We start from the raw sequence: 41,571 nt of genomic DNA on the forward strand, positions 1-41,571 counted from the left end.
CGTCCCTGATGCGTTCGAAAAGCACTTTTTCAACGGCCTGTTAGAGTGCTCCGGACCAACCGGGTGAGTCCGTGTTTTGGACGCTGACCACCTCCCACAGAGCCCTCCGCCGCGTCTTATGCCGTTAACGAGATGGTCGCCCCATCTCCTTCTTGGCCTCGAACACCCCGATGACGAAAGTCGTCGGGGTGTTCCGCTTTGTGGTGGGGGGGATATCGTGGCTTCATGGACGTTCATCGGCATGAACCTCTTCCCTTCTCCACCTTAACGGTCGCTAGGGGGTGAACAGCGATGGGGGTGCGGCAGGGGTGCCGCGCCAGCCTTGCGCAGCCAGCGCATCAGAGCCCCCAAAACAGGCAATTTTTCATACAGCTCTTCAGCCGGATCCCAGTAATCGCGGTGCAGTGTCACGCGGCCTTGGGCATCAAAATGCACCAGGGTCGCGCCGTGGATGCATTGAGGCACCTGTGCCCGCCAGCGCTTCAGGCGGAAGTGAAACTCCCATTGCAAAAAGGCCCGGTCGTCCTGCAACAGCCGCTGGGTGACGACAAAGCGCGGCTGCTCCAGGTTCTCGAACATGCGGGCAAAGATGGCACGGATGGCGGGCACTCCGCGCACGTCGTTGAAGGGGTCCTTGAACCGCGCATCAGGCGCGTAGTAGTCCCCCAGGAGGGACAGCTGTGCGGGAGTCAGCTGTTCGTAGAGCTGGGCCAGACGGGCGGCGCAAGCGTGGGTGTCTATAGGTGGGTGCATACGTCACAGCCCGGTCATACGGTGGACCAGCGGAAAGTACCAGCGGTACGGCAGCACGCGCAGCAGCTTGAGCCACAGCGTGAAGCGGCGTGGAAAATGCAGTTCAAACGCGCCCTCCCCCAGCCGCGCAACATGGCCTGGGCCGCCTGCTCCGGCGTGAGCAGCGCGGGCATGGTGAAGTCGTTCTGGCGCGTCAGGGGCGTATCGACAAAGCCGGGGTTCACCACACTCACGCCCACGCCCTGCGGGCGCAGATCAAGGAACAGCGTCTCGGCCAGGTTGATGAGGGCCGCCTTGGTCGGTCCGTAGGCCAGGCTCTGCGGCAGGCCGCGCCAGCCGGCTACGCTGGCGACCAGGCTCAGGTGGGGCGCACGCCCGGCCTGGGCCGAAGCCAACAGGCCTGGCACCACGGCGGCGAGCACATGCAGCGCGCCCGTCAGGTTGACCTGCTGGTGGCGCAGCAGCTCGGGCAGCGCCAGCGCGTCGGCTCGCATGGGGGTGTAGTGGCCGGCGCAGTAGCACACCAGGTCCAGTGGTGACTCGGTCTGCAGGCGCGCGGCAACGTCCAGGACCGCCTGGGCATCGGTCACATCCAGCACCACTGCTTGGCTGCCAGGGTGTTCGTGCGCAAACGCCGCCAGCAGCGCCTGCTGGCGTGCCGACACGATCACCTGCGCGCCCTGTGCGTGCAATTGCGCTGCGACGGCCCGGCCAATACCGCTGGAGGCGCCCACCAGCCACACGCGCTTGCCGCGCCAGTCAGTGATGGCAGGATTCAAAGGCACAGTGCGGCTCCTTATGTCTTGGTGAACGACAGCAGTACCTCGCCCAGGGTGAGGCCGAACTTGCGCATCGTGGCCCGATTGAGCATGACTCGGTCATCGACCAGGAACATCCAGTCATCGAACTGCACTTCATACTCCTTGCCGTCCACCGGCAGGCGCAGCGTGTAGTTCCAGCGGAAGGCATTGCCCGCGGTCTGGCCCTGGGCCTCACCTACCACATCGTCAGCGGTCCCGGTGTAGCGCCCATCGGCATGTTTGGTCAGGCGCCAGATGCGGCGCTGGGTGCTGCCCTCCGAATAGGTGAAAGCCTCGTCCAGCACGCCTTGATGGCCCTCCCAGTGGCAGTCCATCACCACGGTGAAGCGGCGTACCACCTCGCCGCCTCGCTGCTGAAAAATACCGTGGGCCAGGATGCGGCCGTTGAAGTAGCGGTCCAGTTCCAGCTGTGGACGCTCCTGGGCATAGTCGGTCACCTGGGGGCTGGCACAGCCGGTCAACACGGCAGTGCCCGCGAGCAGGGCCAGCAAGGCGTGGCGGCGGGTGTTCATGGGGAAACTCCTTGGTCATGCAACGGCGGGGAGGGGTGGATCAGCAGGCGGTACAGCAAACCTGCCGCCAGAAGCTTGAGGGCGCAAGGCAGCAGCGCGTAAGCCCAAGCGAGGCGCTGCAGCGCGTGGGCGTCCTGGATGCCGGGGCTGTAGCCGAGCCACTGCAGCAACGGCAGCGCCGCGCCTGCGGCCAGGGCCAGATTCAGTTTGGTGGCCAGGTTCCACCACCCCAGGTACGCCCCTTCGCTGCGCCCCTGAGCCCCCTGGCGTTCCACCAAGCGCGCCAGCAAAGCCCCGGGCAAGGCCAGATCCGCCCCCAAGGCGATACCGGACAACGCACAGATCCACGCAAAGGCCGCAATCTGCCCGCTGCCCAGAAGCGTCGTCCAGCCAAAACAGGCCACCGCCAGCAGCATGCCGCCCAGCCATGCGCGCTCCAGCCCCCAGCGGCGCACCGCGCGCAGCCACCCTGGCATGGACAGCGCCCCGCTGACAAAGTACAGCACCAGAAACAAGGCAATCTGCGCCTGTGTGGCCTGCAGCCGGTCCCGGGCAAAAAACAGCATCAACGCCGCCGGAACTGCGCTGGCAATGCCGTTGCACAAAAACACCGCCAACAAGCGGCGAAAGGCTGGCTGGCGCAAGGGTTGTCAGACCGTGGCCCAGGCAAAAGCGGCAGACAAATCCCGTTGCGCAGGTGCTGCAGGGCGCGGCGCCCACCACAGGGCCAGCCACCCGGCCAGCAAGCTCAGCGCGAACACCACCAGCATGGGCCCGGCGCCCCAGGCCACCGACAACGCACTGGCCGTGACCACGCCGATCAGCCCCGGACCTTCGCGCCAGGCCACCACACGGCTGCGCTGCAGCGCGTCGCCGCCCAGACGCACGCCCCAGGCCTGGTGCGCAATCACCAACTGGCTGTGCGCCAGGCAGGTCACCAACAACCCTGTGCGCAGACAATGGGCGTAATGTAGTGGACAAAACAAATTTTGTCCTAGACAATTTCACCAATCCCCACAGTTTGTCCATGACTTTCGATACCCTCCTGAGGCCTGTACGCCGCATAAAGGTTGGCGCATGAGCACGCCAGACCATCCCGATAGCGCAGGTTTGCCCATCGCCGCCGTGGAGCGCGAAACCGGCGTAGCCAAGGACACCTTGCGCGTATGGGAAAAACGCTATGGCTTCCCGCAACCCTTGCGCGACGGGGCGGGGGACCGCCTGTATCCGAGCGAGCAGGTGCAACGGCTGAAACTGATTCGCCGCCTGCTCGACACAGGGGCCAGGCCCGGCAAGGTGGTGGGCTTGGACAGTGCAGAACTGCTGTCCTTGCTGAACCAGAGACCTTCATCCCCCAGCTCAGTCTTGTCCAAGACAAACTTTCAGGCGTTCTCCTCACCTGCGACCCTGACTCCGCTTCTTGACGCCATCGGAGCGCACGATCCGCAAGCCCTGCGGCATGCCCTGAGTCACGCGCAGCTGCGCATGGGGCTCGCTCCGTTCGTCACCGACCTGGTGGCTCCCCTGACCACGGCCGTGGGCGAGGGCTGGGTGCAAGGGCGCTTCGAGGTCTTCGAGGAACACCTCTTCACCGAGGTCATCACCGGGGTTCTGCGCAACGCGATTGCTTCCCTGGCGCCGCTGCCCATACCGCAAGGTCCCAAGGTCCTGCTCACCACGCTGCCCCAGGAATTGCACAGCTTGGGGTTGCTCATGGTTGAAGCACTGCTGGCACTGGAAGGCTCTACCTGCGTTTCGCTGGGTACGCAGACACCCGTGGGCGACGTGGCCCAAGCCGCCGTGGCCCATCGGGCGGATGTGGTGGCTTTGAGCTTCAGCAATGTGCATAACGGGACAGTCGTTCACGCCAGCCTGCGTGAGTTGCGGGCCCAGTTGTCTCCCACCACCGCGTTGTGGGTCGGCGGCTCGTGCACGGCTCTGTACCAAAAGCCCCTCGAAGGGATCACTCTCGTCCAGCACCTGACGGGGCTTCAACCCTTGGTGGCGCAATGGCGCCACACACACTGATCCACCACTCGGTCAAGGACATCACATGTACCTGGTCTCGGCTTTTCTGTTTTCTGTGCGGCGCGCACTCATCCCGTCCTGCCGCGCAGGCCTGTGGGCGCTGTGGATGGCGGGCGTCGCCGTAATGGCCGGCTGTGCAAACACCAGCCCCCCGCCGGGCGTAGAAGCGGTCTCGCCATTCGATCTACAGCGCTATCAGGGGCGCTGGTATGAGCTGGCCCGGCTCGACCACTCATTCGAGCGCGGCATGACGGATGTGTCCGCCACCTACACCCCCCAGGCGGATGGCAGCGTGCGCGTGGTCAACCGCGGCTTTGCCGCCGCATCGGGCCAATGGCGCGAAGCCGTTGGCACGGCGCTGTTCACGGGTGCCCCCACCACCGGATCGCTCAAGGTGTCCTTCTTCGGCCCGTTCTACGGCGGCTACCACGTCGCGGCGCTTGACCCTGACTACCGCTGGGCGCTGGTGTTGGGGCCTGATGCCAGCTACTGCTGGATTCTGGCGCGCGACAAACAACTGGACGCTGCGCAGCGCGATGCCATCGTGGCTCGCGCCCAGGCGCTGGGGGTTGATACGCACGCCCTGATCTGGGTCACGCACAAGCGCCAGGATCCTGCGCACCCGCCCCATTGACTGCATGTACCAGCGAGCAGCGGGAAAAGAAGCCTATGTGGGATCGAAAACGCGTTCAGTGGCGTGCGGCTTTCTTTGACCCACGTTCGTAGCCGGTCAGTCGTGCGGCAATGCGCGTGCCCGCATCGTCTACTGCGCCGCGGGCGCGCCCCCGGCAGGTGCGCCCATGCCTGCGCGACCCGGGGTGGTAGGCGTGTCGCCGCGCTGGGGCGCTGAGGGCTTGGGGGGCATCCACCGACGGGCCGGCCATTCCGGGGGAACCTTGGGTGGCTGCGGGAGCCCCTTCGCCAGGCGCGCTCAAGCGATCCTTTGGAGCGCGCAAGTTGAATACGACAACGGCTGAATGGGGTACTTCGCCTGAGGCGGGTTTGGGTGGCATGTCACGCTCCGGTAGTTGCGGTCCACCATAAGCGCCTGGCGGGGCCTGCCTTGTAAGACAGCCACCCGCGCAAGTGCGCGTACTGCCCGTACGTACCGCCATTCAGCCCAGGCGCGGAGGCGTGTCAGCGGGCTCCGGGGGTGGTGCGGGCACATCCGGCTCCACGGGGGGATCGGCCGGTTGGCGGTGAGCGAGAGCGGTGCGGTGAATCATGTCAGCCATCTCCGGGTCGGTGGCATACCGCGCCAGAGGCAGCGGCAGGACGATGTGCCTGCCGCCCGCGCCTCGGCAATCGAGTACGCGGGGCCCCGTGAGGACTGGCCAGCACGGGACGCTGCCAAAGGGCAACGCTTACGGGTGTTAGCCACATGCCGCCGGGCGGCGATAAGAGGACGCCACCCTTGCCATGCATGCGGCCACAGCGTTCGGCCCAGACCTGGCACCAGGGCTCCCGCAATGGGAGCCGAGAAGCCCGGCCCGCGCCGCCTGGGCATGGCAGCGAAGCTGCGATGCGCACCCGTCGGGTGTTTGCCGCGGTGGCCGTAAGGTACCTTCGCACGCACGGGACGCCGTGTAGGACGGAGGCGAATCCGCCCCGCAGCGGTGACCCGGCTCAGTTGTTTTGGCGCTTGATGAGCTGGCGGCCCAGGTCGGTGATGTGGAACTCGCCCGTGGCCGTCTTGCCGATGTAGGCCCATTCCAGCAAGCGCCCGGACAGGTGGTGCTTGAGCGCGTCGGGCACGCTGATGGCCTGGCCCATTTCGAGCTGCTTCAGCGTGGCGATCTCATCCACGGTAGGTTCAAACGCGGGCGCGTGGTACAGGGGCTGGGCGGTAGCCATGGCAAGTCCTCCTGGTGCAGTGGTGCGGCGACCGTTGCGTTGCACCGGAGGGTGCTTCGCCGGGCGACCGCTGCACACCAGGGTATTGCGGATGGCCGTTGCGCGCAACCGGCGGAGCCCCCGACCTCCCGCAAAGAGGCGGCATCACCCGAGCGCCAGCGCAGGGCGGTGGGTATCAGGGATGATCATGGTTTTGCGCCTGCGCGCCGCCCTGACCGCCTTCAATGCTCTACGCCCTGACCGCCCTCTTCATCCTCCAGTTGCTGGGAGAACTTCTGGTCCAACTCCTGGGTCTGCCCCTGCCTGGCGCTCTCGCAGGCATGTTGCTGCTGCTGGCGGCGCTGCTGGCATACGGGCGCGTCCCGCAGGCGCTGGAGAGCACCGCGGGCAGCCTGCTGCAGAACATGATGCTGCTGTTCATCCCGGCGATCGCCGGGGTCATGCTGCACTTTGACCGCATCGCGCGCGAATGGCTGCCGTTCCTCGTGGCCGGCATCGTGGGGGCGGCCATCACGCTGGTGGTGACGGCCTGGACGCTGCGCTGGCTGCTGCGCGACAGCGCCGACGCACGCCCGCGCGAGCAGGAGCAGGCCCCGTGAGCGCGTCTCTCCCCGGGCTGGCCGCATGGCTCACGGCGTCGCCCCTGCCCTGGCTGGCGCTGACGCTGGCGGCCTACACGCTGACGCTGACGCTGTATCGGCGCAGCGGCGCACACCCGCTACTGATCCCACCACTGACGGCGACGGCGCTCGTCGTGGCGGTGCTGCTGCTCACGGGCACGCCCTACGCCACCTACCGCGAGGGCACGCAACTGCTGAGCTTTCTCATCGGCCCCGCCACGGTGGCGTTGGCCGTGCCGCTGTTCGCGCAGCGCGAGCGCATTCGCCAGCTCTGGCGCCCGATCAGCGTGGCGCTGCTCGTGGGCTGCACGGTGGCGATCGTCTCCGCCCTGCTGCTGGCCTGGGCTCTGGGCGCATCGTATGAGACGCTGATGGCGCTCGCACCCAAATCCGCCACCATGCCGATCGCGCTGCCCGTGGCGGAGCGCATCGGCGGCGCGCCATCGCTGGCAGCGGTGGCCGTGGCCATCACGGGCATTGCGGGGGCGGTGCTGGCGGGGCCGCTGCTGCGCCTGCTGCGCGTGCACGACCCGGCCGTGCGCGGCTTTGCCATCGGCCTCACGGCCCATGCCATCGGCACGGCGCGCGAACTGCAGGTGCATCCCACGGCCGGTGCCTTCGCCGCGCTGGCGATGGGCCTGAACGGTGTGGCCACTGCCGTGCTGGTGCCGGTATGCGTCGCGTTGATGGGTGGACGCTGATCGACAGATGCTGAAGAGCGGCTACGCCAGCGGCCCGGCCACCGCCATGTCCTGCAGCCAGCCAGCGAACGCGGCCAGCACCGGCGGCTGGGGCTGCGCGGGGCTCACGAGGTAGTAACCCCGCTCGCCACGCAACGGACGCGGGCAGGCCACCACCAGCTCGCCCCGGGCGATCTCGGCCTCGATCAGCATGGGCGGCATCAGCGCAATCCCCAGGCCGTGGGCCGCCGCGGCGGCCGTCATGGAGAACAGTTCATAGCGCGGCCCTTCCAGCGCGCGCGGCGCATCCAACACGCCCATGGCATCGAACCACTGTCGCCAGCCATAGGGCCGGGTGCTTTGCTGCAGTAGCGGCAGCCGCGCCAGCGCCTGTGGCGGCAGGCCCTGGTGTGCACGGCCCGTGCCGCGCGGCATGCCCAGTTGCTGCGCCGCCGTCTCCAGCAGGCGCGGGCTGGACACGGGCACCACGTCCTCCTGCATCAGCAGCTGCGCCTGCACGCCGGGCCAGTTGGCGACCTGCTCGGGCGTGCCCGCGTACAGCGCCGCGTCGAAGGCCGTATCGTTGAACAGGAAGGGCCGGGTCTGCGTCTCGATGTGCACCACGATCTCGGGGTGGCGCGCGGCCAGCAGAGGCAGGCGCGGGATCAGCCAGCGCGTGGCAAAGGTGGCCACTGCCGCAAGCGAAATGGCGCCGCCATGCCCCTGGTGGGCCATGACGTCGAGCGTGTCGCGCTCCAGCCCCTGCAGCCAGCGCGCCACCTGCTGCCCGTAATGCCGCCCCGCGGGGGTGAGCACCACCCCGTGGCGCGTGCGGCGAAAGAGTTGCACGCCCAGTTGCTCCTCCAGCGCCAGGATTTGGCGCGACACCGCGCTTTGCGTCAGCGCCAACTCCTGCGCGGCGCGGGTATAGCTCTCGTGCCGCGCAGCGGCTTCGAAGCAGGCCAGCGCCTGGGTGGATGGCAGGTGTCGTCGCATCGCAGCATCTTAGCCAGATATTCTTAAATCAAATATCTGGATGCGAATAACTCGCTTGCTGCCGCTCACTCACACGCCATACGATCACCTTCGTTAACCAAGCAATGCACCTTGTGCATGCTTGGGTCCTACCACCCACCCCGCATTCCAGCACTGGAGACACCATGACCCGCACCGCCTTCCAATGGGACGACCCCTTCCAACTCGACCAGCAGCTCACCGAGGACGAGCGCGCCGTCCGTGACGCCGCGCGCGCCTACTGCCAGGACAAGCTGGCGCCCCGCGTGCTGGACATGTTCCGCCACGAGAAGACCGACGTGACCATCTTCCGCGAGATGGGCGAGCTGGGCCTGCTGGGCCCCACCATCCCCACCGAATACGGCGGCGCCGGCCTGAACTACGTGAGCTACGGCTTGGTAGCGCGCGAGATCGAGCGCGTGGACTCGGGCTATCGCTCCATGGCGTCGGTGCAGTCGTCGCTGGTGATGGTGCCGATCAACGAGTTCGGTTCCGAGGCGCAGAAGCAGAAGTACCTGCCCAAGCTGGCTTCCGGCGAATTCATCGGCTGCTTCGGCCTGACCGAGCCCGACCACGGCTCCGACCCCGGCAGCATGGCCACGCGCGCCTACAAGGTGGACGGCGGCTATCGCCTCAAGGGCAACAAGATGTGGATCACCAACAGCCCCGTGGCCGACGTGTTCGTCGTCTGGGCCAAGGAAGTGGAGGCATCCGGCACCGTGGGCCAGATCCGCGGCTTCATCCTGGACAAGGGCATGAAGGGCCTGTCCGCCCCCGCCATCCACGGCAAGGTGGGCCTGCGCGCCTCCATCACCGGTGAGATCGTGATGGACGACGTGTTCGTGCCCGAGGAAAACGCCTTCCCCGAAGTGCGCGGGTTGAAGGGCCCGTTCACCTGCCTGAACAGCGCACGCTTCGGCATCGCCTGGGGCGCCATGGGCGCGGCCGAGTTCTGCTGGCACACCGCGCGCCAGTACACGCTGGACCGCAAGCAGTTCGGCCGCCCGCTGGCCGCCAACCAGCTCGTGCAGAAAAAGCTGGCCGACATGCAGACCGAGATCACGCTGGGCCTGCAGGCCGCGCTGCGCGTGGGCCGCATGAAGGACGAGCACCAGAACGTGGTCGAGATCACCTCGCTGATCAAGCGCAACAACTGCGGCAAGGCGCTGGACATCGCCCGCCTGGCGCGCGACATGATGGGCGGCAACGGCATCAGCGACGAGTTCGGCGTGGCGCGCCATCTGGTGAACCTGGAGGTGGTCAACACCTACGAGGGCACGCACGACGTGCACGCGCTCATCCTGGGCCGCGCGCAGACGGGCATCGCCGCGTTCGCCAACTGAGGCCAGCGCCGCGGCGCACCTCAAAAATAGGAGCACGCTGCGCCTGGCCACGCTTGATTTCAAATTGTTTTAAATACCAAATCAAGCATGGACAAGCGCAAGCAGCTCACTTTTTCATAGCACCCACTCTGCAGCCATGACCCCACCCACCGCCCCCGCCGGCGCGCTTGCCGGCATCAAGGTGCTGGACCTCTCGCGCGTGCTCGCCGGTCCCTGGTGCACCCAGATGCTGGCCGATCTGGGCGCCGACGTGGTCAAGGTCGAGCGCCCCCAGGCCGGTGACGACACGCGCCACTGGGGCCCGCCCTTCCTGAAGGACGACGCTGGCCGCGACACGCGCGAGGCCAGCTACTTCACCGCCTGCAACCGCAACAAGCGCAGCATCACCGTGGACATGGCCCATCCCGAGGGCCAGGCGCTGCTGCGCCGCATGGCCGCCGAGGCCGACGTGGTGGTCGAGAATTTCAAGGTGGGGGGCCTCGCGCAATACGGGCTGGACTACGCCAGCCTGAAAGCGCTGAACCCGCGCCTGGTCTACTGCTCCATCACCGGCTTCGGCCAGGACGGGCCGTATGCCGAACGCGCCGGCTACGACCTGATGGTGCAGGCCATGTGCGGCCTGATGAGCATCACCGGCCATGCCGACGGGCAGCCCGGCGGCGGGCCTCTAAAGGTCGGCGTGGCCGTGGTGGACGTGTTCACCGGCCTGTACGCCAGCAACGCCATCCTGGCCGCGCTGAACGCGCGCGACAACGCCCGCAACGGCACCGGCGAAGGGCAGCACATCGACATGGCTTTGCTCGACGTGGGCATGGCCGTGCTGGCCAACCAGGCGGCGGGCTACCTGGCCACCGGGCAGGCGCCCGGACGCGCCGGCAACATCCACCCCAGCCTGGCGCCCTACCAGGACTTTCGCAGCCGCGACGGCAACGTGCTGCTGGCGATCGGCAACGACGGACAGTTCGCGCGCTTTTGCCAGGCGTGCGGCCACCCCGAATGGGCACAGGACGCACGCTTTGCCACCAATACCGCACGCGTGCAGCACCGCGCTGCGCTGCTGGCGCTGATGGAGCCCGTCCTGCAGACCCGCAGCACCGCCGAGTGGATCGCCCTGCTGGAGGACAAGGCCGTGCCCTGCGGCCCCATCAACACCATCGCCCAGGCCTTCGACGACCCACAGGTGCGCGCGCGCGGCATCCGCAGGGAGCTGCCCCGCGACGCCGGCGACGGCATCGCCCACGTGGCCACGGTGGCCAACCCCATGCGGCTGTCGGGCACGCCCGTCAGCTACCATCGCGCGCCACCCGCGCTCGGCCAGCACACCGACGAGGTGCTGCGCGAGCTGGGCCTGGATGCTTCGGCCATCGCAGCGCTCAAAGCGGGGGGTGCCATCTGACCCTTTTCCCGCACCGGTCCCGCCGGTGCGTCCTTCCCGCCATCACTGGCACGCCATTGCTTCACCACATCGATAACAGGAGATAAAAGCATGATTCGTCGCAGCGCACTCACCCTGGGCCTGCTGGCCCTGCTCGGCTCGGCCGCCCAGGCCCAGTCCGGCTACCCCAACAAGCCCATCCGCCTGCTGGTGCCCTTCGCCGCGGGCGGCACCACCGACCTGATCGCCCGCGTGGTGGCCGAGCCCCTGGGCCGCGAGCTGGGCCAGCCCGTGGTGGTGGAGAACAAGGGCGGCGGCGGCGGCGCCATCGGTGCGGCCGAAACCGCGCGCGCCACGCCGGACGGCTACAACCTGGGCGTGGCCACCGTGTCCACCACGGCCACCAACCCGGCCATCAACCCCAAGATCCCCTACAACGTGTTCACCGACTTCACCCCGGTCGTGAACATCGCCGCCACGCCCAACGTGATTGCGGCCAACCCGCAGTTCGTCGGCAAGGAATACAAGAGCTTCCTGGCCGAAGTCAAGAAGACTCCAGGCAAGTACTCGTTCGGCTCGCCCGGCACCGGCAGCATCGGCCACCTGATGATGGAAATGTTCATGCTGGAGACCGGCACCCAGCTGGTGCACGTGCCCTACCGCGGCTCGGGCCCGGCACTGAACGACGCCGTCGCCGGCCAGATCCCGCTGATCTTCGACAACCTGCCGTCCGCCCTGCCCTTCATCAAGGACAAGCGCCTGACCGCCCTGGTGGTGGCCGCCCCGCAGCGCCTGGCCGTGCTGCCCGACGTGCCCACACTGGCCGAAGTGGGCCTGCCCAACGTGAACCGCATGGCCTATTACGGCATCATCGGACCCAAGGGTCTGCCCAAGGACATCGTGGACAAGGTCAACGCCGCAGTGCACAAGGTGCTGAAGGACCCTGCGGTGCGCAAGCGCATTGAGGACACGGGCTCGCTGATCGTGGCCGACACGCCGGCGAAGTTCGCCCAGGAAATCAAGGCGGAGTACACGGCTTACAAAAACGTGGTGGACAAGCAGAAGCTCACCATGGACTGAGTCCACCGTGCGCCAGAACGCCGACAACGCGCGCCAGGCCAACCAACTGGCCGCCAACGCCTCGCAGGTCGCCAGCCAGGGCGGCGAAGTGGTGACCCAGGTCGTCACCACCATGCAGGGCATCAACGAAAGCAGCCACCGCATCGCGGACATCATCGGCGTCATCGACGGCATCGCCTTCCAGACCAACATCCTGGCGCTGAACGCCGCGGTGGAGGCCGCACGCGCCGGCGAGCAGGGCCGCGGATTCGCCGTGGTGGCCGGCGAGGTGCGCGCGCTGGCCCAGCGCTCGGCCGCCGCGGCCAAGGAGATCAAGCAACTGATCCACACCAGCGTGGAGCGGGCGGAGCAAGGGTCCGCACTGGTCGGCCAAGCCGGCGCCACCATGACGGAGGTGGTGACGGCCATCCAGCGGGTGAGCGGCATCGTGGCCGAGATCAGCACCGCCAGCCAGGAGCAAAGCGCCGGGGTGCACCAGGTGAGCGATGCCGTGGCGCAGATGGACCAGGCCACGCAGCAGAACGCCGCACTGGTGGAGGAAAGCGCAGCCGCCGCCGACAGCCTGAAGCTGCAGGCCGAGCAACTGGTGCAGTCCGTGGCCCTGTTCCGCCTGCGCGCCGACGGCTCCGTGCCCGCAGCGCAACAGCACGGGTAGGCAGCGTCGGCACCCTTGCGCCAGGCGGAATCATCGCGCGCCGCGCGGCCGCCAAGCCCTGCGCTGGCGGCGAAACACCCGGTCACAATGGTGAAGAGGCGGCAAAGCCTGACAAAGCCGGTCCGGTAGGGTCAACCAAAATGGTCCGACGCGCGTCTGACACACAAGAGGTGGCAGCGAGACCACCGCCTTTACCACCACAGCGCCGGCCCGGACCGCCCGGCGTGCTTACCCGGGAGACCTCTCCATGCCTCTTTCGCGTTGGACTTGTGTGCGCATCCTCACCGCCGGCGTGCTCGCCTCGCTGGCTGTCGGCTGCGCCGCTGTGCCGGGTGACCCCTACTACGATGGGGGCGGCTACTATCCCGCGCCATCGTCCATGACGGTGTACGAGCAGCCCGGCGTGATCTATACCGCCCCGCCGTTAGGCTGGCGCGACTACCCCCCGCCGCCTTCCGGCTGGCGTGAAGACGCCTGGCGCGAGCGCCAGTGGCGGGAAGCGCGTGAGCGCCAATGGCGCGAGGCCCAGGAGCGCGAACGCCGTGAGGCGGACCGTCGTCGCGAAGCCGACCGCCGCCGCGATGCGGACCGCCGTGAAGCCGACCGGCGCGAAGCGGAACGCCGCCGCGACGCCGAACGTTGGGAGGCCGAACGCCGCCGCGACTGGGACCAGCGCCGTAAGGAAGACCAACTGCTGCGCCACCCCAACCCCGACGTGGCACGAGAACGGCAGCTGCAGTTCGAACGTGACCGCCGCGCGGAGCGCGAAGCCGAGCGGGAGCGACGCAACCAGGCATTCCAGCCCCAGCCCGGCGACCGCCCCAACCCGCGCCCCGACTGGCGCTGAAGGCCGCCCATGACCCGAGCCCTGCCTGGCTCCCTTGGCACCGTCAGTGCCGCGCTGGCGCTGACGCTGGTTACCTGTCTGCCCCTGCCGTCAATGGCCCAGGTGGTGCGCTGCACCGACCCGGCCACGGGCAAGGTGACTTACACCGATGGCGACTGCGGCCGCGGCCAGTCCGCACGCGAAGTCGAAGCCCGCAAGACCCCCCAGGAAATCCAGCAGGAGCGCGAGCAAGCCGCCGAAGCCCTGGAGCGCAAGCAGGAGCGACAGCAATGGGAGCGCCAGCAACAGCGCGACGCCGAGCCCGCGACGCGCGCAGCGCGCCCTCGCGCCACCCCGGCCGATCCATCGCAATCCGTAGACTGCCAGCGCGCAAGGCGCAACCTGCAGGAGGTGCTCTCCACCATGGGCCGCGGCATGTACGACGAGCAGGCGCGGCTGGATGCGGCGCAGCGCCAGGCTGACCTCGCGTGCCTGAGTCCGGCGGACTATGCACGCGCGGAGAGCGCGCGCTCCAGCCGCACCGTCTATCCCTCGCCCTACTACGCCCCGCCGGTGGTGGTGGTGCCACCACGGCCCGCGCCGCCGCCGCGGCGCGAAATCACGCACTGCAACGTGTTTCGCTGCTACGACAAGCAGGGCAACACCTACCCCCGCTAAGGGTGCGGTGCCTGCAGCCCTTCGCGCACGGTGGGGTAGCGCAAGCGCAGGCGCAGTTCGCGCGCCATGCGCTTAGTGGTCAACCGCCGCGATTCGCCCATGAAACTCAGCAGCGACAGCGGTAGCTGCTCCTGCGCGGTACTGCGCTGCACGCGCGGCGGACGCGGCAAGCCATAGAGGTCGGCCGCGAAGTCGAAGTAGTCTCCCATCTTGAGCTGGCTGTCGTCTGCCACGTTGTAGATGCGTTGCGCACGGGCGCGCCACAGCGCCAGCATGCAGGCCCGCGCCAGGTCATCCGCATGGATGTGGTTGGTATAGACGTCGTCAGGCTCGGCCAGCACGGGCGTGCCGCGGCGCAGGCGCGCTTCGGGCGTGCCGCCCTCACGGTCAGGGGCGTAGATGCCGGGCACGCGCAGAATGCTCACGGGCACGCCCGCACGGCCCAGGTGACGCATGGCGCGCTCGGCATTCACGCGGCGCTGCGCGCGCGGCGTGGCGGGCGCCACGGGCCGCGACTCGGGCACCCAGTCCCCCGCGCAGTCGCCATACACGCCACTGGTGGAGGCATACACCAGGGATTGCGGCAGCGTGCGCCGGCGCAGCGCACGCGCCAGCGCCGTGCTGCGGGGGTCCAGCCACCAGCGCGGACCAACCTCGCGCTCGCCAGGTGGCGGCGCCAGATGCAGCACCCGCGTGGCCACGCCCGCCAGGCGCGCCAGCGTGGCCGCATCGTCCAGATTGCCCAGCAGCGGCGTAACGCCCGCCCCACGCAGCTGCGGCACGCGCGTGGGCGAGGACGTGAGCGCAAGCACGCGCGGGCGGCCACTCCCGCCCTGGGGTCCGTTCAGGCTGCGCACCACGCGCAGCCCCACGTCGCCGCAGCCAATGATGAGCACGCGCTGGCGGCGAAAGCGCGCCGGCAGGGCGCCGAGAGGGTTTTGGATTGAGGGCAAAATCGGTCGGTTTGCTTGAAGACAACTCCAAGGATACCCACTGTCATGACCAGCGCAGAGACCGCATTCCAGATCACCGTGCAGCCCAGTGGCCGTGCCTTCGAGGCGCAGGCTGGCGAAACCATCCTGTCCGCGGCCATCCGCGGCGGCGTGGGCATGCCCTACGGTTGCAAGGACGGTGCCTGCGGCTCGTGCAAGTGCAAGAAGCTCAGCGGCTCGGTGGTGCACGGCGAGCACCAACAGAAGGCGCTGAGCACCGAGGAGGAAGAAGCCGGCTTCGTGCTCACCTGCTGTGCCCAGCCGCTGACCGACGTGGTGCTGGAATCGCGCCAGGTGACCGACGAGAGCGCCTATCCCATCAAGAAGCTGCCGGTGCGCGTGGCGGCGCTCACGCGCGCATCGCACGATGTGATGCAGGTGCGCCTGCAACTGCCCGCGGCCGACACCTTCCGCTACCACGCGGGCCAGTACATCGAATTCATCCTGCGTGACGGCGCGCGCCGCGCGTACTCCATGGCCAACGCACCCCACACGCAGGAAGGCGCGCCAGGCGTGGAGCTGCACATCCGCCACATGCCCGGCGGGCGCTTCACCGACCATGTGTTCAACGCCATGAAGGAGAAGGAAATCCTGCGCGTGGAGGGCCCTTTCGGCAGCTTCTTCCTGCGCGAGGATTCCGACAAGCCCATGGTGTTTCTGGCTTCGGGCACGGGCTTCGCGCCCATCAAGGCGCTGATCGAACACATGCAGCACAAGGGCATCACGCGCCCGGCCACGCTCTACTGGGGCGGGCGCCGCCCGGCGGACCTGTACATGGACGGCTGGATCCGCGAGCGCCTGGCCGCGCTGCCAAACCTGCGCTACGTGCCCGTGGTCTCCGACGCCCTGCCCGAGGACGGCTGGGCTGGCCGCACGGGCTTCGTGCACCAGGCGGTCATGGAGGACATTGCCGACCTCTCGGGCTATCAGGTCTATGCCTGCGGCGCGCCCATCGTGGTGGACTCGGCCCGCGCCGCCTACAGCGCGGAGCGTGGCCTGCCGCCCGACGAGTTCTACGCCGACGCGTTCACGTCCGAGGCCGACAAGCACGGCGGCTGACGGGCGCTTCCCCGCGGCGCACCGCGCACGACCCTGCGCCACGCAACGGGCGTTGCGCCCGGCCAGCAGGTGTCGTGGAACGGGATCTGCCAGACCACGGGCGCCGTGCGCGATCCGCGGCGCACGGCACCGCGAAGTGCTGCAACAGGGCCGCGATAAGCGCCGCCGCTCAGGGAGCGTGCTTCGCTCAAGCGATCATGTCGCGGCACAGGCTGGCGCAGCGCTTACAGGCTTCCGCGCAGTCCTGGCAATGATCCGCCGCGTGGCTTATGCATTCCTGTGCGCAGCTTTCGCAGATGCGCGCGCACAGCTCGCAGACATAGTTCACGTGCGGACTCTCGCGGGCCATAGTGGCAGCGGCCAGGCGACAGATGTCGGCGCAGTCCATGTCCAGCGCGATGCACTTGGCCATGTGGCGCGGGTCGGGCTCGCGCAGGCACGCCGCGGCGCAGAAATCGCAGGTGGCAGCGCATGCGTTGCAGGCCGCGATGCAGTGGGAGTAGCGTGATTCGTCCAGGATGGTGGGGGCGTCCAGCATGTCAGTCCTTTCATGGGTGGGGGCAGGCAAGGCCCGGGCCCATCGTAGAAAGATGCGCCGCGCCTTGTCGTAGGACAGGGCAGCATTGCGGCGCCACGGAAGCGTCTTCCATTTTTTGCACAATGGAGGCCTATGAACCGCAGACACCTTCTTCTTTCGGCCGCTGCCATTGGCGTGGCACTCGCAGCCCCCCTGAGCCACGCGCAGGACGCGCCGATCCGCCTGGTCGTGCCCTACGCGCCTGGCGGCCCGCTGGACGTGACGGCGCGTGCGCTGGCCGAGCGCGTGCGCGACACGCTCGGCGTGGTGGTCGTCGACAACAAGGCGGGTGCGGGCGGCAACATCGGCGCCGATCTGATCGCCAAGTCCGCGCCCGACGGGCACACCATCGGCATCGCCGCCACGGCCACGCACGCCGTGAACCCCTGGCTGTACAACCGCATGCCCTACGACGCGGCCAAGGACTTCGCCGGCATCACGCAGATGGTGCGCGTGCCCAACGTGCTGGTGGTCAACGCCGCGCGGGCCGAGCAGCTCAAGATCAACACCCTGCAGGACCTGATCGCCTACGCCAAGGCCAACCCCGCCAAGCTCAACTACGGCAGCGGCGGCAACGGCAGCGCCGGCCACCTGGCGGGCGAGATGTTCAAGCAGAAGGCCGGCATCTTCGCGCTGCACATCCCCTACCGCGGCGCCAGCCCCGCGCAGCTGGCCCTGCTGGCCGGCGAGGTGGACTTCAACATCGACAACCTGGCCGCCGCCGCGCCCAACATCAAGTCGGGCAAGCTCAAGGCCCTGGCCGTCACCTCGCTGGAAGCCAGCCCCATGCTGCCCGGCGTGCCCCCGCTGTCGCAGACCTTCAAGGGTTTTGCCATCGACACCTGGTGGGGTCTGGTGGCACCGGCCGGCACGCCCAAGCCCGTGATCGCCAAGCTCAACAAGGCCTTCACAGAGGCACTCAAGGCACCGGAAACCAAGACGCGCTTTTCCGCGCTGATGGCCGAGCCCGTGGCCACCACGCCCGAGCAGTTCGACGCCTTCATGGCCGCCGAGCGCGCCAAGTACCAGCAGGTGGTGAAGGCCTCCGGCGCCAAGGTGGACTGACCGGAACGCGGCATTCCGGGTGCCACCGGAGTGCCGCGGGCGGCGCACGGCGCGACTGTCCGGGCGTGTCGTCGTCAGCCTGGGGCCAAGCCGCCCCAACGGCGCCCCCCTGTTGCGCTGCCGCACCCGCCGCCACGGCGGTGACGCCTCGCAACCGGCGGCGCGCTCACATCAAAAATAAGAGCGCCTCACGCTTGCCATATGGCGGTTTGCAGGTGGTTTCACCTTCAAACGTCCGCACGACCAGCGCAAGCAGCTATTAATTCAGGAGTTTGCGCCCAGCCATTCGGTGGCTTCGGCCAGGCGCTCGATGCGCTGGCCGCTGGCCAGGGCGCGCTGGGCGGCTGTGCCACACGTCTGGGCCAGGCCGGGCGCCAGTTCCGCCAAAGGAAGGAGCACGAAGGCCCGCTCGCCCATGCGCGGGTGGGGCAGCGTGAGTTCGGCGCCGTCCAGGCGCTCCTCCCCGTACAACAGCAGATCCAGGTCCAGCGTGCGTGGCGCGTTGCGGTAGGGGCGCTCGCGCCCCGCGGCCTGCTCGATGGCCTGCAGGGCATGCAGCAGCGCCAGTGGCGCCAAGGTGGTCTGCAACTGCGCCACGGCATTGAGATAGTCGGGCCCGCCGGCATCCACCGGCGCGCTGCGGTACAGCGACGAGACCTGCCGCACCTGGGTGCCGGGCAACGCGCCCATCGCCCGCACCGCGTCGCGCAGCGCGCCGCGCGCATCCCCCAGATTAGCTCCCAGGCCCACCCAGGCGCTGGCCGCCACGGAAGGCCGGGTCACGCCTCGCCCGCGGGCGCGCCACCCTCGGATGCACCGCTGCCCGTGGGCTTGCGGCGACGGCGGCGGCGCTTCTTGGGCGCAGCAGCGTCCTCTGCCGCTGGCTCGGCCAGGGAATCACCGGCATCGCTGGCCCAGCGCGGGGGCTCGGCGTCGTCCGTGGCGACTGGCACGGCCTTGGGCACGCGCCGTACCGTGGGCTGGGCCTTGCGCTGGCGCGCGCGCTGCTCCTCGCGCGCCTGCTCGATCATGTCCTCACGGCGCGCATCGTCGGCCAGCGAGAACTCCTGCCACCACTCGGCCAGCGCCTCCTCCACCTCGCCCACGTCCGCGCGCAGGCGCAGGAAGTCGAAGCCTGCGCGAAAACGCAGGTGCGCCACCATGCCGAAGGGCGTGCTGCCCGAGCGTTTCTCGAAGCGCGGCTGCATGACCCAGATCTCGCGCATGTCCGCCGCCAGCTTGCCGCGGCCGGAGACATCGCCGATGCGCTTGTCGAACACATCGTCGATCGCATCCTGCAGCGCCGGGAAGGGCTGCTGGCGCCCCAGGCGCTGCTCCCAGCCGGCCTTCACGTCCTGCCACAGCACACAGGCCAGCAGGAAGCTGGGCGCAACGGGCTTGCCCTCGCCCACGCGGCGGTCGGTGTCGGCCAGCGCAGCCTGCACGAACGGGTGGCTGGAACGGTCCACCACCACGTCCAGCAGCGGGTAGATGCCCGTGGCCAGCCCCAGGGACTTGAGCTGCGCGATCGAGGCCAGCGCGTGGCCGGTCTGCAGCAGCTTCAGCATCTCGTCGAACAGGCGGCTTTGCGGCACCTCCCGCAGCAGCGGCTCGCACTCCACCAGGGGCTTGGCGGTCTTGGGCTCCAGGGCAAAGCCCAGCGGGCTGAGCTTGGCCGCAAAGCGCACGGCGCGGATGATGCGCACGGGGTCCTCGCGGTAGCGCGTGGCCGGGTCGCCGATCATGCGCAGCACGCGTTTCTTGGCGTCCTCGATGCCCTTGTGGAAGTCCACCACGACCTCAGTCTCTGGGTCGTAGTACATGGCGTTGACGGTGAAGTCGCGCCGCGTGGCGTCCTCGTCCTGCGGGCCCCAGACGTTGTCGCGCAGCACGCGGCCGCTGGCGTCCACGGCATGGTGCATGCCGGCCAGCTGGGCCTTGCTGGTCTTTTCGTTGCCCCCCACCTGCTCGGCTGCCGCATTGTCCATGTAGGCGCGGAAAGTGGAGACCTCGATCACCTCATGCTCGCGCCCGCGGCCGTGCACCACGTGCACGATGCGAAAGCGCTTGCCGATGATGAAGGCGCGCCGGAACAGGCCCTTGACCTGCTCGGGCGTGGCGTTGGTGGCCACGTCGAAGTCCTTGGGCTTGAGGCCCAGCAGCAGGTCACGCACCGCGCCGCCGACGATGTAGGCCTCGTAGCCCGCCTGCTTGAGTGTGCGCACCACGTCGCTGGCGCGGCGGTCCACCAGTTCAGGGTTGATGCCGTGCACCGCGGCGGGCACTTCCGCACGCTTGCCAAAGCGGCCGCGTGTGCCACGGCCCGCGCCGGCGGCGCCCTTGCCCAGCAGTTTGTCGATGAAGGTCTTGATCATGGGTGTGGGGGAAACAGGTCCAGAATGCGCCAGCCGCGCTGGGAAGCCAGTGCGCGCAGGCGTGGATCGGGGTTGGTGGCGACGGGATGATCCACCTTTTCCAGCAGCGGCACGTCGTTCATGGAGTCACTGTAGAACGTGCTGTCCACGTCCGTCCAGCGCAGGCCACGCTCGGCCAGCCACTGCTCCATGCGCTGCACCTTGCCCTCGCGCATGGAGGGCACGCCGCGAATGCCGCCGGTGATCCAGCCGTCGTCGCCGCGCTCCAGCTCCACGGCGACCAGCTGATCCACGCCCAACGCCAGGGCGATGGGGCGGGTGACGAACTCGTTGGTGGCGGTGATGATGAGCACCTCGTCGCCCGCGTCGCGGTGGCGCTGCACCAGCGCGCGCGCTTCCTCGCGCAGCGCGGGCTGGATCACCTCGCGCATGAACTGCGCGTGCGCCAGGGCCGCCGCCTCGGCGCCGCGCTGGCGAATGGCGTCGGTGGCGAAGCGCACGTAGTCGTGCACGTCCAGCCGCCCGGCGACGTAGTCGTCGTAGAACGCCTTGTTGCGCCGGCCGAACTCTTCGCGGTCGGCCCAGCCGATGCGGATGGTGAACTCGCCCCACTCGTAGTCGGAATCCAGGGGCAGCAGGGTGTGGTCCAGGTCGAACAGGGCCAGTCGGCGGCGTTGTACCTGCGTGTCAAAGGTCATGCGTTGATTGCAATGGGTGGATGAAAGCGCCCTGCACCGATGGCCGCGCGCTACTCGGTCTCCAGCATGGTCTTGAGCAGCGGGACGGTGACGGCGCGCTGCGTGCGCAGCGCAAAGCTGTCGAGCCGGTCCAGCAGCTGCATGAGGCTGCCCAGGTCGCGCGAAAAGCGGCCCAGCATGTAGTTCATGACCTCATCGGCCAGGAAGATGCCGCGCGCATCGGCCTGCTGGCGCAGCACGGCGCGACGCTCCTGCTCGTCCAGCAGCTGGAGCTGGAACACGTGGCCCCAGCCCAGCCGTGTGCGCAGGTCGTCGCGCAGCGGCAGGTCGGCCGGCGGCAGGTCGCCCGCGGCCAGTACCCAGCGGGGCGCTCCTTCGGTGGGGTTGATGGCGTTGACAAACCAGTTGAAAGCCGCCGCCTGCTGCGCCGTGGTGTACAGGTGCACTTCGTCGAGCAGCACCGCGCTCCAGCGCTCGTCGAAGGCCGAGGGCAGCGCGACGGAGGCGTCGAGCCAGCCCACGCTGGCGCCCTGCCCGCGCAGCGCCTCGTACGTGGCCCGCAGCAGGTGCGACTTGCCGGTGCCCGTTTCGCCCCATAGGTAGGTGGGCACGGGCGAGCGCGGCGCGGCGCCACCGGCCACCGCCAGCCGCAGGTGCTGCAGTGCCTGCGCGTTGGGGCCGGCATGGAAGTTGTCGAGCGTGGGGCCGGTCACCAGGCCAATGTCCAGGGCCAGCTGCTTCATGGCGAGCGCCACCCGCGCAAGTGCGGCGCGCCCCGGCCTCCGCGCGCAATGCGGAGCCTGGCCGGGCCGTAACGGGATGGAGTGGATGGCATGGGAGGCAAGGTAGGGGACGCGTCGCGGTTCACCGCCGCGAAACCACGGAGGCACCCGGAAAGCGGGTGGCACGCAGGGCGTGCAACCCGCGATTTTAGTGCGTCGATGGCCCAGACGACCCGAGCCCGGGCCGCGTGCGGCGCAGCCCGCCGCGCGGGGGCATTCGCGACCCGCCCGGGCGGACCCTTAAAATCCCCGCTTTCCGGCCCGCCGACCGCGGCCCTCAGCACTGACGCACATCCCATGAGTTCCTCTGTCCCCTCCACTCCCATCTCCTACAAAGACGCCGGCGTCGACATCGACGCAGGCGACGCGCTGGTCGAGCGCATCAAGCCGCTGGCCAAGAAGACCCTGCGCGAGGGGGTGATGGCGGGCATCGGCGGCTTTGGCGCGCTGTTCGAGGTGCCCAAGCGCTACCAGGAGCCGGTGCTGGTCTCGGGCACCGACGGCGTGGGCACCAAGCTCAAGCTGGCGTTCGAGTGGAACATGCACGACACCGTGGGCATCGACCTGGTGGCAATGAGCGTCAACGACGTGCTGGTACAGGGCGCCGAGCCTCTGTTCTTCCTGGACTACTTCGCCTGCGGCAAGCTGGACGTGGACACCGCCGCCGCAGTGGTGGGGGGTATCGCCCGTGGCTGTGAGCTGAGCGGCTGCGCACTGATCGGCGGCGAGACGGCCGAGATGCCCGGCATGTACCCCGACGGTGAATACGACCTGGCCGGCTTTGCCGTGGGCGCGGTCGAGAAGTCGAAGATCCTCACCGGCCAGACGGTGAAACCCGGCGACGTGGTGCTGGGCCTGGCCTCCAGCGGCGTGCATTCCAACGGTTTTTCGCTGGTGCGCAAGTGCATCGAGCGCGCCGCGGCCGCCGGCACGCTGCCCGACACGCTGGACGGCAAGCCCTTCAAGGCCGCCGTCATGGAGCCCACGCGCCTGTACGTGAAGAACGTGCTGGCCGCGCTGGCACAGCATCCGATCAAGGCCCTGGCCCACATCACCGGTGGTGGCCTGCTGGAGAACATTCCGCGGGTACTGCCCGAAGGCACGGCCGCCCACCTGAAGGCCGGCAGCTGGCCGCAGACCGAACTGTTCGCCTGGCTGCAAAAGACCGCCGGCATCGACGACATCGAGATGAACCGCACGTTCAACAACGGCATCGGGATGGTGGTGGTCGTGCCGGCGGAGGCCGCCGATGCCACGGCCGCCACGCTGCGCGCGCTGGGCGAGGCGGTGTACGCCATCGGTGCCATTGCCGAGCGTGGCGACGGCGCCGCCGTCGTCGTGGGCTGATCCAGCGCGATTGGCACGATGCCTTCGGGTCAGCCGCCGCAAGGCTCCGCCGCCACGCCTGCCGCCCTGAGGCCGCCATTCGCGCCCGCCACGCGGGGCGTGGTGATCGCCAGCTATGTGCTGATGGGGGCCGCGCTGCTGCTGGTGATGCTGCGCGGGCTGCTGCCCGGGCTGCTGTGCGTGTGCCTGGGTTTTCTGCTCACGCGTTGGCTGGCGCCACGCCTGGCGTGGCTCCCGTCGCGCACGGCGAACAGCATGGCAACCCGCGGCCAGACGGCAGCCGCCACGCTGGTCATGCTGTCTCCCTTGGTGCTGCTGGCGCTGGCGCTGTCGCATTCGCGCACCTATATCGTCGACGCCCCCCAGCAATACCGCGAACTGCTGGACTTCCTGGCCCGCACCGTGCTGGAACTGCGGCTGAAGCTGCCCACCGACATCGCGGCCCAGTTGCCCGAAGGCGCCGCCGAAATCCAGCGCACCATCGCCGCCTATCTGGCCGCCAAGGCCGGCGCCCTGGCCATGGCGGGGCGCGCCTGGCTCACGGGCCTGCTGTATGCCTATGTGGGCCTGCTGATCGGGGCACTGGCCGCCGTGCGCAGCGTGGGCGCTTCACGCGGCCCCTTGGCACAAGAGCTGGTGCTGCGCATCGCGCGTATGGGAGAGGCCTTCCGTCAGATCGTCGCGGCGCAGTTCTGGATTGCCGCCTTCAACACGCTGCTCACCGCACTGTTCCTGTTGCTGGTGCTGCCCCTGTGGGACTTGGACCTGCCCTACACCCCCGCTTTGATCACCCTGACCTTCGTGGCCGGCCTGGTGCCCATCGTGGGCAACCTGCTGTGCAACGCGGTCATCACGCTGGTGGGACTGTCGGTATCGCCCGTTGCGGCCGTGGCCTGCCTGGCCTTCCTGATCCTGATCCACAAGGCCGAGTACGTGATCAACGCCAAGGTCGTCGGGCGGCGCACCCACATGGGCGTGTGGGAGCTGCTGTCGGTGATGTTCGTGGCCGAAGCCGTCTTCGGCCCTGCGGGGCTGGTGGCGGCACCGCTGTTCTACGCCTACCTGAAGAAAGAACTGGAAGCCGCGCGGCTGGTATAGCCGTCGCGCCGCAAAAACCATAGCTGCTCGCGCTTGTCCAGAGAGCGCTGCAAGGCTTTTTCACCCCTAAACCCTCTTCCCGCGTCCGCCGCAGCGCCTGGCCCTCATCGCGCGCCCCGCACCCGGGATGACACTCGCCAACGCCTGCGATGTTGGGCTATTCTGGCGGCTGGCGCGCAGTGCGCCAGACACATCGTCATCACAGCCATAAGGGAGACTTTGCATGACCATTCTCGTCGCCTACGTTCCACGCCCCGAAGGCCGGGCCGCGCTGGACAAGGGCATCGAAATCGCCACCCGTCGCAATGAACGCCTGGTCGTCGTCAACGCCGGCCCCGGCGGGCGCCAGGAAGACCCCAGCATCGTCAACGGCTACGAGGCCGAACGTGTGGAGGAGCGCCTGGCCACGCTGCCGATCGAGGCCGAGTTCAAGCAGTTCGTGCGCGGCAAGAGCACCATCGAGGAGATCGAGGAAATGGTCGCGGCGCTGCAGGTATCCGTGCTGGTGATCGGCCTGCGCAAACGCTCGCCCGTCGGCAAGCTGCTGCTGGGCAGCATGGCGCAGGAGATTTTGCTCAACGTCGATTGCCCGGTATTGGCCGTCAAGGCCGCTTAAAGGCACGTCCGAGCGCCCCAGGGCGCTCGGCTCCCCCGGCCTCCGCTTGCCTTGGCGTGGACTGGACACCCGCCCAATCGTCAATCGTCAGTACCGCTCGGGCACGATCATGCTGCCGGGTGTGGGCTGGCGCAGGTAATCCGGGTGGCGCACGCGGTCGGGCAGCACCACCTCGGTATGCGGCACATCGGCATACGGCAGCTGCTCCAGCAAGTGGGCGATGCAGTTGAGGCGCGCTTTCTTCTTGTCCACGGCCTGCACCACCCACCAGGGGGCCTCGGGGATGTGGGTGCGCTCCAGCATCGCCTCCTTGGCCTTGGTGTATTCCTCCCAGCGCACGCGGCTCTCCAGGTCCATGGGGCTCAGTTTCCACTGCTTGAGCGGGTCGTGGATGCGCCCCAGGAACCGCAGGTGCTGCTCCTCGTCGGAAATCGAGAACCAGTACTTGATGAGCCGGATGCCTGAGCGCACGAGCATCTTCTCGAACTCCGGCACGCTGCGGAAGAACTCCTCGTACTCCTCCTCCGTGCAAAAACCCATCACTTTCTCGACGCCCGCGCGGTTGTACCAACTGCGGTCAAAGAGCACGATCTCGCCTGCCGCAGGCAGGTGCGCCACATAGCGCTGGAAGTACCACTGCGTGCGCTCGCGGTCATTGGGCGCAGGTAGCGCCGCCACGCGCACCACGCGCGGGTTCAACCGCTGCGTAATGCGCTTGATCACCCCGCCCTTGCCGGCGGCATCGCGCCCCTCGAAGATCACCACCACCTTCTGCCTTGAGTGCTGCACCCAGTCCTGCAGCTTGACCAGCTCGCCCTGCAGGCGGAACAGCTCCCGGAAATACTGCTGGCGTGCCAGCCGGTCCACGGGCGCCTGCAGGCCGTGCTCATCGAAGGCGCGGTCCTCGATCTCCAGCTCCAACTCCTCGTCATAGCCGTCGGCCAGATCGTCGGCGATGCGTTCCATGAGTTCGTGGGAATTGATCTCGGATATATGCGGCATGACTGGTACCTTCTCAGCAGGCAGAAGATGGTGACAACTCTTCGTGTCCAGCACATGACATGGTGCGCTTTTGCCATGTTTTTGTCACATGGCACGCTTGGCCTGGATCAGAAACGGCGCAGTTCTTTCACGCGCTGTGCGATCGCAGGGGCATCTTCGGCACCCGCAGCGTGGGCCAGATAGGTCTCCAGGTTCTCCAGCGCTTGCAGGGATGCGCCGCTCTCCGCATACGCCAGGCCGCGGTCGCGCCACTCGCTCCAGGCATCGGGCAGCAACACGATGAGCCGGTCCTGCACCGCCACCAGGCGACTCCAGTCCTGGCGCGCGCGGTGGATTTCCTTCAGATTGCGCAGCATGCGCGCAAGAATGTCCCGCTCCGTGGCGGCCTGCAGATACAGGCCCAGCGGAGCTTCGTCCTCCAGCGGTCCGTGTCCGCGGCGAAAAGGTTCCAGCCGCTCGCCCAGCGCTTCGCGCGAGAGGGAAAGCCCCGTCATCGGGTCCATCACGACCTGGCCCGTGGGCATGAGCACCTTGACCAGGAAATGCCCGGGAAAGGCCACCCCGTGCGCACGCAGGCCCACGCCCTGCGCCAGCTCCAGCCACAGCACCGCCAGCGAGATGGGAATGCCGCGCCGCTTCTCCAGCACGACGTGCAAATAGCTGTTACCCGGCGCGTAGTAGTCGTTGAGATTGCCCGCAAAGCCCAGTTCGCCAAAGAAAAACTGGTTGAGCAGATTGAGCCGCAGCAGCGGTTCGGCATCCTGCGCAATGCGCCGCTGCAGCCGCGCCTGCAGGCGGTCCATCTCGTCCAGGAACTGCTGCACATCCAGGCGCGGATACTCGTCCTGCGCGATGCAGGCCGCCGACTCCAGCAACGCGATGGCGCCGCCCTGCGGCACCTGGACCAGCGACGCGAAATACTCCAGCGGCGTGGGAACGGAATAGCTCAACGCCATGCGCCCTCTCCCTTCAGCGGCGCAACAGCTGGCGCAGCTTGAGCCCGCAGGCCCACAGCGCGCCAAAGTACAGCGCGGCCGATGCGGCGAGCAGCAGCGCCAGCAGTCCCGCACGCTGCAAGCTGTGCGCCCGCAGCGCCAGCCAGTCGAAGTGGTGGGAGGCCCAGAGCAGGAACACGGCCAGCAGCGCACTGGCGGCAATCACCTGCAGCGCAAACCGGCCCCAGCCTTCGCGCGGGCGAAAGCTTCCCCGCCGCAGCAGCCCCGTGAGCAGCCACAGGGCGTTGATGAGCGCACCCAGGCCAATCGACAGCGCCAGCCCAGCATGCGCCAGCAGGGGCACCAGCGCGGCATTCATGATCTGCGTGGCCACCAGCACCACGATGGCGATGCGCACGGGCGTGCGGATATCCTGGCTGGCGTAGTAACCCGGCGCCAGCACCTTGATGGCCACCAGGCCCAGCAACCCCGCTCCATAGCCTGCCAGCGCCACGGAGATCTGCCGCACGTCGCCGTCGTTCAGCGCACCATGGTGGAACAGCGTGGCCACCAGCGGCGTTGCGAAGGTCAGCAGTCCCACGGCGCAGGGTACGGCCAGCAGCACCACGATGCGCAGCCCCCAGTCCAACATGGCCGAGTAGCGTTCACCATCCCCCGCAGCCTTGGCGGCCGACAACTGCGGCGTGAGCACCACGCCCAGCGCCACGCCCAGCAGGGCCGTGGGAAATTCCATGAGGCGGTCGGCATAAAACAGCCATGTCACGCTGCCCGGTGTGAGATAGGACGCGATCTGCGTGTTGATCATCAGCGAGATCTGCGCCACCCCCACGCCCAGCAACGCCGGCGCCATCAGGGTAAGAATGCGGCGCACGCCTGGGTCCTGCCAGGCACTGCGTACCCTGCCCCAGGTCATGCCGATGCGGGGCAGCAGCCCCAGGCGGCGCAATGCGGGCAGTTGCACCGCCAGTTGCAGCACCCCGCCGCCCATCACCCCGCCCACCATGGCGTAGATGGGCTCTATGCCCCGCGCCGCCAGTTGTGGCGCGCCCAGCCAAGCGGCCGCGATCATGCACAGGTTCAGCAGCACGGGTGTGGCGGCCGGCACGCCAAAGCGCTTCCAGGTGTTGAGCACGCCCGCCGAAAGGGCCACCAGCGACATGAATCCAATGTAGGGGAACATCCAGCGCGTCATGAACACGGCGGCGTCGAACCCCTCCGGACTCTGGCGCAACCCGCTGGCCAGCGCCCACACGAGCAGCGGCGCTCCTACCACCCCCAGCACGCAGGTCAGTAGCAGCGCCCAGAACAGCGCCGTGGCCACGGCGTTCACGAGTGCATGGGTGTCCTCATCGCCATGCTGCGCCTTGTGCGCGGCCAGGACGGGCACGAAGGCCTGGCTGAACGCCCCTTCGGCGAACAAGCGGCGAAACAGGTTGGGAATGCGAAAAGCGACGTTGAAAGCGTCTGTCAGAACGTTGGCGCCGAACATCGAGGCCATGAGCAGATCACGCACCAGGCCCGTCACGCGGGAGGCCAGGGTCAACAGCGATACGGTGGAAGCGGCTTTGAACAGGGACACCAGCGCAAGTGTATGCGTTTGGCGTCGCGCCACGCCCGAAATGGCGGCTGCGCTATAATGGCCGGCTTTGCTGACAACATCCTCAGACACAAGGAACACATACCATGGCATCTGGAAAGCCAAAGAAAAAGAACCCCCGCCTGGCATCGGGCCGCAAGCGCGCCCGCCAAGGCCTCAAGCTGAACGCAGCCAACACCTCGCTGCGCTCCAAGTACCGCACCGCCGTCAAGAACGTCGAGAAGGCTGTTCTGGCCGGTGACAAGACCAAGGCAACCGAGTTGTTCGCCAAGGCCCAGTCCGTGCTGGACACCATCGCCGACAAGGGCATCTTCCACAAGAACAAGGCAGCTCGCGACAAGAGCCGCCTGTCCGCCAAGGTGAAAGCCTTGGCTCTGGCAGCCGCCTAAATTCACCGCCTGCCCCGCGCAGGCCAACAGCCCGGGTGGCTCGCCACCCGCCGTTTGTAACGGGTGCGCTGTCAGCAAAGCAGAGAAACCGCCTCCAGGCGGTTTTTTTGTGCCCGGCGCTGCTCGGCACAGCACCTCGGGGGCACACACGCCCACCCAAAAGAAAAGGCCTGTGTTGTCAGGCCTTGGGATCGGGGAGCAGGCAGGCTTCGACGACCTGCAAGTTGTTGTCTCTGGCAAAGTTGAGCACGAAGTCCCACGCCATGGGCTCGTGCGCCTGCAGGTCGCGGTGGACCACCACGCACTTCACTCCGTTCATGCTGGTAGGAATGCACCAGGGGGAGTAGTTCAGGTGGCTGCCAGGCACGGCACCGCCGGGGCGGAACTGGCTCATGACCCCCGCCAGGCGCTCGGCCCAGTCGCTGGGCCGAAAGGTCCTCCCTTCGAGGGTAATGCCTTGGATGAAGACTTCTTTGGAGGAGGGAGCAACCATCGGGTTCGGGTCGTGTAAGGGGCGCCGACCTTGTGCGTCGGCGTGGCACGGATTCTAACTCTTATATAAGAGCTACCCTCCAATGCCCCGGTGCCGCCTGCCAGCATTGAGCGCAAGCGCAGCGCATGACTGTGATGCGCAATCTTCAATGGTGCGCGCGGGGGCAGCCCCTAGAATCGCAATTCCCTTTTTTTGGGCTGTTCCCCGTTTCCCTCTCTTGTCAGGAGATGTCCGCATGACCGCATTTGTCGAGGCTGCCTCGCCCCACGTGATGAACACCTATGGCCGCGTACCCATCGCGCTGGAGCGAGGCCAGGGCGTGCGTGTGTGGGACGTGAACGGCAAGCAGTACCTCGACGGACTGGGCGGCATCGCCGTGAATACGCTGGGCCACAACCATCCCAAGCTGGTGCCGGCGCTGCAGGACCAGATCGCCAAGCTGATCCACACCTCCAACTACTACCATGTGCCAGGACAGGAAAAGCTGGCCCAGCTGCTGACCGAGCGCGCGCACATGACCAATGTGTTCTTCTGCAGCACCGGCCTGGAGGCCAACGAGGCTGCCATCAAGATCGCGCGCAAGTACGGCGTGGACAAGGGCATCGAAAAACCCGTGATCGTGGTCTACGACCATGCCTTCCACGGGCGCTCCATCGCCACCATGACCGCCACCGGCAACCCCAAGGTGCGCAACGGCTTCGGCCCGCTGCTGGAGGGCTTCCTGCGCGTGGCGCCCAATGACATCGAGGCGCTGCAGGAGGCCACCGAAGGCAACGCCAACATCGTCGCCGTGATGATGGAGCCCATCCAGGGCGAAGGCGGCCTGCATCCCATGCGCGCGGACTACCTGCAGCAGGTGCGCGCGCTGTGCGACGCCAACGGCTGGCTGCTGATGCTTGACGAGGTGCAGGCCGGCATGGGCCGCACCGGCAAGTGGTTTGCCCACCAGTGGGCCGGCATTGTCCCGGACGTGATGTCGCTGGCCAAGGGCCTGGGCTCGGGCGTTCCCGTGGGCGCAGTGCTGGCGCACGGCGCCGCCGCGCAGGTGCTCAAGCCGGGCAACCACGGCTCCACCTTCGGCGGCAACCCGCTCGCCATGCGCGCGGGCGTGGAAACCATCCGCATCATGGAAGAAGACGGCCTGCTGCAGAACGCCGCGGACGTGGGCGCCCACCTGAAGGCCGAGTTGCAGCGCGCACTGGGTGAGACCGCTGGCGTGAACGAAGTCCGCGGCCAGGGCCTGATCATCGGGATGGAGCTGGACCGCCCCTGCGGCGTGCTGATCGATCGCGCGGCCGAGGCCGGCCTGCTGCTGTCGGTGACCGCCGAGCGCGTGATCCGCCTGGTGCCCGCGCTCACCCTCACGCGCGCAGAGGCCGACGAGATCGTCGCCCTGCTCACACCCCTGGTGCAGACCTTCCTGTCTGAATGAAGAAGATCGACCGCGTATGAAGCACTACCTGCAATTCACCGACTTCACCGCCGACGAATACAACTACCTGTTCTCGCGCGCCGCCATCATCAAGGGCAAGTTCAAGAGCTACGAGAAGTACCACCCGCTAGCCGACCGCACCCTGGCCATGATCTTCGAGAAGGCCAGCACCCGCACGCGTGTGAGCTTCGAGGCCGGCATGTACCAGCTGGGCGGCAGCGTGGTGCACCTGACCACGGGCGACAGTCAGTTGGGTCGCGCCGAGCCCATCGAGGACAGCGCGCGCGTGATCAGCCGCATGACCGACCTGGTGATGATCCGCACCTTCGGCCACGACAAGATCGAGCGCTTCGCCGAATACTCGCGCGTGCCCGTCATCAACGGCCTGACCAACGAGTTCCATCCTTGCCAGATCATGGCGGACCTGTTCACCTACATCGAGCACCGCGGCTCGATCGCGGGCAAGGTCGTCGCCTGGGTGGGCGACGGCAACAACATGGCCAACACCTGGCTGCAGGCGGCCGATCTGCTGGGCTTCACCGTGCACGTGAGCACCCCCGGCGGCTACGAGGTGGACGAAAAGCTCGCCTTCGGCGGCAAGCCCCACCGCGCGGGCTGCTACAAGGTCTTTGCCGATCCCATGGATGCGTGCCGCGGCGCCGACCTGGTGACCACCGACGTGTGGACCAGCATGGGCTACGAGGCCGAGAACGAAGCGCGCCGCAAGGCCTTTGCCGACTGGTGCGTGGACGCCGAGATGATGGCCGTGGCCAAGCCCGACGCGCTGTTCATGCACTGCCTGCCCGCGCACCGCGGCGAGGAGGTGATGGCCGACGTGATCGACGGCCCCCAGTCCGTCGTCTGGGACGAGGCGGAAAACAGGATGCACGTGCAGAAGGCACTCATGGAGTACCTGCTGCTCGGTCGCGTCTAAACCCATCCCGCATCCCACCCATGGCCCTGGCGCAACTCCACCCCACGCGCCCGGGTCATCCACCCTGCCCCGCCCGCCAGCGCCCGCTGGCGCCTGAACTGCACGCGGCCGCCCGGCGCATGGCGGCACGCGTGCATGCGCTGCAGGTGCGCATTCATACCTTCTACCTGAAGTTCCTCCAGGGCCACACCTAGCGGCCCGGTTCTGCGCGGCAGGCGCCCCAGCGCATGCCCGCCCTCCCATCGCTCCCCCTGATCGCCCGCGATCCCCGGTGCCGGCTGCGCGTCGCACCTGGGATGGGGCCCGTTGCCGATGCACCAGAACCCGAGGAACCTGCATGTCCGTCCCCGTCCACCCCTGCCTGCACTGCGGTGCATGCTGCCAGAACTACCGCGTGGAGTTCTCCGTCTATGAACTGCAGTCCATGGGCGGGCGCGTGCCCGACGCCATGGCCCATGAGGCCGGAGGCAACCGCTACCGCATGAACGGCACCGAGCGCCACCCCGTGCGCTGCGTGGCACTGGCCGACCTGGGCAACGGCTGCATCGGCTGCGGCATCTACGACCAGCGTCCCCAGCCGTGCCGCGACTTTCCGTTCGCCTCCTACGGTTGCCACGACACGCGCGCCAAGCTGGGCCTGCCGCCGTTGACGGAGGGCGACACGCAGGAGTGGCAGCAGGCCGCTTGAAGTGGTTCTTCAAAAAGAAGAGCTGCTGGCGCTTGCCAGGCAATGATTTCAGATACTTTTGATACAGAAACCTTTGCCTGGCAAGCGCCAGCAGCTATGCTTTTAGGCCCGCGACCGGGCTATAGCGGCTTCAGGGCTTGCGTGCCGGCGCGCAGCGGTCTCCGGCGCAGGCATTGCAGCCCCCGCAACTGCTGCCGGTCTTGGCCATGGGCGCCAGTGCCGGGTGCACGCGCGCGGCGCGGGCGCGCCAGCGCTGTGGCAGCCAGCGCCACAGCAGCGCCAGGGCGGCCACGGCCACGATCACGGCGGTGAGAATGTCTTGCCACATGGTTCTGCTCCTTGGTGACTGTTTTCAACCACCGCCCAGCGCCAGGGCCACGCGGTAGGTGATGAAGCTGGCCGCATAGGCCAGTGCGAAGAGATAGCCCGTCATGACAAGCGGCCAGCGCCAGCCGTTGGTCTCGCGGCGCACGGCGGCGATGGTGGAGACGCACTGCGGCGCGAAGATGAACCACACCAGCAGCGACAGCGCCGTGGCCAGCGACCATTGCGCCGCCAGCATGGGTGCGAGCTGCGCGGCCGTGTCGTCGGCCGAAGCGGCAATCGCGTACACCGTGCCCAGGGCGCTCACCGCCACCTCGCGCGCGGCCATGCCGGGCACCAGGGCGATGCTGATCTGCCAATTGAAGCCGATGGGCGCAAAGATCACCTCCAGCGCGGCGCCGATGCGCCCGGCGAAGCTGTATTCGATGGCCGGCCCCGTGGCGTCGGCCGGCGGCGCGGGGTACGACGACAGGAACCACAGCAGGATGGTGACCAGCAGGATGATGCCGCCCACGCGGCGCAGGAAGATGCCCGCGCGCTCCCACAGCCCCAGCGCCAGGTTGCGCACGCTGGGCCAGCGGTAGGCGGGCAGCTCCATCAGCAGCGGCGTGGCGCCGTCGCCGCGCCGCGCCAGCCGCGCAACGGCCGCCACGGCCATGGCGCTCATGATGCCGCCCAGGTACAGCGCGAACAACACCAGCCCCTGCAGGTTGAACAGCCCCGCCACCGTGCGATCGGGGATGAAGGCCGCGATGAGCAGCGCGTACACCGGCAGGCGGGCCGAACAGGTCATCAGCGGCGCGATGAGGATGGTGACGAGCCGGTCGCGCCAGTCCGGAATGGAGCGCGTGGCCATGATGCCCGGCACCGCGCAGGCGAAGCTGGACAGCAGCGGAATGAACGAGCGTCCCGACAAGCCGACGGTGCCCATCACGCGGTCCAGCAGGAAGGCCGCGCGCGGCAGGTAGCCGGATTCCTCCAGCGCCAGGATGAAGAAGAACAGGATCAGGATCTGCGGCAGGAACACCAGCACCCCGCCTGCGCCGGCGATCACGCCGTCGGCCAGCAGGCTGCGCAGCGGCCCCTCGGCCATGTGGGCGTTCAGCCATTCGGCCACGGCGGCCGTGGCGCCTTCGATCCAGCCCATGGGCACCTCTGCCCAACTGAACACGGCCTGGAACATCAGGAACAGCGTCACTGCCAGCAGCAGCATGCCCCACAGCGGGTGCAGCACCACGGCGTCGATGCGGTCGTCGCGCTGCAGGCGCAGCGCGGGCTCGCGCACGGCCAGCCCCATGATGCGGCGCACTTCCTGGTGCAATTGCTGCACGCGCTGCGGGCGGTCTTCCTCCAGCGCATTGACGGGCGGTGGCGCCTGCGTGCCCACGGCGGCGCCGCGGGCGGCCTGCGGGGTGGCCTGCGGGGTGGCCGTGTCCAGCCACTGCAGCAGCTCGCGCGCCCCGTCGGCGCGCACGCCCACGGTGGTCACCACGGGCAGGCCCAGTTCGCGCGCCAGGACTTCGCGGTCGATCTGGATGCCCTGCTGCTGCGCCATATCACTCATGTTCAGCACCAGCACCATGGGCAGGCCCAGGTCGCGCGCCTCCAGCACCAGGCGCAGGTTCAGGCGCAGGTGCGTGGCATCGGTCACGCAGACCAGCAGCTCGGGCATGGCCTCTCCTGGGCGGCGGCCGGTGACCACATCGCGGGTGACGGCCTCGTCCAGGCTCTGCGCGTGCAGGCTATAGGCGCCGGGCAGGTCTAGCACGCGCACGCGCCGGCCGCTGGCGGTGGTGAACAGGCCTTCCTTGCGCTCCACGGTGACGCCCGCGTAGTTGGCCACCTTCTGGCGTGCGCCGGTCAGCACGTTGAACAGCGCCGTCTTGCCGCAGTTGGGGTTGCCCAGCAGCGCGATGTGCAGGGGAGATGCCGCCGTGCTCATGCCGCGGCCTCCAGCGCATCCACGCGCACCTGCACCAGGGCCGCCTCATGGCGGCGCAGGGCAAAAGTGGCCTGGCCCACGCGAACGGCCAGGGGGTCGGCCGCGGGAAAGCCCCGGGCAATCACGCGCACGGGCTCGCCGGGCAGGAAACCAATCTCCATCAAGCGCAGCACCATGGCCTGCGACCGGCCATCCTGCGCCGGCAGCAGCCCGGCAACCGTGGCCGGCACGCCATGCGGCAAGGTGTCCAGCCCCCGCGGCTGCGCGGCGTCATTCCCCGTGTGAAGCATGTTGTATTGCAGTCAATGAATAAAAGTAATTCTCATTCTAATGGAACTGCACGCTGCAGGATTGATGCACATCAGGACCTGTGGCGCGTCACAATGGCACCCCCTGCGACGTACGCCATGACCACTCTTCACCCCTGCCTGACCTGTGGCGCCTGCTGCGCCAGCTTTCGCGTGGACTTCTCGGTACATGAGACGGAGGAGCTGGGCGGCTGCGTTCCCGATGGGCTGGTGGTGCCGGTCACGGACCACACCGCGCGCATGCGCGGCACGGACCATGCGCAGCCGCGCTGCGCGGCCCTCACGGGCCAAGTGGGCCTGCGCGCGGCCTGCGGCATCTACGAGTGGCGCCCCTCGCCCTGCCGCGAATTCGAAGCCGGCAGCGCTGCCTGCAACCGCGCGCGCCAGCGCCACCATCTGCCGGCACTGGACGGGCTGGTGCTCTGAACGCCGCAGGACCCGCTTTCACACGGGCAATCCGCCGATGCGCCCCTTGAACTCCTGCAGCGAAAAATAAGTCTGTACCTGGCGCACGCCCGGCAGGCGGTGCAGGCGCCGCTGCAGCAGTTCGGAATACGCGTCCAGGTCGGTCGTCACGACCACCAGCAGGAAGTCCGCGGGGCCCGAGATGCCGTGGAACAGCACCACTTCGGGAATGGCGCACACCGCCTCCTCGAACGCCACGGACAGCGCCTCCGTCTGGTGGTCGATGCCCACCATCACGAAAGCCATCACACCCAGCCCCACCGCACGCCGGTCCAGCTGCGCGTGGTAGCCGCGCACTACCCCGGCGTCCTCCAGCCGCTTCACGCGCCGCCAGCAGGGCGACTGCGACAGGTGCGCCATTTCGGCCAGTTCGCCGGAGGTCAGGCGGGCGTTGTCCTGCAGCGCGCGCAGCAGCTGGCGGTCGGTACGATCGATCTCGGCTTGCATGATTTAACCCAAAAATGTCTCTGTGAGAATGGATTATCCAAATGAGTCACCCATCAGGGATAAACCATTTACCCACCCCTCCGGCGCGCATAGCATGCGCGGCATGACCGCCACCTCCACGCCATCGCCCGCGCTGTGGGACATCTCTGCCCCCGTGCATGCGGGTAGCCCGGTGTTCCCGGGCGATACACCCTACCAGCAGCAGTGGAGCGCCACACTGGGCCCCGGCTGCCCGGTGAACGTGAGCGCACTCACGCTCTCGCCTCACGTGGGCACGCATGCTGACGCGCCCCTGCACTACGCAGCGGACGGCGCAGCCATCGGCGCCCTGCCGCTGGAAGCCTTCATCGGCCCCTGCCGCGTGGTGCATGCGCTGGACTGCGGGCCGCTCATCGAATGGACCCACATTGCCCATGCGATGACGGGCACTTTGCCGCCGCGGGTGCTGGTGCGCACCTACGCCCGCATGCCCGTGGACCGCTGGGACGCGGGCCTCACGGCCTACGCGCCCGACACCATCGAGCGCCTGGCCGACGCCGGCGTAGTGCTCGTAGGCATCGACACCGCCAGCATCGACCCCGCCGACAGCAAGCCGCTGCCCAGCCACCAGGTGATCCGCCGGCGTGGCCTGCGCGTGCTGGAGAACCTGGTGCTGGACGATGTGCCCGAGGGCGACTACGAACTCATCGCGCTGCCGCTCAAGCTCACCACGGCCGACGCATCGCCCGTGCGCGCCGTGCTGCGTGCGCTGCCGCCGCGCGTATGAACATTAAGCCGTTTTAGCCTCTAACGCTCATGCAGTAAGCGCTAACAGCTACTTTATTAATAGCAAAAACTACATGACTACCTTGCAAGAGTGCCGCACACGCGATGCGCAGGACCCGCTGCGCAGCCTGCGCGACCATTTCAGCCTGCCCGAGGGCGTGATCTACCTGGACGGCAATTCCCTGGGCGCCCTGCCCCGCGCCACGCCGGCGCGCGTGGCCCAAGTAGTGCAGCAGGAATGGGGACAGGACCTCATCACCTCGTGGAACAAGGCCGGCTGGGTCAGCCTGCCGCAGCGCCTGGGCAACCAGTTCGCCCCCTGGATCGGCGCGGGGCCGGACCAGGTGGTGTTCACCGACACCACCTCGGTCAACCTGTACAAGGTGCTGTCGGCTGCCGCGCGCGTGGCCCGCGCGGACCATCCCGGTCGCACCCAGCTCGTCAGCGAGCGCAGCAACTTCCCCACCGACCTGTACATCGCCCAGTCCGTGTGCCAGGAGTACGGACTGGAGTTGGTGCTGGTGGAGCCCGAGGAAATCGCCACGCGGCTGACGCCCCAGGTCGCCGTCCTGCTGCTCACCCACGTGAACTACCGCACCGGCGCCATGCACGACATGGCCGCCGTGACCGCGCAGGCGCACGCCCACGGCATTCTGTGCGTCTGGGACCTGTGCCACAGCGCGGGCGCCGTGCCCGTGCACCTGCTGGACGCGAACGCCGACTATGCGGTGGGCTGCAGCTACAAGTACCTCAACGGCGGCCCTGGCGCGCCCGCCTTCGTGTGGGTGCACCCGCGCCTGGCGGACCGCCCGGATGCGACATTTGCGCAGCCGCTGTCGGGCTGGTTCGGCCATGCCGCACCCTTCGCCTTCACGCCCGACTACCAGCCCGCACCGGGTATCGCACGCTACCTCTGCGGCACGCAGCCCATCGTGAGCCTGTCGGCCCTGCAGTGCGGGCTGGACATCTTTACCGCCGCCGAGCCTCTGGGCGGCATGGCGGCGCTGCGCGCCAAGTCGCTCGCACTGACCAATCTATTCATCGCGCTGGTCGAGGAGCACTGCGCCGACCACGGCCTGGGACTGGCGACGCCGCGCGATCATGCGGCGCGCGGCTCGCAGGTGTGCCTGACACGTGGCGAGGGCCTGGGCGTTCAGGGCGTCGGCAGCGGGGCCTACGCCATCGTGCAGGCCCTGATCGCGCGCGGCGTGGTCGGCGACTTCCGCAAGGGCGACGGCGGCAAGCACCTGGACATCCTGCGCTTTGGCTTCACGCCGCTGTATGTCGGATTTGAAGACGTGTGGAATGCCGTGCAGCACCTGCGCCAGGTGCTGGAATCCGGCGAATGGCGCAAGCCCGAGTTCAACCACCTCAACGCCGTGACCTGACCATGACCTGCCCCCACCACCCCAGCGCATCCTCCGGCGCCACCGAAGCCATCGTGCGCCAGGAGGGCGCACAGCTCGACTTCAGCCACAACATGAGCTATGGCGACTACCTGCAGCTGGACAGCGTGCTGGGCGCGCAAAAGCCCCTCTCGCCCGCGCACGACGAGATGCTGTTCATCGTGCAGCACCAGACCAGCGAGCTGTGGATGAAGCTCATGCTGCATGAGCTGCACGCGGCCATCGCCCATATCGCGCGTGACGAGTTGCCACCCGCTTTCAAGATGCTGGCGCGCGTGTCCAAGATCCTCGAGCAGTTGGTGCACGCCTGGGATGTGCTGGCCACCATGACGCCGCCCGAGTACACCGCCATGCGCCCGTACCTGGGCCAGTCCAGCGGTTTCCAGAGCTACCAGTACCGGGGCATCGAGTTCGCCATGGGCAACAAGAACCGCGCCATGCTGCAGCCCCATGCCCACCACCCCGAGCGCCTGGCCCAGGTACAGGCGGCCTACGAGGCGCCCTCGCTCTACGACGAAGCACTGCGCCTGCTGGCGCGCCGCGCCCTGCCCGTGCCGGCCAGCCATACCGAGCGCGACTGGCGCCAGCCCTACGAGGCCAGCGAAGCCGTGGAGCAGGCCTGGTTGACCGTGTACCGCGATCCACAAAGGTATTGGGACCTGTACCAGCTGGGCGAGGAGCTCACCGACTTGGAAGATGCCTTCCGCCTCTGGCGCTTTCGCCACGTGACCACGGTGGAACGCGTAATCGGGTTCAAGCGTGGCACCGGCGGCACCGGCGGCGTGAGCTACCTGCGCAAGATGCTGGACGTGGTGCTGTTCCCCGAGATCTGGCGGCTGCGCACCGCGCTGTGAACTGCCGCCTCCCCGGCGCTCCATGAACAAAGGCCCCGCATGGCGGGGCCTTTGCACGGAGGGTCGTCCCGGCCGGTGCGCATGGCACCGGCGCGCCGTTGCGCGCCGTTACTTGGCGCTGGCGGAGACGGTGGTCGTCCGGTAGTCCGGGTGGCCCGTGATCTCGGACTCCGAGAACGGCATGCGCACCCACTGCTTGGCGCTGTAGGCCTTGGTGTAGTCGCCAAAATGCGGCGACGCCGGGTCGTCGGACAGCGAGAACGTCAGGAAGGTATGGGCCTGCACGCCGCTGGAGGGGAAGCTCACCACCTGCACGTATGAGTTGCCATGCGGCTGCCCGTCCATGCTGTAGCCGCCCGCCGTGATGTCGTTCTCGGAACAGGTGATGGTGAAGTAGCCCACGCCGCCGCAGCCGCCGTACAGCGGCAATTTGGCACCGCCCTTCGTGGCAAACAGCACTTCGCCGCGCGGTGCATCCAGCGCGAACCCGCTCTGCCCCACGCGGCTGATGGCCGTGGCCATGGCCTGGCGCAGCGCGGTGACGGCCGCCACGTTGATCCCGCGCGGGGTATTCAGCGGGTCGGCCGCGTCAAAGGGCACCGAGTACAGCCCGGTGGTGGGCACGCGGGTCCAGAACTCGTCCCACAAATGGGAGCCCCGGGACTCCTTGTTCCCGCGGTTGTCCCACGCACGCAGCGTGGCGCAGGCCTGCGTGGCGTCCACCGTGGCACCGTTCACCATCCATTGCGAGGGCGTGCAGATCAGCGTCAGGATCTCGTCCTTGAACCGCTCGGCCGAGAACACGCGGCTGTTCAGCACCATGTCGCGCACGATGGCGGCGCTGGCCTTGTTGCCGCTGTAGCCGTCGGTGCCGGCCAGCCGCTCCAGGGCCATGGTGTGGCCCAGGCGCGTGCGCAACGTCAACGCCGCCGTGCCCGCGGGACCGAAGATGGCCGGGTATCCCGTGAGCGGGGCATTCGCGTTGGACAGCCAGCAGCTGTCGTTCATGTTGCCCACATAGTCCTCGCGCAACAGGCTGGGCATGCGCGACGGGCCGATGGCGCCCTTTTGCTTGGAGTCCGCATCGGTCTGCCAGTCGCAGGCGCTGCGCGAGCCGTCGAAGAACGGCACGTTGGGCAGCGCCGCACCCACGGCCGCGCCGAACGGCGTGGTGCACGCGGCCACCTGCTCGGGCGACACGTTGGGCACCGCGCCGATGTCCGCGTACCAGACCCGCGCGCTGCCACGCCCCACGGCCACCGTGTTGACCCATGGAATCGCGGACTCTTCCTTCTGGATGGCCATGAACTCTTCCAGCGAACGTGCCTGGTTCCAGCGCATCCAGTTGCGGAAGGTGCGGAAGTTCTCACCGTTGATGTCACGGATGGCGAAGGCCGTACTCTGGCTCCAGGCCAGAGCGGGGTTGAGCCCCGCCAGGTTGACCAACGGCCCGTACTCGGAGGTGTACAGCGTGCGCGTCACATCGCTCAGCGTGCCGTCGGCATTGCGGCTGGACACAGTGATGCTGCGCGGCGCCATCTTGACCGGCTGGCCGTCACGCAGGTAGGTGGTGGGGTCGCCCGACTGCAGCTGCAGCTGGAAGAAGCCGAAGCGCCGAGCCGTGGAGACCGTGTGGCTCCAGGCCACGTTGTCGTTGAAGCCGATCAGCACCAGCGGCACGCCCAGGAATCCGACGCCGCTGACGTTCACCTGATTGGCGATCGTGACCTGGGCCTGATAGAACCGGTCCGGCCCCTTCCAGTACCAGTGGGGGTTGCCGAACATCACGCCGCTGGACTCGCCCGTGGCCGCCGGCGCAAAGCCATACATGTTGCTGCCGATGCCCGCGTCACCGCCCACCTGCAGGGCGGGAGGTGTGGTCAGGCGCTGGTCCAGGGACGGCGGGGTCTGCGCGTCTTGCGCCGCGCCGGCCTTGGCTGCGGCAGGGGCGACGGCATTGGCGATGGCCTCCACGAAATTGCTGTAGCCCCCCGCCAGGTTGGCCGCGTACATGCGGCGCCAGACGTCCTCCTGCGTGATGGGCTGCACCCATGCCTCGCTGCGGCAGGCCGCGTGGGCCGTCCCTTTCTTGGCAACGTCCACGTACTGGTTGTAGCCGGCCACGAAGCCCTCGACCATCTGCCGCAGATTCTCGGGCTGCGCCGCGGCCATCTTCTGCACCACGTCGGCGGAGATCACATGGCGGTGGAAGAAGTCCGAGTCGATGTTGCGCGGGCGTCCGATGGTGCTGTTGTAGACCAGCTGTGCGCTGCCGCCAAAGTAGCGCGAGCGCTCGCCCCGGTAGGTCAGGAAGGCATCCGCCAGCGTGCACAGGTTGTCCTGCGCCTGGACATACCCCATACCGAAGCCCCCGCCGGCCCAGTTGGAGGCCTTGATGTGCGGCACGCCCATCGCGGTGCGGCGGATCTCCGCCTGGTACGCCAGCGGCGCGTCATCCGCATCGTCGTTGCCCCCGCAGCCGGCCAGCAGGGCCAGGACCGCCGTCGCCAACAGCGCGCGTGGCGCCGCAGCACGAGTCACTCTCTCTTGCATGCGTTGTCTCCTTTGTTGTGGTGCACCCCTGCCGGTCCCCCGGCCCGGGCCAACGCAGGATAGACGCAACGCAGCGGAATGCCTAGCACCCGGCTGCGCGCGAGCGACACGCCCCGCGGTGCCTTGTATCTTTAAACCAGACCAGCGCGGTAGAGTCTGAACGCCGTT

The 41,571-nt window shown here is 68.1% G+C and carries 42 protein-coding genes and 3 pseudogenes; 24 read left to right on the top strand and 21 right to left on the bottom strand.

Translation table 11 applies throughout. From position 1 onward, the window contains the following. Window positions 1-264: 264 nt before the first annotated feature. From OX89_RS11505 to OX89_RS11520, 4 genes and pseudogenes are all read right to left on the bottom strand, one after another. A complete protein-coding gene (locus OX89_RS11505; protein WP_047350717.1) occupies window positions 265-753 on the bottom strand; it encodes a nuclear transport factor 2 family protein in 489 nt (162 codons plus the stop codon). 3 nt (window positions 754-756) lie between these two features. After that, window positions 757-1,538 (bottom strand): annotated as a pseudogene (locus OX89_RS11510) (SDR family NAD(P)-dependent oxidoreductase). An 11-nt stretch (window positions 1,539-1,549) separates the two neighbouring features. Beyond that, window positions 1,550-2,086, bottom strand: a complete 537-nt coding sequence (locus OX89_RS11515) for a DUF3833 domain-containing protein (RefSeq protein WP_047350718.1) — start codon at window positions 2,084-2,086, stop codon at window positions 1,550-1,552. After that, window positions 2,083-3,036: pseudogene (locus tag OX89_RS11520) on the bottom strand (MFS transporter); the annotation flags it as partial. The gene OX89_RS11515 and the pseudogene OX89_RS11520, both read right to left, overlap by 4 nt. 127 nt (window positions 3,037-3,163) lie before the next feature. Here OX89_RS11520 and OX89_RS11525 point away from each other — a divergent pair. Both OX89_RS11525 and OX89_RS11530 read left to right on the top strand, forming a co-directional pair. Further along, a complete protein-coding gene (locus OX89_RS11525) occupies window positions 3,164-4,114 on the top strand; it encodes a MerR family transcriptional regulator (protein ID WP_047350719.1) in 951 nt (316 codons plus the stop codon). Between the two features lie 25 nt (window positions 4,115-4,139). Then, the gene (locus tag OX89_RS11530) at window positions 4,140-4,748 is read left to right on the top strand and encodes a lipocalin family protein (RefSeq protein ID WP_047350720.1); all 609 of its coding nucleotides are present in this window, start codon (window positions 4,140-4,142) and stop codon (window positions 4,746-4,748) included. Window positions 4,749-5,740: 992 nt separating this feature from the next. On the opposite strand, the gene OX89_RS11535 is transcribed toward OX89_RS11530, so the two are convergent. Continuing rightward, on the bottom strand, window positions 5,741-5,968 hold the full coding sequence (locus OX89_RS11535; protein ID WP_047350721.1) for a hypothetical protein: 228 nt from the start codon (window positions 5,966-5,968) through the stop codon (window positions 5,741-5,743). A gap of 224 nt (window positions 5,969-6,192) precedes the next feature. Between OX89_RS11535 and OX89_RS11540 the strand changes: the two genes are divergently transcribed. Together OX89_RS11540 and OX89_RS11545 are read left to right on the top strand one after the other, a co-directional pair. Further along, window positions 6,193-6,567: a CidA/LrgA family protein gene (locus tag OX89_RS11540; protein ID WP_011806119.1), complete on the top strand. Its 375-nt coding sequence runs from the start codon at window positions 6,193-6,195 to the stop codon at window positions 6,565-6,567. Beyond that, on the top strand, window positions 6,564-7,289 hold the full coding sequence (locus OX89_RS11545; protein WP_047350722.1) for an LrgB family protein: 726 nt from the start codon (window positions 6,564-6,566) through the stop codon (window positions 7,287-7,289). Before OX89_RS11540 ends, OX89_RS11545 begins: the two co-directional genes overlap by 4 nt. A gap of 21 nt (window positions 7,290-7,310) precedes the next feature. On the opposite strand, the gene OX89_RS11550 is transcribed toward OX89_RS11545, so the two are convergent. Next, entirely contained in the window at window positions 7,311-8,264 is a 954-nt protein-coding gene (locus tag OX89_RS11550; RefSeq protein ID WP_047350723.1) for a LysR substrate-binding domain-containing protein, read from the bottom strand. A 164-nt stretch (window positions 8,265-8,428) separates the two neighbouring features. Between OX89_RS11550 and OX89_RS11555 the strand changes: the two genes are divergently transcribed. From OX89_RS11555 to OX89_RS11580, 6 genes and pseudogenes are all read left to right on the top strand, one after another. Continuing rightward, window positions 8,429-9,625 carry an acyl-CoA dehydrogenase gene (locus OX89_RS11555; RefSeq protein WP_047350724.1) on the top strand — a complete coding sequence of 399 codons (1,197 nt, stop codon included), beginning with the start codon at window positions 8,429-8,431 and terminating at the stop codon, window positions 9,623-9,625. A gap of 136 nt (window positions 9,626-9,761) precedes the next feature. Continuing rightward, a complete protein-coding gene (locus OX89_RS11560; RefSeq protein ID WP_047350725.1) occupies window positions 9,762-11,021 on the top strand; it encodes a CaiB/BaiF CoA-transferase family protein in 1,260 nt (419 codons plus the stop codon). Window positions 11,022-11,111: 90 nt separating this feature from the next. Then, entirely contained in the window at window positions 11,112-12,080 is a 969-nt protein-coding gene (locus OX89_RS11565; protein WP_047350726.1) for a tripartite tricarboxylate transporter substrate binding protein BugE, read from the top strand. A gap of 1 nt (window position 12,081) precedes the next feature. After that, window positions 12,082-12,735 (top strand): annotated as a pseudogene (locus tag OX89_RS11570) (methyl-accepting chemotaxis protein); the annotation flags it as partial. Between the two features lie 247 nt (window positions 12,736-12,982). After that, on the top strand, window positions 12,983-13,582 hold the full coding sequence (locus tag OX89_RS11575) for a hypothetical protein (protein WP_047350727.1): 600 nt from the start codon (window positions 12,983-12,985) through the stop codon (window positions 13,580-13,582). A gap of 9 nt (window positions 13,583-13,591) precedes the next feature. Then, window positions 13,592-14,239: a DUF4124 domain-containing protein gene (locus tag OX89_RS11580; RefSeq protein WP_011806126.1), complete on the top strand. Its 648-nt coding sequence runs from the start codon at window positions 13,592-13,594 to the stop codon at window positions 14,237-14,239. On the opposite strand, the gene OX89_RS11585 is transcribed toward OX89_RS11580, so the two are convergent. Beyond that, window positions 14,236-15,192 carry an SDR family oxidoreductase gene (locus OX89_RS11585; RefSeq protein ID WP_047350728.1) on the bottom strand — a complete coding sequence of 319 codons (957 nt, stop codon included), beginning with the start codon at window positions 15,190-15,192 and terminating at the stop codon, window positions 14,236-14,238. The two genes, OX89_RS11580 and OX89_RS11585, sit on opposite strands and share 4 nt — an antisense overlap. Before the next feature lie 45 nt (window positions 15,193-15,237). Between OX89_RS11585 and OX89_RS11590 the strand changes: the two genes are divergently transcribed. Continuing rightward, window positions 15,238-16,290 (top strand): CDP-6-deoxy-delta-3,4-glucoseen reductase, encoded by a 1,053-nt coding sequence (locus tag OX89_RS11590; protein WP_011806128.1) that lies wholly within the window; start codon window positions 15,238-15,240, stop codon window positions 16,288-16,290. A gap of 187 nt (window positions 16,291-16,477) precedes the next feature. On the opposite strand, the gene OX89_RS11595 is transcribed toward OX89_RS11590, so the two are convergent. Further along, a complete protein-coding gene (locus OX89_RS11595; RefSeq protein ID WP_015913805.1) occupies window positions 16,478-16,828 on the bottom strand; it encodes a four-helix bundle copper-binding protein in 351 nt (116 codons plus the stop codon). A gap of 132 nt (window positions 16,829-16,960) precedes the next feature. Here OX89_RS11595 and OX89_RS11600 point away from each other — a divergent pair, with 132 nt between their 5' ends. Beyond that, window positions 16,961-17,932, top strand: a complete 972-nt coding sequence (locus OX89_RS11600) for a tripartite tricarboxylate transporter substrate binding protein (protein WP_015913806.1) — start codon at window positions 16,961-16,963, stop codon at window positions 17,930-17,932. A gap of 264 nt (window positions 17,933-18,196) precedes the next feature. Here the strand turns inward: OX89_RS11600 and folK are convergent, their stop codons facing one another. Genes folK through hda form a run of 4 tightly spaced genes read right to left on the bottom strand, consistent with a single transcriptional unit; the run spans window position 18,197 to window position 21,748 of the window. After that, the gene (folK, locus tag OX89_RS11605; RefSeq protein ID WP_047350729.1) at window positions 18,197-18,715 is read right to left on the bottom strand and encodes a 2-amino-4-hydroxy-6-hydroxymethyldihydropteridine diphosphokinase; all 519 of its coding nucleotides are present in this window, start codon (window positions 18,713-18,715) and stop codon (window positions 18,197-18,199) included. Beyond that, entirely contained in the window at window positions 18,712-20,307 is a 1,596-nt protein-coding gene (gene pcnB / locus OX89_RS11610; protein WP_047350730.1) for a polynucleotide adenylyltransferase PcnB, read from the bottom strand. The genes folK and pcnB overlap by 4 nt, the downstream gene beginning before the upstream one ends. Continuing rightward, complete coding sequence (locus tag OX89_RS11615; protein WP_011806133.1) at window positions 20,304-21,005, bottom strand: HAD family phosphatase; 702 nt, start codon at window positions 21,003-21,005, stop codon at window positions 20,304-20,306. The genes pcnB and OX89_RS11615 overlap by 4 nt, the downstream gene beginning before the upstream one ends. Before the next feature lie 50 nt (window positions 21,006-21,055). Next, window positions 21,056-21,748 carry a DnaA regulatory inactivator Hda gene (gene hda, locus OX89_RS11620; RefSeq protein ID WP_011806134.1) on the bottom strand — a complete coding sequence of 231 codons (693 nt, stop codon included), beginning with the start codon at window positions 21,746-21,748 and terminating at the stop codon, window positions 21,056-21,058. A 336-nt stretch (window positions 21,749-22,084) separates the two neighbouring features. Here hda and purM point away from each other — a divergent pair, with 336 nt between their 5' ends. The 3 genes from purM to OX89_RS11635 all read left to right on the top strand — a co-directional run bounded on the left by purM (window position 22,085) and on the right by OX89_RS11635 (window position 24,848). Next, window positions 22,085-23,134 carry a phosphoribosylformylglycinamidine cyclo-ligase gene (purM, locus tag OX89_RS11625; protein WP_047350731.1) on the top strand — a complete coding sequence of 350 codons (1,050 nt, stop codon included), beginning with the start codon at window positions 22,085-22,087 and terminating at the stop codon, window positions 23,132-23,134. A gap of 18 nt (window positions 23,135-23,152) precedes the next feature. After that, on the top strand, window positions 23,153-24,232 hold the full coding sequence (locus tag OX89_RS11630; protein WP_047350732.1) for an AI-2E family transporter: 1,080 nt from the start codon (window positions 23,153-23,155) through the stop codon (window positions 24,230-24,232). A gap of 223 nt (window positions 24,233-24,455) precedes the next feature. Next, window positions 24,456-24,848 carry a universal stress protein gene (locus tag OX89_RS11635; RefSeq protein WP_011806137.1) on the top strand — a complete coding sequence of 131 codons (393 nt, stop codon included), beginning with the start codon at window positions 24,456-24,458 and terminating at the stop codon, window positions 24,846-24,848. A gap of 87 nt (window positions 24,849-24,935) precedes the next feature. Here the strand turns inward: OX89_RS11635 and ppk2 are convergent, their stop codons facing one another. The 3 genes from ppk2 to murJ form a co-directional block, all read right to left on the bottom strand. Beyond that, entirely contained in the window at window positions 24,936-25,850 is a 915-nt protein-coding gene (gene ppk2 / locus OX89_RS11640) for a polyphosphate kinase 2 (RefSeq protein WP_011806138.1), read from the bottom strand. A gap of 107 nt (window positions 25,851-25,957) precedes the next feature. After that, complete coding sequence (locus OX89_RS11645) at window positions 25,958-26,806, bottom strand: SirB1 family protein (RefSeq protein ID WP_047350733.1); 849 nt, start codon at window positions 26,804-26,806, stop codon at window positions 25,958-25,960. Window positions 26,807-26,819: 13 nt separating this feature from the next. Then, window positions 26,820-28,385: a murein biosynthesis integral membrane protein MurJ gene (gene murJ / locus OX89_RS11650; RefSeq protein ID WP_047350742.1), complete on the bottom strand. Its 1,566-nt coding sequence runs from the start codon at window positions 28,383-28,385 to the stop codon at window positions 26,820-26,822. A 104-nt stretch (window positions 28,386-28,489) separates the two neighbouring features. Between murJ and rpsT the strand changes: the two genes are divergently transcribed. Further along, window positions 28,490-28,792 (top strand): 30S ribosomal protein S20, encoded by a 303-nt coding sequence (gene rpsT, locus OX89_RS11655; protein WP_011806141.1) that lies wholly within the window; start codon window positions 28,490-28,492, stop codon window positions 28,790-28,792. A gap of 178 nt (window positions 28,793-28,970) precedes the next feature. Here rpsT and OX89_RS11660 read toward each other — a convergent pair whose 3' ends face one another. Next, window positions 28,971-29,285: a DUF3579 domain-containing protein gene (locus OX89_RS11660; RefSeq protein WP_011806142.1), complete on the bottom strand. Its 315-nt coding sequence runs from the start codon at window positions 29,283-29,285 to the stop codon at window positions 28,971-28,973. A gap of 235 nt (window positions 29,286-29,520) precedes the next feature. Between OX89_RS11660 and OX89_RS11665 the strand changes: the two genes are divergently transcribed. The 4 genes from OX89_RS11665 (at window position 29,521) to OX89_RS11675 (ending at window position 32,339) form a co-directional block, all read left to right on the top strand. Beyond that, window positions 29,521-30,717 (top strand): aspartate aminotransferase family protein, encoded by a 1,197-nt coding sequence (locus OX89_RS11665; protein ID WP_047350734.1) that lies wholly within the window; start codon window positions 29,521-29,523, stop codon window positions 30,715-30,717. A gap of 16 nt (window positions 30,718-30,733) precedes the next feature. Next, the gene (argF, locus tag OX89_RS11670; protein ID WP_011806144.1) at window positions 30,734-31,651 is read left to right on the top strand and encodes an ornithine carbamoyltransferase; all 918 of its coding nucleotides are present in this window, start codon (window positions 30,734-30,736) and stop codon (window positions 31,649-31,651) included. 20 nt (window positions 31,652-31,671) lie between these two features. Then, window positions 31,672-31,845 (top strand): hypothetical protein, encoded by a 174-nt coding sequence (locus OX89_RS18845; protein WP_172734563.1) that lies wholly within the window; start codon window positions 31,672-31,674, stop codon window positions 31,843-31,845. A gap of 143 nt (window positions 31,846-31,988) precedes the next feature. Further along, window positions 31,989-32,339 carry a YkgJ family cysteine cluster protein gene (locus OX89_RS11675; protein ID WP_047350735.1) on the top strand — a complete coding sequence of 117 codons (351 nt, stop codon included), beginning with the start codon at window positions 31,989-31,991 and terminating at the stop codon, window positions 32,337-32,339. Between the two features lie 130 nt (window positions 32,340-32,469). Here the strand turns inward: OX89_RS11675 and OX89_RS11680 are convergent, their stop codons facing one another. The 3 genes from OX89_RS11680 to OX89_RS11690 are packed head-to-tail and all read right to left on the bottom strand — an operon-like array spanning window position 32,470 to window position 34,895. Beyond that, the gene (locus tag OX89_RS11680) at window positions 32,470-32,667 is read right to left on the bottom strand and encodes a hypothetical protein (RefSeq protein WP_011806146.1); all 198 of its coding nucleotides are present in this window, start codon (window positions 32,665-32,667) and stop codon (window positions 32,470-32,472) included. A 24-nt stretch (window positions 32,668-32,691) separates the two neighbouring features. Continuing rightward, window positions 32,692-34,605, bottom strand: coding sequence for a ferrous iron transport protein B (gene feoB / locus OX89_RS11685; RefSeq protein ID WP_047350736.1), 1,914 nt, complete (start codon window positions 34,603-34,605; stop codon window positions 32,692-32,694). Beyond that, window positions 34,602-34,895, bottom strand: coding sequence for a FeoA family protein (locus OX89_RS11690; RefSeq protein ID WP_015913817.1), 294 nt, complete (start codon window positions 34,893-34,895; stop codon window positions 34,602-34,604). The genes feoB and OX89_RS11690 overlap by 4 nt, the downstream gene beginning before the upstream one ends. A gap of 117 nt (window positions 34,896-35,012) precedes the next feature. Here OX89_RS11690 and OX89_RS11695 point away from each other — a divergent pair, with 117 nt between their 5' ends. Then, window positions 35,013-35,339, top strand: a complete 327-nt coding sequence (locus OX89_RS11695) for a YkgJ family cysteine cluster protein (protein WP_047350737.1) — start codon at window positions 35,013-35,015, stop codon at window positions 35,337-35,339. Window positions 35,340-35,357: 18 nt separating this feature from the next. On the opposite strand, the gene OX89_RS11700 is transcribed toward OX89_RS11695, so the two are convergent. Next, window positions 35,358-35,825, bottom strand: a complete 468-nt coding sequence (locus OX89_RS11700; protein ID WP_015913819.1) for an Lrp/AsnC family transcriptional regulator — start codon at window positions 35,823-35,825, stop codon at window positions 35,358-35,360. A gap of 94 nt (window positions 35,826-35,919) precedes the next feature. Here OX89_RS11700 and kynB point away from each other — a divergent pair, with 94 nt between their 5' ends. From kynB to kynA, 3 genes are all read left to right on the top strand, one after another. Further along, window positions 35,920-36,591: an arylformamidase gene (gene kynB, locus OX89_RS11705; protein WP_369799283.1), complete on the top strand. Its 672-nt coding sequence runs from the start codon at window positions 35,920-35,922 to the stop codon at window positions 36,589-36,591. 73 nt (window positions 36,592-36,664) lie between these two features. Further along, entirely contained in the window at window positions 36,665-37,978 is a 1,314-nt protein-coding gene (gene kynU, locus OX89_RS11710; protein ID WP_047350738.1) for a kynureninase, read from the top strand. A gap of 2 nt (window positions 37,979-37,980) precedes the next feature. Continuing rightward, window positions 37,981-38,850, top strand: coding sequence for a tryptophan 2,3-dioxygenase (kynA, locus tag OX89_RS11715; RefSeq protein ID WP_047350739.1), 870 nt, complete (start codon window positions 37,981-37,983; stop codon window positions 38,848-38,850). A gap of 108 nt (window positions 38,851-38,958) precedes the next feature. Here kynA and OX89_RS11720 read toward each other — a convergent pair whose 3' ends face one another. Next, entirely contained in the window at window positions 38,959-41,403 is a 2,445-nt protein-coding gene (locus OX89_RS11720) for a penicillin acylase family protein (protein ID WP_047350740.1), read from the bottom strand. Window positions 41,404-41,571: the final 168 nt, after the last annotated feature.

The sequence above is a fragment of the Diaphorobacter sp. J5-51 genome, assembly GCF_001023515.1.
Taxonomy (GTDB): Bacteria; Pseudomonadota; Gammaproteobacteria; order Burkholderiales; family Burkholderiaceae_C; genus Diaphorobacter; species Diaphorobacter nitroreducens.

Bases quoted from the DNA above. Each gene is read 5' to 3' on its own strand.
- OX89_RS11505 (WP_047350717.1), bottom strand. From the start codon at position 753: ATGCACCCACCTATAGACACCCACGCTTGCGCCGCCCGTCTGGCCCAG.
- OX89_RS11515 (WP_047350718.1), bottom strand. From the start codon at position 2,086: ATGAACACCCGCCGCCACGCCTTGCTGGCCCTGCTCGCGGGCACTGCC.
- OX89_RS11525 (WP_047350719.1), top strand. From the start codon at position 3,164: ATGAGCACGCCAGACCATCCCGATAGCGCAGGTTTGCCCATCGCCGCC.
- OX89_RS11530 (WP_047350720.1), top strand. From the start codon at position 4,140: ATGTACCTGGTCTCGGCTTTTCTGTTTTCTGTGCGGCGCGCACTCATC.
- OX89_RS11535 (WP_047350721.1), bottom strand. From the start codon at position 5,968: ATGGCTACCGCCCAGCCCCTGTACCACGCGCCCGCGTTTGAACCTACC.
- OX89_RS11540 (WP_011806119.1), top strand. From the start codon at position 6,193: ATGCTCTACGCCCTGACCGCCCTCTTCATCCTCCAGTTGCTGGGAGAA.
- OX89_RS11550 (WP_047350723.1), bottom strand. From the start codon at position 8,264: ATGCGACGACACCTGCCATCCACCCAGGCGCTGGCCTGCTTCGAAGCC.
- OX89_RS11555 (WP_047350724.1), top strand. From the start codon at position 8,429: ATGACCCGCACCGCCTTCCAATGGGACGACCCCTTCCAACTCGACCAG.
- OX89_RS11560 (WP_047350725.1), top strand. From the start codon at position 9,762: ATGACCCCACCCACCGCCCCCGCCGGCGCGCTTGCCGGCATCAAGGTG.
- OX89_RS11565 (WP_047350726.1), top strand. From the start codon at position 11,112: ATGATTCGTCGCAGCGCACTCACCCTGGGCCTGCTGGCCCTGCTCGGC.
- OX89_RS11575 (WP_047350727.1), top strand. From the start codon at position 12,983: ATGCCTCTTTCGCGTTGGACTTGTGTGCGCATCCTCACCGCCGGCGTG.
- OX89_RS11580 (WP_011806126.1), top strand. From the start codon at position 13,592: ATGACCCGAGCCCTGCCTGGCTCCCTTGGCACCGTCAGTGCCGCGCTG.
- OX89_RS11590 (WP_011806128.1), top strand. From the start codon at position 15,238: ATGACCAGCGCAGAGACCGCATTCCAGATCACCGTGCAGCCCAGTGGC.
- OX89_RS11595 (WP_015913805.1), bottom strand. From the start codon at position 16,828: ATGCTGGACGCCCCCACCATCCTGGACGAATCACGCTACTCCCACTGC.
- OX89_RS11600 (WP_015913806.1), top strand. From the start codon at position 16,961: ATGAACCGCAGACACCTTCTTCTTTCGGCCGCTGCCATTGGCGTGGCA.
- pcnB (WP_047350730.1), bottom strand. From the start codon at position 20,307: ATGATCAAGACCTTCATCGACAAACTGCTGGGCAAGGGCGCCGCCGGC.
- OX89_RS11615 (WP_011806133.1), bottom strand. From the start codon at position 21,005: ATGACCTTTGACACGCAGGTACAACGCCGCCGACTGGCCCTGTTCGAC.
- hda (WP_011806134.1), bottom strand. From the start codon at position 21,748: ATGAAGCAGCTGGCCCTGGACATTGGCCTGGTGACCGGCCCCACGCTC.
- purM (WP_047350731.1), top strand. From the start codon at position 22,085: ATGAGTTCCTCTGTCCCCTCCACTCCCATCTCCTACAAAGACGCCGGC.
- OX89_RS11630 (WP_047350732.1), top strand. From the start codon at position 23,153: ATGCCTTCGGGTCAGCCGCCGCAAGGCTCCGCCGCCACGCCTGCCGCC.
- OX89_RS11635 (WP_011806137.1), top strand. From the start codon at position 24,456: ATGACCATTCTCGTCGCCTACGTTCCACGCCCCGAAGGCCGGGCCGCG.
- ppk2 (WP_011806138.1), bottom strand. From the start codon at position 25,850: ATGCCGCATATATCCGAGATCAATTCCCACGAACTCATGGAACGCATC.
- OX89_RS11645 (WP_047350733.1), bottom strand. From the start codon at position 26,806: ATGGCGTTGAGCTATTCCGTTCCCACGCCGCTGGAGTATTTCGCGTCG.
- rpsT (WP_011806141.1), top strand. From the start codon at position 28,490: ATGGCATCTGGAAAGCCAAAGAAAAAGAACCCCCGCCTGGCATCGGGC.
- OX89_RS11660 (WP_011806142.1), bottom strand. From the start codon at position 29,285: ATGGTTGCTCCCTCCTCCAAAGAAGTCTTCATCCAAGGCATTACCCTC.
- OX89_RS11665 (WP_047350734.1), top strand. From the start codon at position 29,521: ATGACCGCATTTGTCGAGGCTGCCTCGCCCCACGTGATGAACACCTAT.
- argF (WP_011806144.1), top strand. From the start codon at position 30,734: ATGAAGCACTACCTGCAATTCACCGACTTCACCGCCGACGAATACAAC.
- OX89_RS18845 (WP_172734563.1), top strand. From the start codon at position 31,672: ATGGCCCTGGCGCAACTCCACCCCACGCGCCCGGGTCATCCACCCTGC.
- OX89_RS11675 (WP_047350735.1), top strand. From the start codon at position 31,989: ATGTCCGTCCCCGTCCACCCCTGCCTGCACTGCGGTGCATGCTGCCAG.
- OX89_RS11680 (WP_011806146.1), bottom strand. From the start codon at position 32,667: ATGTGGCAAGACATTCTCACCGCCGTGATCGTGGCCGTGGCCGCCCTG.
- feoB (WP_047350736.1), bottom strand. From the start codon at position 34,605: ATGAGCACGGCGGCATCTCCCCTGCACATCGCGCTGCTGGGCAACCCC.
- OX89_RS11690 (WP_015913817.1), bottom strand. From the start codon at position 34,895: ATGCTTCACACGGGGAATGACGCCGCGCAGCCGCGGGGGCTGGACACC.
- OX89_RS11695 (WP_047350737.1), top strand. From the start codon at position 35,013: ATGACCACTCTTCACCCCTGCCTGACCTGTGGCGCCTGCTGCGCCAGC.
- OX89_RS11700 (WP_015913819.1), bottom strand. From the start codon at position 35,825: ATGCAAGCCGAGATCGATCGTACCGACCGCCAGCTGCTGCGCGCGCTG.
- kynB (WP_369799283.1), top strand. From the start codon at position 35,920: ATGCGCGGCATGACCGCCACCTCCACGCCATCGCCCGCGCTGTGGGAC.
- kynU (WP_047350738.1), top strand. From the start codon at position 36,665: ATGACTACCTTGCAAGAGTGCCGCACACGCGATGCGCAGGACCCGCTG.
- kynA (WP_047350739.1), top strand. From the start codon at position 37,981: ATGACCTGCCCCCACCACCCCAGCGCATCCTCCGGCGCCACCGAAGCC.
- OX89_RS11720 (WP_047350740.1), bottom strand. From the start codon at position 41,403: ATGCAAGAGAGAGTGACTCGTGCTGCGGCGCCACGCGCGCTGTTGGCG.